Origin of the sequence: Bacillus sp. NMCN1, from assembly GCF_002998085.1 — a bacterium.
Classification (GTDB): Bacteria; Bacillota; Bacilli; order Bacillales; family Bacillaceae; genus Bacillus.
Map to the genome: position 1 here is coordinate 115,344 of NZ_PVQL01000004.1, position 57,671 is coordinate 173,014.

Annotated in this window: 54 protein-coding genes and 2 pseudogenes (1 of these 56 only partly in view); 22 read left to right on the top strand and 34 right to left on the bottom strand. The window is 42.6% G+C overall.

The annotated features are described in order from the left end of the window. Positions 1 to 73: 73 nt before the first annotated feature. Entirely contained in the window at positions 74 to 661 is a 588-nt protein-coding gene (locus tag C6W21_RS17150) for a YjgB family protein (protein WP_106051759.1), read from the top strand. Positions 662 to 707: 46 nt separating this feature from the next. Here the strand turns inward: C6W21_RS17150 and C6W21_RS17155 are convergent, their stop codons facing one another. After that, the gene (locus C6W21_RS17155) at positions 708 to 1,211 is read right to left on the bottom strand and encodes a DoxX family protein (RefSeq protein WP_106051761.1); all 504 of its coding nucleotides are present in this window, start codon (positions 1,209 to 1,211) and stop codon (positions 708 to 710) included. Positions 1,212 to 1,407: 196 nt separating this feature from the next. On the opposite strand from C6W21_RS17155, the gene C6W21_RS17160 reads away from it, so the two are divergent. Further along, positions 1,408 to 2,166: a DUF817 domain-containing protein gene (locus C6W21_RS17160; protein WP_106051763.1), complete on the top strand. Its 759-nt coding sequence runs from the start codon at positions 1,408 to 1,410 to the stop codon at positions 2,164 to 2,166. Between the two features lie 18 nt (positions 2,167 to 2,184). Here the strand turns inward: C6W21_RS17160 and nagE are convergent, their stop codons facing one another. Then, complete coding sequence (gene nagE / locus C6W21_RS17165; RefSeq protein WP_106051766.1) at positions 2,185 to 3,549, bottom strand: N-acetylglucosamine-specific PTS transporter subunit IIBC; 1,365 nt, start codon at positions 3,547 to 3,549, stop codon at positions 2,185 to 2,187. Between the two features lie 193 nt (positions 3,550 to 3,742). On the opposite strand from nagE, the gene map reads away from it, so the two are divergent. The 3 genes from map (at position 3,743) to C6W21_RS17175 (ending at position 5,049) form a co-directional block, all read left to right on the top strand. Then, positions 3,743 to 4,492 (top strand): type I methionyl aminopeptidase, encoded by a 750-nt coding sequence (gene map / locus C6W21_RS17170; protein WP_106051769.1) that lies wholly within the window; start codon positions 3,743 to 3,745, stop codon positions 4,490 to 4,492. 123 nt (positions 4,493 to 4,615) lie between these two features. Beyond that, entirely contained in the window at positions 4,616 to 4,777 is a 162-nt protein-coding gene (locus C6W21_RS19100) for a hypothetical protein (protein WP_189318220.1), read from the top strand. 134 nt (positions 4,778 to 4,911) lie between these two features. Continuing rightward, the gene (locus tag C6W21_RS17175) at positions 4,912 to 5,049 is read left to right on the top strand and encodes a YflJ family protein (RefSeq protein WP_003214303.1); all 138 of its coding nucleotides are present in this window, start codon (positions 4,912 to 4,914) and stop codon (positions 5,047 to 5,049) included. Positions 5,050 to 5,100: 51 nt separating this feature from the next. Here the strand turns inward: C6W21_RS17175 and C6W21_RS17180 are convergent, their stop codons facing one another. Next, complete coding sequence (locus C6W21_RS17180) at positions 5,101 to 5,742, bottom strand: MOSC domain-containing protein (RefSeq protein ID WP_106051772.1); 642 nt, start codon at positions 5,740 to 5,742, stop codon at positions 5,101 to 5,103. Positions 5,743 to 5,863: 121 nt separating this feature from the next. On the opposite strand from C6W21_RS17180, the gene C6W21_RS17185 reads away from it, so the two are divergent. Then, complete coding sequence (locus C6W21_RS17185; protein ID WP_106051775.1) at positions 5,864 to 6,133, top strand: acylphosphatase; 270 nt, start codon at positions 5,864 to 5,866, stop codon at positions 6,131 to 6,133. A 124-nt stretch (positions 6,134 to 6,257) separates the two neighbouring features. On the opposite strand, the gene C6W21_RS17190 is transcribed toward C6W21_RS17185, so the two are convergent. Continuing rightward, entirely contained in the window at positions 6,258 to 7,364 is a 1,107-nt protein-coding gene (locus tag C6W21_RS17190; protein ID WP_106051779.1) for a nitric oxide synthase oxygenase, read from the bottom strand. Positions 7,365 to 7,468: 104 nt separating this feature from the next. Beyond that, on the bottom strand, positions 7,469 to 8,026 hold the full coding sequence (locus C6W21_RS17195; RefSeq protein WP_106051781.1) for a PadR family transcriptional regulator: 558 nt from the start codon (positions 8,024 to 8,026) through the stop codon (positions 7,469 to 7,471). Between the two features lie 112 nt (positions 8,027 to 8,138). On the opposite strand from C6W21_RS17195, the gene C6W21_RS17200 reads away from it, so the two are divergent. Next, positions 8,139 to 8,624 (top strand): phenolic acid decarboxylase, encoded by a 486-nt coding sequence (locus C6W21_RS17200; protein WP_025206914.1) that lies wholly within the window; start codon positions 8,139 to 8,141, stop codon positions 8,622 to 8,624. Positions 8,625 to 8,852: 228 nt separating this feature from the next. On the opposite strand, the gene C6W21_RS17205 is transcribed toward C6W21_RS17200, so the two are convergent. From C6W21_RS17205 to C6W21_RS17260, 12 genes and pseudogenes are all read right to left on the bottom strand, one after another. Then, positions 8,853 to 10,484, bottom strand: coding sequence for a M14 family metallopeptidase (locus C6W21_RS17205; protein WP_106051783.1), 1,632 nt, complete (start codon positions 10,482 to 10,484; stop codon positions 8,853 to 8,855). A gap of 180 nt (positions 10,485 to 10,664) precedes the next feature. Next, positions 10,665 to 11,963 carry an Mg(2+)/citrate complex secondary transporter CitM gene (gene citM, locus C6W21_RS17210; RefSeq protein ID WP_058015708.1) on the bottom strand — a complete coding sequence of 433 codons (1,299 nt, stop codon included), beginning with the start codon at positions 11,961 to 11,963 and terminating at the stop codon, positions 10,665 to 10,667. Between the two features lie 191 nt (positions 11,964 to 12,154). Continuing rightward, positions 12,155 to 13,132: a tripartite tricarboxylate transporter substrate-binding protein gene (locus C6W21_RS17215; RefSeq protein ID WP_106051785.1), complete on the bottom strand. Its 978-nt coding sequence runs from the start codon at positions 13,130 to 13,132 to the stop codon at positions 12,155 to 12,157. A 2-nt stretch (positions 13,133 to 13,134) separates the two neighbouring features. Further along, positions 13,135 to 13,833, bottom strand: a complete 699-nt coding sequence (locus C6W21_RS17220; protein ID WP_189318221.1) for a response regulator — start codon at positions 13,831 to 13,833, stop codon at positions 13,135 to 13,137. 3 nt (positions 13,834 to 13,836) lie between these two features. Continuing rightward, on the bottom strand, positions 13,837 to 15,432 hold the full coding sequence (locus tag C6W21_RS17225; protein WP_106051789.1) for a sensor histidine kinase: 1,596 nt from the start codon (positions 15,430 to 15,432) through the stop codon (positions 13,837 to 13,839). A gap of 135 nt (positions 15,433 to 15,567) precedes the next feature. Next, positions 15,568 to 16,644: pseudogene (locus tag C6W21_RS17230) on the bottom strand (exosporium glycoprotein BclB-related protein); the annotation flags it as partial. 532 nt (positions 16,645 to 17,176) lie between these two features. Beyond that, a complete protein-coding gene (ribD, locus tag C6W21_RS17235; RefSeq protein ID WP_106051793.1) occupies positions 17,177 to 18,262 on the bottom strand; it encodes a bifunctional diaminohydroxyphosphoribosylaminopyrimidine deaminase/5-amino-6-(5-phosphoribosylamino)uracil reductase RibD in 1,086 nt (361 codons plus the stop codon). 276 nt (positions 18,263 to 18,538) lie between these two features. Then, entirely contained in the window at positions 18,539 to 20,296 is a 1,758-nt protein-coding gene (locus tag C6W21_RS17240; protein WP_106051795.1) for a WD40 repeat domain-containing protein, read from the bottom strand. Positions 20,297 to 20,300: 4 nt separating this feature from the next. Then, the gene (locus C6W21_RS17245) at positions 20,301 to 21,104 is read right to left on the bottom strand and encodes a formylglycine-generating enzyme family protein (RefSeq protein WP_106051797.1); all 804 of its coding nucleotides are present in this window, start codon (positions 21,102 to 21,104) and stop codon (positions 20,301 to 20,303) included. A 33-nt stretch (positions 21,105 to 21,137) separates the two neighbouring features. Next, on the bottom strand, positions 21,138 to 21,863 hold the full coding sequence (locus C6W21_RS17250; RefSeq protein WP_106036030.1) for a GTP cyclohydrolase II: 726 nt from the start codon (positions 21,861 to 21,863) through the stop codon (positions 21,138 to 21,140). Between the two features lie 332 nt (positions 21,864 to 22,195). Next, complete coding sequence (locus tag C6W21_RS17255; protein ID WP_106051799.1) at positions 22,196 to 22,852, bottom strand: class I SAM-dependent methyltransferase; 657 nt, start codon at positions 22,850 to 22,852, stop codon at positions 22,196 to 22,198. A 967-nt stretch (positions 22,853 to 23,819) separates the two neighbouring features. Then, positions 23,820 to 24,167 carry a YflT domain-containing protein gene (locus C6W21_RS17260; RefSeq protein ID WP_106051801.1) on the bottom strand — a complete coding sequence of 116 codons (348 nt, stop codon included), beginning with the start codon at positions 24,165 to 24,167 and terminating at the stop codon, positions 23,820 to 23,822. Positions 24,168 to 24,317: 150 nt separating this feature from the next. On the opposite strand from C6W21_RS17260, the gene C6W21_RS17265 reads away from it, so the two are divergent. Both C6W21_RS17265 and C6W21_RS17270 read left to right on the top strand, forming a co-directional pair. Beyond that, a complete protein-coding gene (locus tag C6W21_RS17265) occupies positions 24,318 to 24,707 on the top strand; it encodes a YfmB family protein (RefSeq protein WP_106051803.1) in 390 nt (129 codons plus the stop codon). A 108-nt stretch (positions 24,708 to 24,815) separates the two neighbouring features. After that, complete coding sequence (locus tag C6W21_RS17270; RefSeq protein WP_106051805.1) at positions 24,816 to 25,820, top strand: NADP-dependent oxidoreductase; 1,005 nt, start codon at positions 24,816 to 24,818, stop codon at positions 25,818 to 25,820. Positions 25,821 to 25,852: 32 nt separating this feature from the next. On the opposite strand, the gene C6W21_RS17275 is transcribed toward C6W21_RS17270, so the two are convergent. Then, positions 25,853 to 26,995 carry a DEAD/DEAH box helicase gene (locus C6W21_RS17275; protein WP_106051807.1) on the bottom strand — a complete coding sequence of 381 codons (1,143 nt, stop codon included), beginning with the start codon at positions 26,993 to 26,995 and terminating at the stop codon, positions 25,853 to 25,855. 152 nt (positions 26,996 to 27,147) lie between these two features. Between C6W21_RS17275 and C6W21_RS17280 the strand changes: the two genes are divergently transcribed. Continuing rightward, positions 27,148 to 28,701, top strand: a complete 1,554-nt coding sequence (locus C6W21_RS17280) for an ABC-F family ATP-binding cassette domain-containing protein (protein WP_106051809.1) — start codon at positions 27,148 to 27,150, stop codon at positions 28,699 to 28,701. Between the two features lie 48 nt (positions 28,702 to 28,749). Here C6W21_RS17280 and C6W21_RS17285 read toward each other — a convergent pair whose 3' ends face one another. Further along, positions 28,750 to 29,940: an MFS transporter gene (locus tag C6W21_RS17285; RefSeq protein ID WP_106051811.1), complete on the bottom strand. Its 1,191-nt coding sequence runs from the start codon at positions 29,938 to 29,940 to the stop codon at positions 28,750 to 28,752. 56 nt (positions 29,941 to 29,996) lie between these two features. Next, complete coding sequence (locus tag C6W21_RS17290) at positions 29,997 to 30,422, bottom strand: MerR family transcriptional regulator (protein WP_034664543.1); 426 nt, start codon at positions 30,420 to 30,422, stop codon at positions 29,997 to 29,999. Between the two features lie 143 nt (positions 30,423 to 30,565). On the opposite strand from C6W21_RS17290, the gene folE2 reads away from it, so the two are divergent. Next, positions 30,566 to 31,462, top strand: a complete 897-nt coding sequence (folE2, locus tag C6W21_RS17295; RefSeq protein WP_106051813.1) for a GTP cyclohydrolase FolE2 — start codon at positions 30,566 to 30,568, stop codon at positions 31,460 to 31,462. A 25-nt stretch (positions 31,463 to 31,487) separates the two neighbouring features. Here folE2 and C6W21_RS17300 read toward each other — a convergent pair whose 3' ends face one another. Next, the gene (locus tag C6W21_RS17300; protein ID WP_106051815.1) at positions 31,488 to 33,377 is read right to left on the bottom strand and encodes an ABC-F family ATP-binding cassette domain-containing protein; all 1,890 of its coding nucleotides are present in this window, start codon (positions 33,375 to 33,377) and stop codon (positions 31,488 to 31,490) included. A 133-nt stretch (positions 33,378 to 33,510) separates the two neighbouring features. Between C6W21_RS17300 and C6W21_RS17305 the strand changes: the two genes are divergently transcribed. Together C6W21_RS17305 and bcaP are read left to right on the top strand one after the other, a co-directional pair. Continuing rightward, complete coding sequence (locus tag C6W21_RS17305) at positions 33,511 to 34,584, top strand: tetratricopeptide repeat-containing glycosyltransferase family 2 protein (RefSeq protein WP_106051817.1); 1,074 nt, start codon at positions 33,511 to 33,513, stop codon at positions 34,582 to 34,584. A 180-nt stretch (positions 34,585 to 34,764) separates the two neighbouring features. After that, complete coding sequence (bcaP, locus tag C6W21_RS17310; RefSeq protein WP_106051819.1) at positions 34,765 to 36,156, top strand: branched-chain amino acid transporter BcaP; 1,392 nt, start codon at positions 34,765 to 34,767, stop codon at positions 36,154 to 36,156. Between the two features lie 36 nt (positions 36,157 to 36,192). Here bcaP and C6W21_RS17315 read toward each other — a convergent pair. After that, positions 36,193 to 36,413: pseudogene (locus C6W21_RS17315) on the bottom strand (hypothetical protein). Between the two features lie 62 nt (positions 36,414 to 36,475). Then, the gene (locus tag C6W21_RS17320; protein WP_106052116.1) at positions 36,476 to 37,939 is read right to left on the bottom strand and encodes an SLC13 family permease; all 1,464 of its coding nucleotides are present in this window, start codon (positions 37,937 to 37,939) and stop codon (positions 36,476 to 36,478) included. Positions 37,940 to 38,155: 216 nt separating this feature from the next. On the opposite strand from C6W21_RS17320, the gene pbp4 reads away from it, so the two are divergent. Together pbp4 and C6W21_RS17330 are read left to right on the top strand one after the other, a co-directional pair. Beyond that, positions 38,156 to 40,195, top strand: a complete 2,040-nt coding sequence (pbp4, locus tag C6W21_RS17325; RefSeq protein WP_106056782.1) for a penicillin-binding protein PBP4(5) — start codon at positions 38,156 to 38,158, stop codon at positions 40,193 to 40,195. Positions 40,196 to 40,329: 134 nt separating this feature from the next. Next, positions 40,330 to 41,568 carry an MFS transporter gene (locus C6W21_RS17330; protein WP_106051821.1) on the top strand — a complete coding sequence of 413 codons (1,239 nt, stop codon included), beginning with the start codon at positions 40,330 to 40,332 and terminating at the stop codon, positions 41,566 to 41,568. Positions 41,569 to 41,603: 35 nt separating this feature from the next. Here the strand turns inward: C6W21_RS17330 and C6W21_RS17335 are convergent, their stop codons facing one another. Genes C6W21_RS17335 through rfbF form a run of 5 tightly spaced genes read right to left on the bottom strand, consistent with a single transcriptional unit; the run spans position 41,604 to position 46,385 of the window. Continuing rightward, on the bottom strand, positions 41,604 to 42,533 hold the full coding sequence (locus C6W21_RS17335; protein WP_106051823.1) for a putative nucleotide-diphospho-sugar transferase: 930 nt from the start codon (positions 42,531 to 42,533) through the stop codon (positions 41,604 to 41,606). Then, positions 42,534 to 43,724 (bottom strand): glycosyltransferase family 2 protein, encoded by a 1,191-nt coding sequence (locus C6W21_RS17340; protein WP_106051824.1) that lies wholly within the window; start codon positions 43,722 to 43,724, stop codon positions 42,534 to 42,536. Further along, positions 43,721 to 44,632, bottom strand: a complete 912-nt coding sequence (locus C6W21_RS17345) for a putative nucleotide-diphospho-sugar transferase (RefSeq protein ID WP_106051826.1) — start codon at positions 44,630 to 44,632, stop codon at positions 43,721 to 43,723. Before C6W21_RS17345 ends, C6W21_RS17340 begins: the two co-directional genes overlap by 4 nt. Positions 44,633 to 44,644: 12 nt before the next feature. Next, on the bottom strand, positions 44,645 to 45,616 hold the full coding sequence (locus C6W21_RS17350) for a GDP-mannose 4,6-dehydratase (RefSeq protein WP_041816148.1): 972 nt from the start codon (positions 45,614 to 45,616) through the stop codon (positions 44,645 to 44,647). A gap of 4 nt (positions 45,617 to 45,620) precedes the next feature. Next, on the bottom strand, positions 45,621 to 46,385 hold the full coding sequence (gene rfbF, locus C6W21_RS17355) for a glucose-1-phosphate cytidylyltransferase (protein ID WP_106051828.1): 765 nt from the start codon (positions 46,383 to 46,385) through the stop codon (positions 45,621 to 45,623). A gap of 354 nt (positions 46,386 to 46,739) precedes the next feature. Between rfbF and C6W21_RS17360 the strand changes: the two genes are divergently transcribed. After that, a complete protein-coding gene (locus tag C6W21_RS17360; RefSeq protein ID WP_003213883.1) occupies positions 46,740 to 46,889 on the top strand; it encodes a DUF1540 domain-containing protein in 150 nt (49 codons plus the stop codon). Positions 46,890 to 47,087: 198 nt separating this feature from the next. After that, positions 47,088 to 48,167 carry a DUF3900 domain-containing protein gene (locus C6W21_RS17365; RefSeq protein WP_106051831.1) on the top strand — a complete coding sequence of 360 codons (1,080 nt, stop codon included), beginning with the start codon at positions 47,088 to 47,090 and terminating at the stop codon, positions 48,165 to 48,167. Between the two features lie 68 nt (positions 48,168 to 48,235). Here C6W21_RS17365 and C6W21_RS17370 read toward each other — a convergent pair whose 3' ends face one another. Continuing rightward, positions 48,236 to 49,438: an MFS transporter gene (locus C6W21_RS17370; protein ID WP_106051833.1), complete on the bottom strand. Its 1,203-nt coding sequence runs from the start codon at positions 49,436 to 49,438 to the stop codon at positions 48,236 to 48,238. A gap of 103 nt (positions 49,439 to 49,541) precedes the next feature. Between C6W21_RS17370 and C6W21_RS17375 the strand changes: the two genes are divergently transcribed. Beyond that, positions 49,542 to 50,450 (top strand): LysR family transcriptional regulator, encoded by a 909-nt coding sequence (locus C6W21_RS17375; RefSeq protein ID WP_106051835.1) that lies wholly within the window; start codon positions 49,542 to 49,544, stop codon positions 50,448 to 50,450. 34 nt (positions 50,451 to 50,484) lie between these two features. Here the strand turns inward: C6W21_RS17375 and C6W21_RS17380 are convergent, their stop codons facing one another. Beyond that, complete coding sequence (locus C6W21_RS17380) at positions 50,485 to 50,964, bottom strand: aminoacyl-tRNA deacylase (RefSeq protein ID WP_034664582.1); 480 nt, start codon at positions 50,962 to 50,964, stop codon at positions 50,485 to 50,487. Positions 50,965 to 51,109: 145 nt separating this feature from the next. On the opposite strand from C6W21_RS17380, the gene C6W21_RS17385 reads away from it, so the two are divergent. Beyond that, entirely contained in the window at positions 51,110 to 52,309 is a 1,200-nt protein-coding gene (locus tag C6W21_RS17385; protein WP_106051837.1) for an MFS transporter, read from the top strand. Positions 52,310 to 52,327: 18 nt separating this feature from the next. Here C6W21_RS17385 and C6W21_RS17390 read toward each other — a convergent pair whose 3' ends face one another. Continuing rightward, positions 52,328 to 53,059 carry a MurR/RpiR family transcriptional regulator gene (locus C6W21_RS17390; protein WP_106051839.1) on the bottom strand — a complete coding sequence of 244 codons (732 nt, stop codon included), beginning with the start codon at positions 53,057 to 53,059 and terminating at the stop codon, positions 52,328 to 52,330. 199 nt (positions 53,060 to 53,258) lie between these two features. Here C6W21_RS17390 and C6W21_RS17395 point away from each other — a divergent pair, with 199 nt between their 5' ends. Further along, entirely contained in the window at positions 53,259 to 54,587 is a 1,329-nt protein-coding gene (locus C6W21_RS17395; RefSeq protein WP_106051841.1) for a 6-phospho-beta-glucosidase, read from the top strand. Between the two features lie 70 nt (positions 54,588 to 54,657). Here C6W21_RS17395 and C6W21_RS19375 read toward each other — a convergent pair whose 3' ends face one another. Next, a complete protein-coding gene (locus C6W21_RS19375) occupies positions 54,658 to 55,170 on the bottom strand; it encodes a DUF3885 domain-containing protein (RefSeq protein WP_262982833.1) in 513 nt (170 codons plus the stop codon). 201 nt (positions 55,171 to 55,371) lie between these two features. Between C6W21_RS19375 and C6W21_RS17405 the strand changes: the two genes are divergently transcribed. Beyond that, complete coding sequence (locus C6W21_RS17405) at positions 55,372 to 55,578, top strand: hypothetical protein (protein WP_106051843.1); 207 nt, start codon at positions 55,372 to 55,374, stop codon at positions 55,576 to 55,578. Positions 55,579 to 55,729: 151 nt separating this feature from the next. After that, positions 55,730 to 56,101, top strand: a complete 372-nt coding sequence (locus C6W21_RS17410; protein ID WP_106051847.1) for a hypothetical protein — start codon at positions 55,730 to 55,732, stop codon at positions 56,099 to 56,101. A 148-nt stretch (positions 56,102 to 56,249) separates the two neighbouring features. Here C6W21_RS17410 and C6W21_RS17415 read toward each other — a convergent pair whose 3' ends face one another. Continuing rightward, a complete protein-coding gene (locus C6W21_RS17415) occupies positions 56,250 to 57,575 on the bottom strand; it encodes a 6-phospho-alpha-glucosidase (protein ID WP_106051851.1) in 1,326 nt (441 codons plus the stop codon). Between the two features lie 17 nt (positions 57,576 to 57,592). Then, on the bottom strand, positions 57,593 to 57,671 hold the end of the coding sequence (locus C6W21_RS17420; RefSeq protein ID WP_106051855.1) for an alpha-glucoside-specific PTS transporter subunit IIBC. The gene runs 1,511 nt beyond the window's last position; 79 of the gene's 1,590 nt are visible here — the last part of the coding sequence; its start codon lies beyond the right edge, outside the window — the gene reads right to left on this strand; the stop codon is at positions 57,593 to 57,595.

A 57,671-nucleotide genomic window follows, 5' to 3' on the forward strand; every position in this document is an offset into this window, starting at 1 on the left:
CCCTGATCAGCTGGTTCTTTTCACGTTTGACCGGTATTGCACCGGGTATAGAAAGAAGAAGGAGGGATTTATGATGAAAAAAACAACCGCTTTTGTCATGACTGCTTCACTCGCTACATCCGCCCTAATTGGATTCAGTCCTGCAGTTTCAGCACACGCCATGACCAAAACAGCAGTAGAACAATCCGTTCCTCAAGGTCCGAAAACCGCATTAAACAACCTTTATGAGCTGGCACATAAAGGACAAATGCCGTACTATGCAAAAGGACTTAAAATTGGTGTTCAAACAAAGAAGGATGTCCATCATAAACTAGGAAATCCATATCCAGAAACAGGTCAAAGCAGCTTTGATTTGTATCATGCTGAAATGGGGAATCCGGGATTTGCTTTTCATTATGATGCAAAAGGCAAAATTGACGAAATCCGTTATTTTGGTACAAATGTAGAAAAAGAAACGAATATCGGCGGGATGACCCCTTCCCTATTACAGAAACAACTTGGACCAGCGGATTCAGTCAGCACCATCCCTCAGACAAAAGAGAAAAAATACGTGTATCGAACTGGGGATTATGAGCTTGAATTCATCGTCGGCCATGACCCAGATATAAATCAGCAGGAGCTCACCGTCCTGCATATTAACTTGGTGAAAGCAGATTCCTAAATAAAAAAAGCATCCTGTGCTTCTGCTCAAGGATGCTTTTTCTTTATTATGAAGCCACTTCTAAATGCGGCTTTCTTTTCATTGTTCGTTTCAAGACTGGACCTGCGACATAATCAAGTCCAAATTTGCCTGCATTCCCTTTCGCTACCATGATGACGATGGCAATGAGCAAGAGAAGCGGATTGACAGAGACGGTACCAGCTAGTAAGAAAGAGACATTCATCACGCTTCCGAAAAAGGCTGCGGTTGTTGTGAACAAACCAACGATTAATCCTAAACCTACTAAGATTTCTCCCCACATGACCATGGCACTGAATAGTCCAGCATTCGGCAAAGCGACATTTTCTAAAAACCATACATAGAACGGATACACAAGATGACCATCTTTGACAACAGGTTCAGCTATCGCAAATTGCAAATATCCTGATGCATCGAATCCGCCTGTTAATTTTCCTATACCAGATGTCAGCCAAGTCCATCCGATATAAAGTCTTGCTGCCAAAAGGATAACCGCTGCCCATACATTCGTTTGTAAGAATTTTGTAAACATGATGATGCCCCCTTTTAATTTATGTGAAATATTTCACATTTTATTTATGATCTTATTGTACTATGTTAAATTTGGTTTGTGATCTTTTTCACATATATATTCACAAATTGTTCATGAATATCTAGTTGAAGGTAAACTTTTCCCTTGCTAAAACCGTCTAAGTCATTTCAGACAATAAGAAGGGGTTTAACTTCGTATGAAAACATTATTCCATTTTGCTTACTTACAAGCGATGTCGTGTCTATTCCCCGTTATGATCTTTGCGGCGCTTGCCCTATCAAAGATGGTGACGATTCCTTTTCTTCACCGGTATGATTTCATTCTACTGCTTTGCCTTATGGCGCAGATCCTCATGCTGACGCTTCGGCTGGAGACATTGAATGAACTGAAAGTGATTTGTCTATTTCACCTCATTGGAATTGGCTTAGAAATGTATAAAGTACATATGGGTTCTTGGTCCTATCCTGAAGAAGCTTATACGAAGGTCTTTGGGGTTCCGCTCTATAGCGGGTTTATGTATGCGAGTGTGGCAAGCTATATTTATCAGGCACTGTCCCGGCTTCGCGTGCAGATGGCTTCATGGCCTCATCCGTTTCTTTCAATCGGGATCAGTTTGTGCATTTATCTCAATTTCTTTACGCATCATTGGCTCTATGATCTCAGGTGGTGGCTGACATTGCTGCTTGTTGTCGTGTTTCGAAAAACGTCCGTCTCGTTTCAGGTTGGCTCTTCTACCTTTCGAATGCCGCTTGTCGTCTCATTTCTGCTGATTGGTTTCTTCATTTGGATTGCCGAAAATGTCACCACCTTTTTAGGGGCATGGCAATATCCAAATCAACAGCACGCTTGGTCACTTGTACATCTTGGGAAAATCAGTTCTTGGTTTTTACTTGTTGTGATCAGTATTGTGCTGGTGATCGAACAGCGCAAACAAAAAAACGTTCAGCCCATTTGAACTGGCTGAACGCTTTTTTTAATCTCGATCAACTTCCTTGCGGAGATCATCTGCGACAAATTCTACATTCGTTCCAATGATGATTTGTACGGAGGTTTTCCCTGAAGTCAGTACCCCTTTGGCACCTGCTTTTTTCAATGTGCCTTCATTTAATAAATTTGTATCTTCTACTGTTAAACGTAGACGAGTGGCACAATGATCAATGGCGGTGATATTGTCTTTGCCGCCAAGTCCCTCTACAAGCATACTCGCACCTGCCGTCTTCGTATCATCGGCTGCAATATCTTCAATGTCATCATCTTCCCTGCCCGGTGTTTTGAGCTTTAACAGTTTAATGAGGAAATAGAAAACGACAAAGTACACAATGCCATAAAGCACCCCAACCCCAAGCAACATGAGTGGTTTTTGTGCGATGCCAAAGCTTAAAACGTAATCAATCGCTCCTGCTGAAAAAGCGAAGCCGCTATGAATTCCGAGGGTGTTCACAATAAAGAGCGAAAAACCCGTTAGTACAGCATGGACACCATATAAGAGTGGAGATAAAAACATAAATGAAAATTCAATTGGTTCAGTGATCCCTGTAATAAATGACGTAAGCGCCATCCCAATCATCAAGCCAGCCGTTGCTTTTCGCTTTTCAGGCTTTGCGGTCACAATCATGGCTAGACATGCCGCTGGCAGACCGAACATCATCACTGGGAAGAACCCAGTCATAAAGACACCCGCGCTTGGATCTCCTTTAAAGAATCGCGCTAAATCCCCTGTTGCCCCGCTGAACTCCCCGAATTGAAACCAAAATAAGTTATTCAGCACATGATGAAGCCCTAATGGAATGAGCAAGCGATTAAAGAAACCAAACAGCCCGGCACCCGTTGCACCAAGACTTAAAATCCATTCCCCTAAACCATTAATCCCGCTTTGAATCGGAGGCCATACATATCCGAAAACGGCTGCTAATAAAATGGTGAAAAGGGCGGTCATAATCGGCACAAGCCGTCTTCCGCTAAAGAAACCTAAGTATTCTGGCAGTTTCGTATCCTTGAAACGATTGTACACATAACCTGCCAATAGCCCGCATAAAATACCGCCCAATACCCCCATATTGTTCGTTGAATTAATTGACGTTGTACCAGCTGATAAAATAAAATAAGAGATCGCACCTGATAATGCCGCTGCCCCGTTACCATCCTTTGCAATGCCGATCGCTATACCCATTGCAAAAATTAAAGCCAAGTTTGCAAAAATAGCATTCCCTGCCGCATGAATAAACGGGATATCGAATACATCCTCCCGCCCAATAGCCAAAATAATCCCTGCTGCTGGAAGTACAGCGATTGGAAGCATAAATGATTTGCCTAGCTTTTGAAAAAACTGAAACACCATTTGCTTTTCCCCCTTTGTCATCATCATGACCCAATCGTTTCGTTCATGATGTTCATAAAAAATATATCATATGCACATCTAGTTATCTATACCAATTTGTCCACATTCATTTGACATTCCGCACTTTACTCTTTTCGCGTAAAATGTGGTAAGCTATTGAATAGAATGAAGTTATAGAAAGCGGGAATGAACAGTGATTGTCAAACATGATCATGAGTTAGAAGCCTTAAAAAAAGTCGGCCGAATTGTCGCTTTGGCAAGAGAAGAAATGAAAAGCCAAGCGAAACCAGGCATGTCTACAAAAGAATTAGATTTGATTGGAAAAAAAATATTAGAAGAGCATGGAGCCAATTCGGCACCTGAAAAGGAATATGACTTCCCTGGGACGACTTGTATCAGCGTGAACGATGAAGTGGCACATGGAATCCCGAGTGAAAAAACCATTTTACAAGAGGGCGACCTCATCAATATTGATATCTCAGCAGAGCTGGACGGCTATTATTCCGATACCGGCATTTCATTCGTATTAGGTACAGGTGATGCTCGTCTTGAAGCATTATGCCAGTGTGCAGAGGATGCATTCCTTGAAGGATTAAAGCATGCAAAAGCCGGTAAAAGACAAAACCAAATTGGCCGTGCGGTCTACAATACAGCCAAAGAACAAGGTTTTACCGTCATTAAAAACCTGACAGGACACGGCATTGGGAAAAATCTGCATGAAGCACCTAACCATATTTTGAACTATTATGATCCATTCGATAATGCTTTGTTTAAGAATGGCACAGTGATCGCCTTCGAACCTTTCATTTCAACAAATGCTGAATCGGTTTATCAGACTGATGACGGCTGGACATTTAAAACACCAGATAAAAGCCTAGTCGCACAAATTGAACATACCATTGTGATCACAAAAGATGAACCGATTATTTTAACGAAGCTATAAGCCAGCAGATCCCCTTCTTCATTAGAGGGGATTTTGTCATTTCCCTTTCACGAATCTGTCACGACTAAACAAAAATGCCTGTGGTAAAATAGGCAAAGATATGCGAAAGGGGTCTTATTTGATATGTGGTTCATCATCATCGGAATTATATTTTTGATTGAAAGTATTATCTTAACGGTTGTAGGTATTAAGAAAAAACAATCCATGATGACTTATCTTGGTATTGTCATCATGATTATGACGGTCGGCATGATCATCGTTACCCTCAACCCGCCCAATTCATAAATGATGATTTCCAGCATATACATGGATCATAGGCAGATAGATTCAGTTTTCATTTATTCATACCTGCACACTTTTCACGTCCTTTTTTGAGATGTTACAATGCAGGCAGTTTCAATTGAAAGGAGTTTTCTATCATGCATTATGGTAGCAAAGGCTGGTATGTCGAAGAATTAAAGAAGCTTGGTGTGACCAAGCATGAAGGAAGAAAGCTTCAAAGCTTAAAAACATATTTCCTTGCAAATCTTCTTGAACAAAAGAAACCTAGTTCATAGGCGCTTAAAAGCCGTACATCTTATGCTGATGTACGGCTTTTTTTCAATATGCTAAATTCGTTTTTCTAAAGACTTCCTCACCACATCTGCCAAGGCATCTACTTCTAGAACGGCTTTCAGCCTCTCTGGATCTGTGTGACGATATTTGACTTCGTTCACTTCATGGACTGTAATGTGATGGGGCGCTTTTTCTACTAATACAAGAGAAGCATCAAGCGGCACCATGCCTTCTTTCAGCACCCGTAAATAAAAACCGGTATACCCCGTTTGCTGTACTTCCTTGACAAGCTTCATGTTACCATGCTTAAAAGATAGTTTCACACACGGCTGTCTTGGCTGGCTCACTTCAACAAGTGCTTCTCCAAGCTGAAATACATCACCAATACGCACATCCGTCTCAACTAGCTGATGCACTGTCACATTCTCGCCGAAGGCAGCTTCCTGTAACGGAACCCCTAAAAATTGCTCGAAGTAAGCATAATGATCATATGGAAAGATGCAGACGGCTTTATCATATCCTCCATGATGAACCAAATCACCTTGACCATCTCCCTCAAAATTGACCTTACTCAAATATACAGGTTCCTGAATACGCTTTTTGTTGATGGCTGTTTTGATTTCTTTTCCGTTCGCATAGGCCGTGATGGGTTGTCCTACTTGGATTCCTACTATGTCGTATCTCTTCTGTCCCACGATGACCATCTCCTTTGGTTGTCTCATGGCTATTATTTTACATCGTTAGACAATGAAATCATAGTCGATGCGTGAAGGTCAGTTACATGCTATGGTACGATGAGAAAAAGGAGAGATGACATTGATTCATTATCATACCATTGTAAAAGGACGGGTGCAGGGAGTCGGTTTTCGCTATTTTGTTCAAGGAGAAGCCGTCAATCGCGGGATGAAAGGCTGGGTACGCAACACAGATGAAGGTCATGTCGAGTTAAAGGTAGAGGGTGAGCAGCAGGAAGTGCTTGATTTCTTAAAAACCGTTCGAAAAGGAAGCCCTTTTTCAAAGGTCACAGATATGCAGATGGAACCGCTCACTGAGTTAGCTCATTATAAGGATTTTCGAATATGGTAATAAAAAGGCTAAAATAATCTTGATTTTAGCCTTTGTCTTCTTTTCAGCGTGATAGAAAACCTTTACAGACCTGCTGCGGGCGAATGCGAGGGTTTGTCTACACGCTGAATAAACCTAGCTCTCGCTAGGCTTTTTCTGTTCCATGATAGGACTTTTCCTGATAAAAATAATTCGGCTTCACAATGGTATTGTCGTAATGCTTGTGGAAGATATGGGTAGCAGCTGGTGATACTGGCGGAATCAGCCATGTCCAGTCCCCAGTCAGCTTGCGGTCAGCCTTTTCTTCCTGCTTTTCAAACTGCTTGAATTGATGTGCTGCTGTATGATGATCAACAATGGTCACCCCTGCTTCTCGGTAAGAATGGAGAACCGCCACATTCAACTCGACAATGGCTTTGTCCTTCCAAAGCGACGCATTCTTTGTCGTATCCAGTCCTAAAATAGAAGCGACTTTTTTCAGCATATTGTAGCGATTTTCATCGGCTAGGTTACGTGCGCCAATTTCTGTGCCCATATACCAGCCATTGAACGGTGCTGCATTGTAATGAATACCGCCAATCTCCAATTTCATATCAGCAATAATCGGAACCGCGTACCATTTCAGTCCTAAATCACGAAATCCTTCATACTCAGGATGGGTGATCTCGACTTCTTGGACGATTTCTTTCGGTAGTTCATACAGAACTGGAGGCTGATCCTTTAGCTGAAACATGAGAGGCAGAATATCAAAATGCGTGCCCTCTCCTTTCCAGCCATGGGCCTCGCACAACTTTGTCAATTCAAGAGATGCCTCGTCGCCGATGATGCCATACTCCGTCTCATAGCCTGCATAACGAACGAGCTGATGATTATAAATGACGACTTCCTTTTGGGAATTATTTTCTGGGGGAAAGATCGTAATGGATGGTTTGATTTTCCCGCCATTTGTCGCATACTCAATATGATGAAAGAGTGCCTCTTTCACCTCTTCTTCTGTCTTCACATGCCGGCAGTCGTGAACATGCAAGGTTGACCAAAACAAACGGCCAATGCAGCGGTTGCTGTTGCGCCATGCCATTTTTGCCCCGTGCGCTAATTCCTCTTGTGTGTGAGTATACATCCCTTCAGAGTCAATTTCTTGTTTTATTTCATGCAGACGTGCTGCTTTCTCTTCATTTGACTTGCTTAATTCTTCATAGCATACAGAAATAAAAGCTTCTGCTTCATTCCACAACGCTTCTTGATTACTCAAACATACTCGCCTCACTTTAATACGAATATATCCATTGTAGCGGTTTCTATTTATAAATTCACTAGTTTCAAACCATTTTTTATCATATCATCCGACCATTGTCCTTAGTGCGTGGATGAATCAATCTTTTTAAGGGTCTGCTCGAGCCAGCGGACATAGCCTTTTTCTCTTTCAATTGCCCTTGTCAGCACTAAGTAATGCCCAAATTGTGCTGAATGAAGCGATTCAGCAGCAGGGTCTTCCTCTGTTAAAGCGTGCAGCTTCTGTTCTAGCATATCTACTTTCTTGGTGCGCTCTAGCAGTTGATGTGTAAACAGGTCAGCCGCTTCTTTTTTATCCATGGAAGAGATGAAAAATGTTTTCAGCATGAATTCATCCTTTGTTGTTTCCGGTATCGGGTCTTTTGTCCTTAGCCACTGATGCAATTCTACTTTCCCTGCCTCTGTGATTTGATAAACCTTCTTTTCCAGCTTCTTTCCTTGTATACGAATATCAAATTCAATAAACCCTTCTTCTGTGAGACGCTTCAGCTCAGGGTAAATTTGGCTGTGCTTCGCGCTCCAAAACTGCCCAAGGGAATCCTTAAAATGTTTGGTTATATCATATCCCGTCAGCTCACACTGATCTAGTAAGCCAAGAATGGCATATTTCAAAACTCTCATAATGTGCCTCCAACGCTTATTCTTTGACAATAGTATACCATAGACTTTAAAATAAACATGTAAATCACGACATGTTTGAAATAACATCATTCTAATGAAAGAAGGAATAAACATGGATCAATTCGTTGGACTTCATATGATTTATACGTATGAAAATGGCTGGGAATATGAGATTTACATTAAAAACGATCACACCATTGATTACCGCATTCATAGCGGAATGGTTGGAGGCCGCTGGGTCCGTGATCAAGAAGTGAATATTGTGAAGCTGACAAAAGGCGTTTACAAAGTTTCTTGGACAGAACCAACTGGGACAGACGTCTCTCTGAACTTTATGCCTGAAGAAAAACGCATGCATGGCGTCATCTTCTTCCCAAAATGGGTGCATGAACGTCCAGATATCACAGTTTGCTATCAAAATGACTATATCGATCTCATGAAAGAATCTCGTGAAAAATACGAAACCTATCCAAAATATGTTGTTCCAGAATTTGCGGACATTACGTATATCCATCATGCAGGTGTAAATGACGAAACCATTATCGCCGAAGCACCATATGAAGGCTTGACTGATGAAATAAGAGCTGGACGAAAATAAAAAGGCGGCACGCACTGTGCCGCTTCTAGATTGTGGACAAAGGGCTAAAATGATGTTTATTTTAGCCCTTTGTCTTCTTTTCAGTGTGATTGAAAACATTTGAAGTCTAGGAAGGACGAGCACCGAAGCAGAACGAATTTGACATTCGTGAGTACCAGCGCGCAGGACTGCGGGCGAATGCGAGGGTTTGTCTACACGCTGAAAGGACTAAAATGATGTTAGCCTTTTTTATTTAATGCCTAACGCCTTTTTAGATAACAAGAACCGGTACACTGGCAGTTCATCACCTACTTTTGAAGCAATAAACCCAGATGACATATAGCTGTCTTTTGATTCTGGCTCAAGGGCAAGTGACAACAAATTTGTTTGCGGCTGCGCCGTGATATATACCTTTGTCCCTTTTGGCAGCTGACGTTTCTTTTGGGTGAGTTCTGTTTCAAGCTGAATATCTGTTTTGCTCTTTTCGTCTCGTTTTGTTACATGATAGGCTTGTACCGGTACTTTTACACCGACAGGCAATGTGACACTTTTTAACCCTAAGGTTTTTAGCTTCCGTTCTACCCCTTCATGCCCAGGTAAAACGAGATAAGCTGTCGGTCGTTCTCTCGACATGACAGGAACAGCATCGCTCGCACTGTGAAAGCGTACAGGGACATTGATGGTCTGCCCTTTCTCAATATCCACCATTTCCAGCGAATCATCCATCGGCGCTATGAAATCATCTTGAATGACCACTTGATCGTCATCATTTGATTGAAGTCCTTTTTTCACTAGCTTCAGACGCTCCGTCACCATTTGCTGCTTCACCTGCTTCGCATGTTTCACAGTTGTTTCAATGATTTTTTCATGCGTGGTGACTTGTGCTGCGACGCGGCGGGTAAAATCCTCTCTTCCAATGCCAATCCCTCTGCTTTCTACAAGAAATGACAGAGCTGGCGAGAGTGCCAAGGCATTTCGACCAATTCGCGCATCCGTTCCACCTTCATAGAGATCGATCTTTCCATCCTTTCCTCTTGTGCTTGTATAATATAAATCATTCGAAAATCCTTGATTTGTCAGCGTTTCACGGACACCGCTTACGTATAATTCATTTGACGTCAGCCGGATACTTTCGGGAATATTCAAGTTCTTCCCTGATAATATCAGTAAATCGTGATATTTGAGGGCACCCGCTGAGCCGATATCATCAAACTGCTTTTGTCCTACATCGTATTCATGGGCATCAATGACCACTTCTGGTGCATACCGATTAAATTCTTGATGCAGGGCTGTGAGCTCTGGAGATTCTAATGTCATATGATCACGGTTTCCATCCATTCCGTTTGCAAGCCTGCGGTCAAACGCATAAGAACCATCAGGATTAATTCTCGGGACAATGATGATATTGACATGATTGAGTATACGCTCTCCTTCTTCACCAGCTAATCGTTTTGCGATGACGAGAGCAGATTCACCGGAGGCTGGTTCATTTCCGTGTATTTGTGCTTGAAGCCAGATCGTTGGCTTTTTTGAAAGTGGAGAGATATGACGATCCTTTGTAAAGTAGAGGGCTGAAATGGATCGTCCTTCAATGGATGTTCCAATCTGTTTATGAGTAGCGTAAGGACTTTTGCGGACAATATCACGTAAGAATTCTTGAAGCTCTTCTTGCGTCGTAAAGGCTTCTCCTTTTTTCTGAAAGGCAGGGGTGCCGAACGTCTCGTCAGGCTCAGGGTATAGCTTCTTCACTGAGGCTGGCTGTTCATAACTCTTTCCAAAATAAGGGGTATCTGCATGAGCTGAAGTTGGGCTCACCATCGACAAACTTCCTGCTATGAGGCATACGGCAGCAAAAAGAATCGCGCCTTTTCGTTTGGACATGCTATCCTCTCCCTTCGTTGATTTGCATTATAAAGAAAAAAGCAGTAAAAGTGTCAGTATTTTTCAAAAATATATCTTTTGGAGGAACAGGCATGTTTTTTGTATAGGGCAAATGAATCGAGCCTGATCGGCAATATGACCTAAAAAAAGTGCCTGCTCAGGTAGCAGACACTCTTTTATTTACCAAATGGAGATGGCCCCAATGAGTACCGACATGACCGTCATGGCGACAACTGCAAGCACAGCCCATTTCATGCCAAACTTCTGATGCTGATCCAGTGATACCCCAACAAGTCCAACAAGTAAATGAGTCGATGGAACAAGTGGGCTTAACATATGAATCGGCTGACCAATAATAGAGGCTCTGGCAATTTCAATTTTATCTACACCGTATGCTGCCGCTGTTTCTGATAGGATCGGCAGGACCCCGTAAAAGTATGCATCATTCGGCATAAAGAACGTAAAGATCCCGCTCGTTAACGCAACAATGACTGGAATGAAGCCGCCAAGCTGCTCTGGAATGGCAGATACAATCGAAATCGCCATTTCATCGACCATTTTCGTCCCAGTTAAAATACCTGTAAAAACACCTGCCGCAAATATCATCGAAGCAATGGCTAAGACGTTGGTTGAATGAGCCGCAATCCGCTCACGCTGCTGTTCAAGGTTCGGATAGTTCACGATAATCGCCACACAGAATGCAAGGACAAATAGAACCGTTAAGCTGACTTTTCCTGAGACAAGAAGGAGCACCAATAACAACGTAAGCGTCAGGTTAAACCACCAAAGTTTCGGCCGTTTGATATCATCCTGTAGTGCCGCTGCCATTTCATTTGCATGAATCGGCTGTTCGAGTTCAATGACACCAAGACGCTTTCTTTCAGACTTCCCAAGAAAGTATGCCACAACAATCATACTCAAAACCCCTGCGCCAATGACTGGAATCATCGGGCCAAATAAAAGTGATGGATCAACGCCAAGTGCACTCGCTGCTCTAGGTGTGGCACCTCCCCATGGAATCGTATTCATAATCCCCATGCCAACTCCGGCAATTCCCGCTAAAATAATCGGCCGGATGCCAAGCAGTGTAAATAACGGAAGCATCGCTGTTGTTGTAATCATGTACGTTGTGGTTCCGTCACCATCAAGTGCAACAAGCATGGTCAGGACAGCTGTTCCGACGACAATTTTTAATGGATCGCCTTTGACAATGTTTAAAATTTTTGCCACCATCGGATCAAATAAACCAGCATCAATCATAATGCCAAAGTACAAAATCGCAAACATGATCATGACCGCCGTCGGTGCGACTTGCTGCACACCTTTGACAATCATGTCTGAAATTTCAGTAAAATGAAAACCTGCAATAAGAGCAAATGCAATTGGTGTTAACACCAGTGCCGTTAAAACAGACATACGTTTCGTCATAATCAAAACCATAAATACAACCATCATAAGAAATCCTAAGATTGCTAGCACTTTGTTCACCCCTTATGTTGTATACGCTTTCATTAAATGTTGGCATCCCATTTCCAACCCTTTCTGTCATGATATCTGACGTTGAAATTGAAGTAAATATTATGAATTTTAATTCTTTTTCGGTCGATAAATGCATTTTGTTCATTTTGTTCAAACTTTGATTTTGATGGATTCCATGAAAAAAAGCGGTCTCACTCGACCGCTTGTTCTCCTTGGATAAATTGCTCATATCGCCTTAATTGATCCTCCATAAAGATCTTTGCCTCTTTGCTGTTCATATAACGACTTGTCCAGCCCTTTTGTTTTAATTGCTTTTTCCAGGAATTCGTTTGTGTCATTTTTTGAAGAACCTGATCCCATTCACGTATGTCATTTTGACTCATTTGTTTTGGGCCCATCACACCACGCCAATGAGAGAAGATGAGCGGGATGCCTTGTTCTTTCCAAGTCGGCACATCTTCAAATCCCGCTAAACGCTGATTCGTTGTGGTTGCCACAAGCTTTAGCCTTTTCTTTTCATAATCATGACGAACCTCTGTAATCGTGGTCGTTGCTGCATCGACTTCATGTTCTATGAGCGCTTGAAATAAATCATCTGCACTGTCAAATTTCAAAAATTGAATGCGGTATGGATCAATTCCTGCCATTTCTGCCGCTCGTGCGAATGAGATTTGATCATCATTTCCAAAGTCCGGGGCAAATCCAATTTTTAAGGAATCCGGTTTCTTCTTTAGTGTGTTTAATAGCTCCTTCCCATTTGAAAAGGGAGAATCCACTGGGACTGCGACGACCTGCCACTCTTCTGCCAAAATGGCGAGTGGTGTGACATCACTCATTGTCATGTTACTGCTGCCAAGCAAATTACGGCTTAACAATAAGCTTGAATTTAAACTAATATAGTTGGTATCTCGCTCCATCATATATGTCCATCCTTTATCCACCGTTCCGCCTCTTTGATAAAGGATATTCACCGGCCGTTTCACCAACTTCTCCTTCTCGAGCACTGATTTCATTACATGAGCTGTTTGGTCAAAGCCGCCGTCAGGGACACCAGACACCACAATATATAATGGACTGTGCTTCAGGAAAGAGTCGCCTCCTTTTTTTTCATTAAAGGTGAGCGTCATACAAAGGCAGATCATGATGACAAGGCCTATTCCTTTTTTCATCTTTATGACTCCGCTTGCTTATTAGCAGGATAATATTTTCGCTCTGGTCTGCCAATGATTCCGTACGCAAGCTCTGCCCGGCATTCTCCTGTTGTCACGAGATACTCGACGTACCGTCTCGCTGTTGTGCGTGATGCCCCCATTTTTTCTCCGAGTTCTTCCGCTGTAATCCCGCTATTCTCTGATGCCAACAGCGTTTTCACTTTTTCCAAGGTGAGTGAATTGATGCCTGTCGGCAGGTCGCGGTCATCTTTTTCTTTTGGCTCTTCCTGCATCTGCCCAAAAAACAAATCAATCATCGTTTGATTGACTTCATCCTTAGAATTGATAATGTCTTTCTTCTCTTGATATTCGGTTAAAACTTGTGCAAACTTTTGTGCGGTCACTGGTTTGATTAAATAATGAACCACTCCGTAATGAAGTGCATCTCTTAATAGTGTCGTTTCCGTTGCAGCCGTGATAATAATCACATCTATTTCTGGATAGCGCTTCCTTAAAAGAGGCAGCAGGTTTGTGCCGAGCTCATCAGGCATATATACATCAAGCAAAATGAGATCAACTTGTTCCTTTTGGAGCGCCTCCCACATATCCTTTGCACTCTTTGCCTTTGCGGCGACTTGAAATCCTTCTATCTGTTGTATATAAGATTCATGAATGGCAGCGATTCGAAAATCATCTTCCGCAATGAGTACCTTCATCACCATTTATTCCCCCTTTGTGCCTTTCGGTATGTATGCAGTGAAGATGGCTCCGCCTTCTTTTTGGTTCGTCACTTCAATCCAGCCCCCAAGTTCGTCCAATACTTCTTTGACATTAGCTAGTCCATAGCCTCGTCCTTCTCCCTTTGATGAATGTCCTCTTGTGAAAAGTTGTGAAATGGCTCCTTCATTGACACCATCCCCTGAATCAGACACCTCTATGATAATATCAAATCCAATATCTGTGATGAACAAGCTTACTTTTCTTTTCTCCTTATTCAATACAGCCTCAAACGCATTGTCTACGAGATTGCCAATGATGATGATAAAGTGAGATAAACTCAAATGGGCTGGGAGCGGCTCCAAAGAACTATTTTCATCAATGTGAAAATGAACCTTTTTCTCAGATGCCTTTCCTAACTTCCCTAGTAAAATGGCTTGTATTTTCGGAGAGCGAATTTGCTTCATGAGTAAATCATGCTGGCGATTTTGAAGTGTATATTCTTCTTTAATTAAGTCAATGGCTTCATCCACTTGCTTCAGCTCAAGCAAGCCTAAAATAGCGTACAGCTTATTTGAGAATTCGTGTGTTTGCGCTCTAAGGTCTTCTGAATATTGACTTACCTCTGTCAATGTATCCAGCAGCTTCGTCAGCTCTGTTTTCTCCCTGAAGCTCACAATTCCTCCAAAGACACGGTTGTCCTGCACCACTTTTTTCACATTTAAGACATAGGTTTTATCATTGACGACGGTTTCAATGTTCGGTTCAATCGTCTCTGCCTTTAAATAGAAAAGGAGGTTGGCTTTTGGCAAGACTTGGTCAATATGAAGCGGCAGCTCGGATGAAACGCGCAGCATGTGTTCAGCAGATGTATTCATCATCGTCATCGCGCCTTTGCGGTCAAATGCAATAATCCCTTCTTTTATAGCAAGCAGCATCGCTTCTCTTTCTCGAAATAATGAAGCAATTTCATGTGGTTCAAGCCCTAATGTATCTTTGCGAATACTCCTTGTTAAAAAAATCGCTCCGAATATACCAGGCAAGAGCACAAGAAGAGCAATATAGCTAAGCTTGAATAGTTGATGGGCTGTCGCTTGATCGATTTCCTTTTTTAAAAATTCGACGGTGACTGTGCCAATAATTTCTTCATGCTTGCCTGTTTCTTTCATAATCGGGGCACTGCCTCTGACAACGGTTTCACCATTAGAATCACCCGTTGATATGGAGGTTCCCCCAAATAGCAGGGTACTTCTTCCTCTAAATACACTGATGGTTTTTCCTACATTCTCATGGTTCGTATGAAAAAGGACCTTACCTTTTTGATTGGTAATGAAGATGGCATGTGCTCTAACTTGATCCTTCATTTGCTCAAGCACTGCCTGTTCTTCATTTTTCGATGCAGATGTGGCCACCGATGTTTTAATGGGCGGCATATATGAGATTGTTCTAGCGGTTTGCACCGCCAGCTGTTCTGCTTGCCGCTGCCTTTCTGAGGTCTGCAAAAAACCAAAACAAATGGTCAATAACGCAATGACAACAAGCAAAAGCCCGATAATTAACCCCAAGATTTTCGTTTGTAAAGTGACTTTCCTTTTGCCCATCCTCACCGCTACAACCCCTAATTCAAGTAGATTCATCGAATAGACTCTAATAAAATCATATCATTTTTCTTACGAAGTTGAGAGAAAATTCATTCAAACAAAAAAGGACGACTCAAATAGTCATCCCTGTTTCAATTATGTGATGGATAAGCCTGCACTCGCATAGCCTGCTACGGTGTTAATTAAAGATAAGCCTGTTGCAGTCGCAGAGAAAACAACGAGTAATCTTGTTTCTGCTGTAACTGGCACATTCAGACCAGTCGCAATACCGTTTGAAATAGCACCTATGGATAAAATCCCAGTTAAATCTGGAGCCAATGCGACACTCGCTACTTGAGTGAAGCTGTTATCTGGTGTCGGTGAAGCAAATAAGCTAGCGGTCACTGTAATATTCGTACCGACTAAAGCCAATGCTGCCGTGGTACTAAAGTATCCAGCAAATGAAGTAATGGTACCATCCCTAGGTACAGAGAATGCCATATTTAAAAGAGTACCTGCTGCACCTGTTAAGTCAATGATACCACCTAGTATACTAACACCAGTTGCAGAGCTACCAAAGCCAACCAAACTAGATGTCCCGACTAGACCGCCTGCAATCGTTGTTAAAGCGACAGGTAAACCTGATGCAAACGGAATAATTGCACTCGATCCAGTTGCACCTGTGGCTCCCGTTGCGCCTGTATCTCCGGTCACTCCCGTGGCTCCGGTTGCTCCTGCTATTCCTGCGGCGCCCGTGGCTCCGGTTGCTCCTGGATCTCCTGTTGCTCCGGTTGCTCCGGTTGCACCTGTGTCTCCGGTTGCTCCGGTTGCACCTGTGTCTCCCGTGGCTCCCGTTGCTCCTGTTGCTCCGGTTGCTCCGGTTGCTCCTGTGTCTCCGGTTGCTCCGGTTGCACCTGTGTCTCCCGTGGCTCCCGTTGCTCCTGTTGCTCCGATTGCTCCGGTTGCTCCTGTGTCTCCCGTGGCTCCGGTTGCTCCTGTGTCTCCCGTGGCTCCCGTGGCTCCTGTTGCTCCGGTTGCTCCGGTTGCTCCTGTGTCTCCCGTGGCTCCGGTTGCTCCTGTGTCTCCCGTGGCTCCGGTCGCTCCTGCTGTTCCTGCGGCGCCCGTGGCTCCGGTTGCTCCTGGATCTCCTGTTGCTCCTGTGTCTCCCGTGGCTCCGGTCGCTCCTGCTATTCCTGCGACGCCCGTGGCTCCGGTTGCTCCTGGATCTCCTGTTGCTCCGGTTGCTCCTGTTGCACCTGTGTCTCCCGTGGCTCCGGTTGCTCCTGCTATTCCTGCGGCGCCCGTGGCTCCGGTTGCTCCTGGATCTCCTGTTGCTCCCGTGGCTCCTGCTGCTCCTGCGGCGCCCGTGGCTCCCGTAGCTCCTACTCCTGGTCCCGTTGGCCCTGTTGGACCTGCTGGACCTGCTGGACCTGCTGAACCTCTTCTTCCTCTTACGCCTGGTTGACCTTGAATGACACAAACACAAGGATCCTTTCCACAGCAAGGATTTTTCACTGGTTTCCTTGTTTTTTCTTTCTTACAACTATCACATTCCCATCCATCATTCTTATACGCATCATACCAGCTTCCTTTTTGGTAATGGCCTTTAGAATGAGCGGGATAGATTTTTCCACATTGTCTACATCTTTTCATAGAGTCACCCCCATCCATCGTATTCATCCATACCAGGAAAGGTGTATGTACATTTTTATTTTTATTTGGAAATATCGAAAAGACCTTGCGCTCCATGCACAAGGTCTTTCTTTCAATGAAATCTCATCGTCATTTTTAAATCCTTCCCTACCATACTATATTCAATATCCGCTGGACGGATCGCCTCTTTTAGTTTTTTCACACCTTCTCCTTCGAAGAAAGTAGGCGCATGTTTTCCACCAATCAATAAAGGTGCCATATAAATAACAGCTTCATTAACAAGTGACGCTTCTAAAAATGATGCACTCACGTTTCCTCCTGCCTCTACAAGTACCGACATCACAGAACGCTTCTTTAACATGTTTAACACTTCATGAAGATCTGTCCTTTGTTCCCCGTTTGTGACAAATACTTCATACCCTTTTTGCACAAGCTGATCATACTTTTTTTGATCGTACATTCGTGAGGTACAAATAATGGTTTCAGCCATATGATCTGTTAAACATTTCGCATGAAGTGGAATTCTTAATGTGGAATCTAAAATGACACGAATGGGCTGAGTGATGAATGAATCCTTCACAATTAAACCTGCATCATCTTGAATAATCGTTTCAACTCCTGTCATCACCGCATCTGCTTCTTGACGTAAACGCTGTACTTCTGTTCTTGCTTCTGTTCCTGTGATCCATTTGCTCTCTTGATGAGCTGTTGCTATTTTCCCGTCTAACGAAATGGCTGATTTTAAGATGACGTAAGGAATGTCTGATTGAATGAAATGAAAAAAAGGCACATTTAAGCGATCCGCCTCCTGTTTACATATTCCTTCTTCTACTTCGATCCCTGCCTGTTTCAACATAGTGATCCCTTTACCTGCTACAAGCGGATTTGGGTCTTGTGTCGCAATGACTACACGTTTTACACCACTCTTGATAATGGCTTCCGTGCAAGGACCCGTTTTCCCATGATGAGAACAAGGTTCAAGCGTCACATACATGTCAGCTCCCTTTGCCTTTTCCCCTGCCATTTGCAGCGCATGAATTTCAGCATGCGGTTCACCTGCCTTCATGTGAGCACCAATTCCAACAATTTCACCCCGCTGTACAATGACTGCACCGACAAGCGGGTTTGGGGAGGTTTGCCCTTTCATTGCCTTTGCGTTAGCAATCGCCAGCTTCATATAAAAAACATCGTCTTTCATGTGAGTCTCCTTTCTTCTCTTTCAAGGGAAAGAACTCCTTCAGAAAATGAAGGAGTTCTATTCTCATATTTTTTCCATCCGTTTCTTTTCAGATCGATCATAGTAAGGCAAGGAATAAAAAAGTTTATATGACGCTCGTTGTTTACAAAAACAGCATTTGCGTAATTCATATTTATTAATGAGGAGCACATGCGGACAATTGAGTACAGTCAGGCCTTTTTTCATATGTTCCTTGCAAACACTTATCATGAGAATCCCCCGCTTACATTCTTTTTCTTAATGAGAGATTACTTCTTTTGGAAATTGTTCAAATAAGCGCAGTACTTCGGTATGCGTGCCATCTTCTCGAATGTGATAAATCCCACCGTCATATGAGCTTGCATATACGTCATTGCCTAATTGTCTGATGGCACTAATCCCATTCTTCGCAATTCTAATTGGGCCGGTATTGACCTCTAGCTCTGGATTCCACACAACGATATAGCCCCAATAATCTCCGCTCACAATATAGCCAGAGTCTGTGACAGAGACCGATTTAATAGAATACTGGTGTTCATTATGCTGATCTAAAATTCTTCCTGTGTGCAAATCAAACAATCTCACATTCTTGTCACGGCTGACAATGGCAATACGATCTCTTTTGCTATCAATGAATACGTCATTTAACAGCTCTGTCGCCCCAATATATTTCGCTTTTAAAGACAAGCTCTTCTTATCTAAAAGACAGATGGTTCCTTCTACCGCGGCTGTGATGATATGATCTCCTTCTACTTTTAGTGCTTTAACAGCACAATCGTGTGCTTTGGAACGGCCAATTTCCTTTAAATGCTCTGTCGAAATGACATGTACATAACCGCCGTAAGTTCCAATATAGAATTGCCGATCCTCCTCGTGGAAATACACACTGTTGACCGGCCCTGTGTTGAGATCAAACGAAACCATTTGCTGTAATGATTCATGAACAATATGCACCTGACTTGCATGATCTCCCCACGCATAATAGCTTCCATCTCGTGCGACAGCCACTCCATTTGTTAAAACGCCTGTCGATTTAGCGATTTCAATCCCATTTTTTCTGAATTTTCCGTCATCTGATGCTGTGATGATATCTCCCGCATCAGTCAGCGCAATATCATTAATAGAGGGTGTCGCCATTTCGATCTCATCTGATACAACTTTTCCCTTTTCAATAGACCATTCACAATACGTTTTTCCAAAGCTGGCTCCTAGGATCGATTTCTCATCCTCCGTCCAGACAAGCGAGCGCTCCCATTGATATTTATGAGGCAGCAGCGTATCGACTAAATCCCCTGTTTCATAATTCCACAGCTTAATTAAATGGTCATAGCCTGCTGTCAGCAAGTAATTGCCACTTGGAGAAAAATTCACCCGCTTGACGCCCTGTAAATGGGCTTTGATGATTTTTTTCTCCTGTAAAGTAATCGCATCATAAATAATGACGGTGCCATCGTCTCTGCCAAGTGCGAACACTTCTTTTTGATTGCTGCCGCTGATTGTGTCCAGCTCATAATCAAACGGACCGATTTCCCCTACAATTTCTCCTGTATCATACAGCCATACAAGAACGTAGCCATCATCACCTGTTGTATAAGCTTTATCGCCATGTATCCATACCGCTAATACATCCTTGCTATGTCCATGAAATTCTCTTAAAATGGCTCCCGTTTCGATATCCCAGACTAAGCATCTTCTATCTCTGGACACCGATACAAGCAAGGTATCCTGCTTCGCAAAAGCGACGGCTTCTACATCATCCGCATGTCCAAACAGAGAGCGAATCCGAGTATGAGTGTGTGTATCATACAATTGAATGGTGTAGTCTGACGATGCACTCGCTAAATACTTTCCGTTTTCAGAAAGAGATAAAGAGTTAATGATATGCTCGTGACTTCCAATAAACGTTCCTTCTCCTGTTGCCCGGTTCCACTGATAAATACAGCGGTCATAACCGCCAGTGTAAACAATTTGGTCCTGCTGAGTTGATAAAACAGATGTAATTGGTCCTCTATGCATGGTTTTACACTCCCACCTTTATATGTTGTTTTTGACGAGTCACTACACGAAAGCCAGTAAATCGAAAAACGGGATCTGGGTGCTTCCCGTGTCTTCTTGCGACTCTGCATAAATCTCCGCCTCTTGCAAAGGAGCCGCCTTTTAAAATGTAGTAATCACTGCCAAGCGTTTCCGTTAAATCGTCTACGACCTCGATGCCGCCTTCGTATACATGATATTTGGTGTTGACCCATTCCTCGACGTTGCCTCCCATATCATAAAGACCAAATAAGGATCTGCCCTTATTGTAATGGCGGACAGGCGTCGTTTTTTCGATATTTGATTCGTACGTATTACAGTAAGAAGGATCAAACTCATCTCCCCACGGGTATTGATTTCTCGTGTTTCCCCGGGCAGCATATTCCCATTCTTCTTCAGTAGGAATCGACACGTCTATCCCAAGTTTCCCGCTCAGCCACTGACAGAACGAGAGGGCTTCCTCGATATCCATTCCCCAAGCCGGATGATCTTTCCCGCCGCCAAGCTCTTGATTCGTTAAGCTCTCCGGGTACGACTGGCCTGTTTCATCACAATAGCTTTGATACCATTCATTGGTGACGACCGTATCTGAAATAAAAAATTCATTGATATACGGCTGATAGGATGGAAATTCTTTGTACAGCCATTTTTGAAATTTTTTCTCACGGCCGTAGGTTGGATTGAGAAGCTTGTCCTTCCAAAATTCTGAGGCCTTTTTCATATCTTCTTCATTACTTCCGATTATTGCATAGCCGCTTGGGATTTGAATCCAATTGATTTCAGGTTTCACGCTTTTCTCCCGCCTTCTTTAAAGTAAACTCATCTACTGATTAATTAATTTTTTCTCATCGACCATATGCCCTGAGGCTGCTTTTGCCTTCAAATAGGCTTCATTATAGAGAGAGGCTTCGACCGTATGATCAAACCGCAAAACAGGAAGACCGTAGGCAGCAATGGAATCGACTTTATCTGGATTGTTCGTTAGGAGGTGCATTGGTTTCCCTTTGTTTAAATAATGCAGAACAGCCGCTGCCTCCTCGTAATGCCGGTCATCATCTCCGCACCCGATCAGGCGGTTGGCTTCAAATGTATCCAGCTGCATTTCCTGTAATTTATACGTCAATGCTTTCGCCATCAGCCCGATTGACCGCCCTTCTTGATTGGCCATATAGACGAGCATGCCTTTACCGTAATCGGTGATTTTCTTCAGCGATAACGCAAGCTGAGGACCGCAGTCACATTTCAGTGATCCAAACACATCCCCTGTTTGGCAGACACTATGAATGCGCACAAGCGGCGGCACCTCATTTTCAAAGTCGCCAAATAAGAGACAAGAGGAAAAGGTTTGCTGCGCGGTACTCATTTGGACAATAGATTCGATCGTTGGTTTTGTCTCCCCTTCAACAGGTGCGAAGGCATACCATTTAAATGGCACTTCTTCATGTTGAATGGAGATCGGCAGGTTCACTGGCCCCACGAGCAAATAGTTTTTTTCTTGAAAGGTAAAATGATGAATCATTGATTGTAATTCATCTACAAACTTGTTCATTTGTCTCCCCCCTATTCATCGCTGCACCCAAATCGACTCAGGTAGCGCAGTGATGGAGTGATGAATATGTGTCCGCACTAGCATGTGTGCTCCTATTTCAAGCGGCACTCATGCCTAAAAAAAGAATATGGATGTGCGATGCCTCTCATCGTTCAGACCCTGATTGTCGCAAGAATGTCTCCGTTCCACCTCTTCTAGCGATGTTTCAACCTAGGTCTTGTCTAGTACAAAGGAGCAGAAATCTATGTTCATAACGCCTTTCTCTTACATGATGCGCACATGCTCTTTCTTAGAATGAACCCCTCTGCTAGCTTTGAGTGATCACCTTTGTACTAGATTTTGACGGCAATGACATGATGCTGGCTAATGCCGGCCTTTGCTTTTAATGGTGTAATCGATACAAGCTCCAGACCTGATGAACAAATTCTTTCTCCAAGCTGAGAGTCTGAAAATGAAAAGTGGAAACGGCCATCTTCTCCGATTAATCCTGTTCTCCACTCCTCTCCCCATACAACAAGTGAGAAGACGCCGCCTTCATGAAGCAAAGAGGAAACCTGTTTTAAATAACGCTCATGATCATCGGGGTGCTGGTGATGAAAGCAGCCATGATCTAAAATTAAATCAAACTGCATCTCTCGTCCCTGATCCATCGACCAGGACATAAAATCTTGATGAACAAAATGGACAGGAACCGTTTCTCTTTTCTGTAATCCTTCCCACTCCTCATGCTCATACAGGTCGATGCCGACATATGCGGAAAGTCCGCTTAAATGTTCAAGTGCCCGGCCGTTCCCGCATCCGATATCGAGCACAGAAGCAAGTGCATTCTTTTCCTTTGAACGCCATGCCTTTAATGACATCACGGCTGCATCTGTTAAGGATGGATCAGTAGACCACATATCTGTTCTTTTCTCATAATGTTCTTGAAATGCCATACGCATTTTTTCTAGATACAATCCACTGTTTTCATGGTATAAAGCCTTTTTCATCACAGGACCTCCTTCTATTCAAAATCGGCTTTTCGGGCAAAGATCATTTTCAAGCCAAAAACCTTATGTTAAAATAAAAGATGGATTTTTTAGGAAATCTATTTTTGAAAAAGGAGAGAAGCATCCCACATGTTCACTCTTCTTTTTCAGCATGCATCCTCATATGCAGCCATTTGACAGCTGCAGCGCCTCAGCTTGTTCTCTCTTTTTTTCATATGAGTTCACCTCCTTCACCATTCGATCAACTCACAGCCTTTATTGAAACCGCTTTCTCTCTTGTACAGGAATACGACGTCTTTCGAATATCTCTTGTAAAGTGATCATAGTAGAAAGATTATCTACAGTTTAAATCGGCTATCATTTCTTTTTCATGTAAAAAAACATTTTTCTTGTGTTTTAGTAGAATTTTCCCGAGCGAGTTTTTCTTTTAAAAGTGCTTTTACCTTGGTTTTATACCACCACCTCTCACTAGAATACACCTCGAAAATCCCACCAGAAATTTAACATCTAATTCCATAATGACTGGATTAAGCCAAATATATTGTTTTTAGATTATTTTGTCAACAATTATTTCCTAAACATTAAAATGAATTTTCTAATTGAAAATACAGGTATTTTTCGTGGTTTTTTGACCTCAAAACACTTATTTCTACACAAAAATACAACATAAACCAATAGAACTAAAAAATTTATCTACTAAATTACACAAGATTTTTATAGCATTTTGAAACAAAATTGAAAGATACAATGATTATTTCCCGAGTGGTTTTTTGTGATATTTTGACTATTCTTTACTGATATCCGATGATTTCCTTTGGTATATCTACATTTTCAATTAGATGATTTACTGTTTATTCCAATCTATAGTTTTATCTTATTATAGTAAAAAAGATGTGCCCTCTCCTTCAAATATGACGGCATGAAAAAAAGCCCCTTACGAAAGTAAGAGACTTTTTTCAGTTGGCGTTTATGCCCAAGTTTTCACTTTTTCATGGTCTGTCACAAAGAGAAGAACTTTCCCTTCGTCTAAATGTTCTTCAAATTTTTCAGCTTCTTCTTTAGAGAAACCAATTTCATGGATTTTATTTCGGAGCTCATCGCCCTTTTTACTAAAGATGTTTCCAACAGCATGTTTAAGTCCAACTTCTCTTGGACCTATCGTATTGGCATCTGCGTTTCCAGCAATACGCTCTGTACGATCATCGTCATGGGACAGAACATAAATGTCCTCTCTTGCAACACCGAGTGCTTTTAATTGCTCTACATCTCTTTGAAGTGTTTCATCATTTGAATACTCTCTTACAACAGGTTTCATTTTATATTCCTCCTTTAGCGTCTTACGAATCTTTTACCCGTCACTTTTGTCATTAAACCTTCCTTGAGCACATCCTCTGAAATATTGTATTCATCCCTGTTGTTTTGTTGTACAATTCTTATACTGGAGGCTAGAAATGAGGGAGAGCTGATGTATTACTTTTCAGCGGAGCAGCAGTTTAATGCTTGGGTTGTCAGTGATTTGGTGAAACAGCTTTTTCAAAAGTGGAATCCTGAAGAAGCAAAAGCAAAGCCGCTTACATTGTTTGCTGAACAGCACTTTCGCATCTCCATTGATTATCTCTTTTCAATCATCATTAACATTGGAGATATCGAGTCGATTGAACAAGATCCACAAGACCTGTTGTCCTCATACTTGAATATCCTTTTTCCTTTTGTGACGCGCGATATGATGAAAGCCTCCATTCAAAATGCGAACGAATATTTGTTAAAAGAACGTGATGCGGACGTATATCAGCTGTTTGGCTGTCTGCCGTCGCTCCTCTCTGTTGACTTCCAAAGAAGTAGTCCTCATCAATGAGATGGCGGCTGCTTTTTTGTATGTGTTTGAAAATGACCGTATGTTTTGAATGAAAAGAAGCATCATGTTAATGTAAATCTAGGCTGCAAGTGAAAGGGAGGATTTGACATGAGTCAACAAAAGCAAATTCAATTAGCCAAACGTCCAAGAGGATTACCTACAAAAGATGTTTTTCATTTTGAAACAGTCGATATACCTGTGCCGCAAGATGGCGAAGTCTTGATTCAAACGAAATATGTTTCTGTAGATCCTTATATGAGAGGACGAATGCAGGATACAAAATCCTATACACCTCCATTCAAGCTAAATGAAGTGATTCAGGGCGGTGTTGTCGGAGAAGTCGTTGAATCCAAATCGCCTCAATTTGAAAAAGGTGATTTTGTTCTAGGATTTCTTGGCTGGCAAGAATATTCTACAGCCAAAGCTGAATCTCTGACCAAAATTGATCCATCCATTGCACCATTGTCCTATTATTTAGGTATTTTAGGCATGCCGGGACAAACCGCTTATTTCGGACTTCTTGCGATTGGCCAGCCAAAAGAAGGCGAGACCGTTGTCATTTCTGGGGCCGCAGGTGCTGTTGGTTCCGTTGTGGGACAAATTGCTAAGATCAAAGGCGCTTACGTCGTTGGCATTGCAGGATCTGATGATAAGCTGGCTTATTTAAAAGAACTGGGCTTCGATGAAACGATTAATTATAAAACAACAAATGATTTAGATGATGCCATTGCAAAGGCGTGCCCTAACGGCGTCGATGTGTATTTTGACAATGTAGGCGGCGAAATTTCTGATGCTGTGATGAATCATTTGAACCGCTTCGCACGTATTCCAGTGTGCGGTGCGATTTCGTCTTATAACATTAGCGCAAGCGAGGACATCGGACCGCGTGTGCAAACAAAACTCATCAAAACAAGCGCATTGATGCAAGGCTTCATTGTTGCCAACTATTCAGATCGTTTTGAAGAGGCTGCAAGAGATCTCGCACAATGGGTTAAAGAAGACAAACTGACTTATAAAGAAACAATCATTGAAGGCTTTGACAACATTCCTGATGCATTCATCGGATTATTCAAAGGGGAAAATGTCGGAAAACAGCTTGTCAAAATTTCATAATAAAAAAGGCCCTCCATGTGGAAGGGGCCTTTTTATGCCTGTTTGGGTGCAAGATGTAGCTGGCCTTGCTTATAAACAATTTCCTGAAGCGAAAGATTCAGCTTTTTCGCCATTTTTTTGAGCGTTGCATGCTCTTGAGGTGTGACTAGGCTGATGACAGCCCCTTCTTTTCCTGCGCGTCCGGTTCTGCCTGAACGGTGGATATAGCCTTCTTCGTTTGGCAGGTCGGCATGGATCACGTACGGCAGATCGTCAATATCTATGCCCCTTGCTGCGATATCCGTTGCAAGGAGAAGTGGGAATTCACGCTGTTCAAATTCCTTTAAAATAATAGCACGCTCTGCTTTTTTCGCTTCACTATGAAGTACACCGAGGTCGACATGGTGATACGCCAATTTCTCTGCGTAAATGCTTAAATTCGTAATATCACGCACAAAGACGAGCGCCTGCATGTCCTCAAGCCGTGATAGCTTTTGCAGTAGCTTCACTTTGTCACGCTGATCACATAACAGATAATAGTGTCCTACTTTCTGCGCTTCTTCCTCACTTCTGGCAATTTTCAATACTTCTGGTTCAGATGTCATTTCTTTAATCAGCTGAACCGTTTCCTCTTTCAGCGTCGCAGAAAAACAAAGAATTTGTCTTTCTTTTAATGTGGATTTAATGATTGCTTGGATCGTTTTCATATGCTCTGGCACAAGAAGCTGATCTGCTTCATCTAGCACGATCGTTTTGACTTCGTGCATTTTCAGTTTCTTGATTTTGATTAATTCTTGTACACGGCCAGGTGTCGCGACAACGATGTTTGGGTGTTTCTTTAGTTTTTCCTGCTGCTTTTTGATGTTCGCTCCACCAATCAAGGAGACAGCTTTGATGTCTGATCCTTGTTTGAACTCTTGCACGACATCAAAAATTTGCATCACAAGCTCTCTTGAAGGTGCCACGATTAAGACTTGCGGGTGCTTGATATTCACATCGATTTTATTTAAAAGCGGCAAAACATACGCCAGTGTCTTCCCCGTTCCCGTGGGCGATTCTGCAATCACATCACGCTTCTCCGTAATCCACTCTGCTGTTTTTTCTTGTATAGCTGTTGGTTTTTCGAAGCCAGCCGCTTGAAAGTTTTCCTGAATAAATGGCTTTGCTTCTTTCAAAAATGCCCAATTTTCTATCATGTCGATCTCCTTTATCCTCATTCAATCTATCCTTTAGTATCTCAAAATCAGCTTTGAAACGCAATTTTTCTTTTGATGCTTTTATCGAGCCGGACAGTTCGATATAATCATGAGAGGCACTAGCCGTTTTGAATCTATTTGAGGTGTAAAAAATGATATTATCTGTTAAAGATTTAAGCCATGGCTTTGGCGACAGAGCCATTTTTCACGAAGTCTCCTTCCGTTTATTAAAAGGCGAGCATGTCGGCTTAATTGGCGCCAACGGTGAAGGAAAGTCAACGTTTATGAATATTATTACTGGCAAGCTGGAGCCAGATGCCGGAAAAGTCGAATGGGCAAAAAATGTCCGTGTCGGCTACCTTGATCAGCACACTGTACTAGAAAAGGGAAGAACGATCCGCGAAGTGCTTCAGGATGCATTCCACTATTTATTTTCCATGGAAGCTGCGATGAATGACATTTACGGCAAAATGGGTGAAGCTGACCCTGATGAGCTGGAAAAGCTGTTAGAGGAAGTGGGCGTCATTCAAGATGCGCTCACAAACAATGATTTCTATATCATTGATTCCAAGGTCGAAGAAATAGCAAGAGGTCTTGGGTTAACGGATCTTGGGCTGGACCGTGATGTGACGGAGCTGAGCGGCGGACAGCGTACAAAAGTATTGCTTGCGAAATTGCTGTTAGAGAAGCCAGAAATTCTCCTTCTCGATGAGCCGACCAACTATTTGGATGAGCAGCATATTGAGTGGCTGAAGCGCTATTTACAGGAATATGAAAATGCGTTTATCCTCATTTCACATGATATTCCGTTTTTAAACAGCGTCATTAACTTGATTTATCATGTTGAAAATCAAGAGCTCACGCGCTATGTTGGTGATTATGATCAATTTAAACAAGTGTATGAAGTCAAAAAGCAGCAGCTTGAAGCAGCTTATAAAAGGCAGCAGCAGGAAGTCGCTGAATTAAAGGATTTTGTCGCAAGGAACAAGGCGCGTGTCAGCACAAGAAATATGGCCATGTCCCGTCAAAAGAAACTGGATAAAATGGATATGATTGAATTGGCAGCAGAAAAGCCAAAGCCTGAATTCCACTTTAAGACGGCACGTACTTCAGGGAAATTGATTTTTGAAACAAAAGATTTGGTCATTGGTTATGATGAACCGCTCTCTCGTCCATTGAATCTGAAAATGGAACGCGGGCAAAAAATTGCGTTATACGGCGCTAACGGTATCGGAAAAACGACATTGCTGCGAAGTCTCCTTGGAGAAATCACGCCAATTTCTGGTGAGGTGGAACGCGGAGAATTCCTGCATATAGGCTATTTTGAGCAAGAAGTAAAAGAGCAAAACAGCAACACTTGTATTGAAGAGGTATGGGGTACCTTCCCTTCTTACACGCAATATGAAGTGAGAGCCGCTCTTGCAAAATGCGGATTAACGACAAAGCATATTGAAAGCCGCGTGTCTGTTTTAAGCGGTGGAGAAAAAGCAAAGGTCCGTCTTTGCAAGCTGATCAACGAAGAAACCAACTTACTTGTTCTCGATGAGCCGACCAATCACTTGGATGTCGATGCAAAAGAAGAACTAAAACGTGCATTAAAAGAATACAAAGGGAGCGTCTTATTGATCTCTCACGAACCTGAATTTTATCAAGATGTAGCAACTGAAACTTGGAATTGCGAAACTTGGACGACAAAAGTATTATAACGACAAAAAAGCCTTATATCTGTTCAGAAGATATAAGGCTTTTTTCTATTAATGACCTGCTTGAATATTGACGAGATGTTTACGGCCAAGAAGCAGGATGATCATGCCTAACAGAACGACAGCCGCCCCAACATAGTAAGGGGTGCTTGCTGTATAAGATTCAGCAAGTACCCCAGCAATCCAAGGGGCAATCGCGCCCCCAATAAACCGTACAGCACTGTAAGAAGATGAAGCAATCGAACGTTCAACCGGCGCTGATCCCATCACAGCGGTCGTGAGTACTGTATTGATCATGCCAAGGATGCCCCCAGCAATGACAATTCCGCAGATGACGACTACAACATGTGAAGTCCATACCCCAATGCCGAATAAAATCACAGCAAATGAAGCAAACAGAACCACAAGAGAAGTCAATGTCCCAAGCTTGCGATGAATGACCGGCGCTGAGAAGACGGATGTCAATGCCAAAAATAGCCCCCATCCAAAGAAGACATAACCAAGACCATGCTCATCCAGATGAAGCACAAATGGCGAATAGGCTAAAAGCACAAAGAAACCAAAATTGTATAAGAAAGCGGCAGAAGCCATCGTTAAGAGACCTTTATATTTTAACGCCCCGACAGCCTCGAATAATTTCACCTTTTTCTGAGGCTTTTGTATCGGCGGGAGCATAAACGTAATGGCTAAAAGAGCAACAAGCATTAACACCGCAACGCCAAAGAATGGTCCGCGCCAAGAGATCGTCCCAAGCTCTCCGCCAAGCAGCGGTCCAACCGAAATCCCAAGACCTAGTGCTGCCTCGTATAAAATAATAGCCTTCGCACTTCCTCCAACAGACACGCCGACAATGACAGAGAGGGCAGTTGAAATAAATAAGGCATTCCCAATGCCCCATCCGCCTCTAAAGCTGATTAATTCATTAATCGTTGAAGAGGTACCGCCTAAAGCAGAAAAGACAATAATAAAAATGAGTCCTATTAATAACGTCCATTTCGCACCAATCCGGCTAGAGATAAAGCCGGTAAAAAACATGACAAAGCCGGTCACAAGTAAGTAGCTTGTAAATAAAAGGGAGACCTGACTTGGAGATGCATCTAATTGTGATGCTATAGCTGGCAAGATCGGGTCCACAAGTCCTATCCCCATAAATGAAATCACACACGCAAAGGCAACAGCCCAGACGGCTTTCGGCTGCCTAAGCAGACTTGTACGCTGTTTTAACACTTCTTCTTCCTTCATTCCATCAGAACCTTTCCTTCAAATGTTGACAAAATAAAATAAACACGCAGAGGTGTTTATTTTTGTAATTGCTCAATTGCATGAGCCGCTCTTTCTTTCATTGTTTCAAGATCCTTTTTAAAGGATTGAATCGTTTCAAGCTTTTTTGTAATCAATTGATGCTGTACAGACAGCTGCGCCTCAATATCTAACAGCTTCTCTAATCGTTCCTTCGGATCAAGCGACAGCAAGTAGCCCTCTTTATTCAGCTCTAGCTGCTTTCCTATTTCCATAAACGATTGAAGCTCTTGTAAAGAAAAGCCGAGCACCTCTTTTGCCTGCATCACTTTCTCTAGTTCTTCCATGTCGTCCTCTGAGTAAAGTCTGACACCGCCTTCTGTCCGTTTTGGTGCTGATAATAAACCGATCTCTTCATAGAAACGTATCGTCCGTTTAGTCAGTCCGCTTCTTTTCGCCACTTGATCAATTTTCATCCATTCCATCGCCAGTGCCTCCTGCTCATCAATTCATGATTTATTATACACCTTTATAACCTTAACGTAAACGTAAATGTTTCCACTCTTGATTTCTCTCGTCTTTTGATGCAAAATAAATAGTAATTATTACGATTTAAAGGAGGGATCTCATGTTTTCTTTTCCACCCAAAAAAGAACGACACCAACAATTCGGATCTGTACCGCCAAGCCTTGGAACAAAGCCTTCTCAAAAAGAGAACATGACTGACATCCAAAAGACGGAGCAGGACTTTTATTTTCCTCTTGAACAAGTCGGCATCTGCCGCTTGTCTTATCCTGTACGAATTTTGTCTAAAACGGCACCGCAGGACCAAATCACTTCTGCTGACTTTGCACTGAGTACCTCCCTGAGAGCTCACGAAAAAGGCATTCATATGAGCCGTCTCACTGAACAGCTGTACTCGTTTTACGAAAGCGGCAAGCCGCTTGATGTGAATAGCTTAAAAGAATTGACAGCAGCGCTTGCCCGTCAAATGAACCAGTCATCTGCCTCGATTCAAGTCTCCTTCCCTTGGTACATGGAAAAGCAAAGCCCAGTCACCGGGAAATCGGGTTTGATGCATGCGACAATCACATATGACATTCATTTTCATGAAAAGGATGGATGGACCTGTCATGTTGGCTGCGATGCAAAGGTCACCACATTATGCCCTTGTTCTAAAGAAATAAGTGAATATGGTGCACATAATCAACGCGGCTCTGTTTCCATTCAGGTAGAGTTGTTTGAACAAGCATCACTTCCTAACGACATGAAAGCAGCTCTTTTACATATCATTGAGTCCAATGCGAGCGCACCGCTGTATCCCGTGCTCAAAAGACCTGATGAAAAGAAAGTGACAGAAGAGGCTTATGAAAATCCACGCTTTGTAGAAGATGTCACTAGGTTAATGGCCATCGAATTATATGAGCAGCCATGGATCAGAGGGTTTCAAGTCGAGTGTCGTAACGAGGAATCCATTCACCAGCATGATGCCTATGCGAAATGCTCTTATCAAAAAAACCTGTAGATCAACTCTACAGGTTTCTTATTTCTTAGTCATGACTCTCTAATTCCTCAATCATCAGCGACAGTTCTGTCCAGCGGTCCATTGCTTGTTCTAGTTCTTCAGCAACGGCTTTTTGTTCGTCCATCAGCTCTTGAATTTTTCCAAAATCACTACCTGCCTCGGCAATGCTCGCTTCAAGCTGCTGATGTTTTTCCTCTAATGCCTGAATCCGGTCTTCAATTCCGTCCCATTCGAGCTGGTCTTTATAAGAAAGCTTTTTTCTCTTTTTAGGCGCCGCTTCTACTTGTTTCTCAGCAGGCTTTGTCTCTGTCCGCTTCTGCTCTTTTTCCTGTTCCATGTAATCGCTGTAAGCGCCTTGGTAGTGTGAAATGCGGCCATTTCCTTCAAAGACAAGCAGACGGTGAACCACTCGGTCTAAGAAATAACGATCATGGGATACGGTCATGACAACGCCAGGAAACTGTTCTAAATAATCCTCTAAAATGCTGAGGGTCTCCGTATCAAGATCGTTCGTCGGCTCATCTAAAAAGAGAACATTTGGTTCTTCCATTAAGACTTTCAATAAATACAATCTTCGGCGTTCTCCCCCTGACAGCTTGCGAATAAACGTCCGCTGCATGGATCTTGGGAATAGGAACCGTTCCAGCATTTGCTCTGCTGTCACTATGGCACCATCAGATGTCTTGACGATCTCAGCTGTTTCCTTGATGTACTCAATGATGGTCAGCTCATCATCCATTTCCTTGTGATCCTGCGTGTAATAGCCAATACGAACGGTTTGTCCAATCGTCAATTGTCCTGAAGTCGGTTCTATTTTCCCCGCTAGACAGTTAAGAAGAGTCGTTTTTCCGACTCCATTCGGTCCGATAAATCCAATCCGGTCGCCCGGCACAACTAAGTCTGTAAACCGCTCCACAAGAGTTTGGCCAGCAAATGAAATCGACAAGTCTTCTGCCTCTATGACTTGTTTTCCAAGGCGGTGGGAGCCGATGGCGAAATCCAGCTCTCCCTTCGCATCAGGTCCTTTTTGATCCTTCAGCTCTTCAACTCGGCCGATGCGTGCTTTCTGCTTCGTCGTTCTTGCTTTTGCTCCTCTTCTCAGCCATGCAAGCTCTCGTCTGAGTAAGTTTTGACGCTTCGTTTCTTTCACTTGAGCCTCTGCTTCTCGTTCGGCTCTTTTTTCTAAAAAGACTTCATAATTTCCTTTATACGTATAGAGCTGCCCTTGATTCAATTCATAAATTCGGTTGGCCACACGGTTTAGGAAATAACGATCATGTGTCACCAGAATGACAGCACCACTGTATTGACTCAAATATCCCTCGAGCCATTCAATCGTTGCATTATCGAGATGGTTGGTTGGCTCATCTAAAATCAGCAATCCCGCAGGCTGAATTAAATTTTTAGCAATCGCGACACGCTTTTTCTGTCCACCTGATAAGGCATGAACAGAACGGCTCACATCTTTGACGCCAAGCTTTGTCAAAATTGTTTTTGCTGACAGGTTCGCATCCCATGCGTCTTCCTGATCCATTCGATTTTGCATGCGCATGAGCGCTTCTTGTTTTGCTTCATTTTGCGGATCATGCTCTAAATCAGCGAGCGCCTGTTCATATGCCTTCATCGTTTGAATTATGGGTGCCGTTCCAGAAAAAATGTAATCAAGAATCGTTTCATCCCCGATCATTTCAGGGTCTTGCTCAAGAAATTCGATCTCAAGTGTCCCTGCCTTCGTGATATCACCCTCCTCAAACGATTCAAGTCCTGCAATGACCTTTAGGAGCGTTGACTTTCCTGTTCCGTTTGGTCCAATCAATCCGATGCGTTCCTTTGGTTCTATATGAAAAGAAATATGATCAAACAGCGTTTTCTCGCCATAGGTTTTATATAATCCTTCAACATTCAATAAACTCATTTTTATCAGCCCTTACATAGATTCTTCCTTTATTTTAAATCAGCCAGTAGCAGAAAACTAGTTTTAAAAAACCCGCTGCTGAAAAGAATGTTTCCTTTTGCTGCTCGATACACTATGAAGAGGTGATCTAAAGATGGTAACCATTAGCTTATGTATGATTGTGAAAAATGAAGAGGAGGTGTTAGCGGACTGCCTTTCCTCTGTCCAAGACATTGTAGATGAGATGATCATCGTTGATACAGGGTCAACAGATCGTACGAAGGAGATTGCTCACTCCTTTTCAGCACAGGTACTTGATTTCGAATGGGTTCAGCACTTTGCAAAAGCCCGCAATTTCGCTTTCTCACATGCAACGAAAGAGTATATTTTATGGCTTGATGCAGACGATGTTCTGCTAGAAGAAGACCGTCAAAAATTTCTTCAGCTCAAAGAGACGCTTGATCCTTCGGTGGATGCCGTCTCAATGTTTTATCATGTGGGATTTGATGAAGACGGTCAGGTGAATTTTAAATATAGAAGAAATCGCCTTGTGAAGCGTGCCTTGAACTTTCAGTGGTACGGGGCCGTTCATGAGTTTCTTCAGGTATATGGAAACATCTTACCAGCCGATATCGCCGTCACACATCAAAAGCGCAAGAAAACAACCGCTGGTGAGCCTGGGCGCAACCTGCGAATTTATGAAGACATGCTGGCAAAGGGAGAGGACATGACGCCCCGAGATCTCTTTTACTTTGCCAATGAATTAAGAGATAACAGGCAGCATGTCAGAGCGATTCGTTTTTATCATGAATTTTTAGCGACAAAACAGTGCTGGATTGAGGATGAAATTCGAACATGCCAATATCTAGCCGACTGCTATTATGCGGTAGGCTTCGAGGAAGCGGCCTTATCCTCATTATTACGCTCTTTCTTATATGATCAGCCTCGGCCAGAATTTTGCTGCCGAATCGGGGATCATCTAAAAATTCAAAATAAACATCAGGCAGCGATCTTTTGGTATGAGCAGGCACTGAAGGCTCCTGAAATCGAAACAGCCTTCACACTCACACAATATAAAACGTGGTATCCTCACCTTCAGCTTTGCTATTGTTATTATCAGCTCGGCGATTTGGAGAAAGCCAAAACACATCATCTTGCCTCCTCTGCCCATTACCCCACTCATCCAAGTGTGCTGTACAATGAAAAAATATTTACTGAACAGACATAAACTGTCTGTCACCACATCCGTCTTCCATCTACCGGCGGATGTCTCTTTTTATACATGAATTCGCTTGTGATATTTAATACTTTAGTGATTTAAAGCGTTTTTCAACCAATTGACTAAATTGTCATTTACGCATATACTAACACTCGTCTTACGAAAAGATTTATCCTTTAGGAGGTCAACATGAGTTCTTTATTTCGAAAAAAATCTCTCGACCAGCTCATGCTTGAAAGTCAAACGAAGCGGCTCAGCCGATCGTTAAATACGTTTGATTTAATCTTGCTTGGCATTGGCTGCGTGGTCGGGACTGGTATCTTTGTAATTACGGGGGTTGCTGCTGCGAAAGATGCGGGACCTGCGATTATTATATCTTTTATTTTGGCTGCGATCGCATGCGCCCTTGCTGCTTTTTGCTACGCTGAATTCTCCTCGTCCATTCCTGTGTCAGGCAGCGTCTATACGTATTCCTACGCAACACTTGGGGAATTTCTCGCCTTCTTAATGGGCTGGGATCTCATGCTTGAATATGTCATTGCGCTCTCTGCTGTAGCAAGCGGATGGTCGTCCTATTTTCAATCCCTGCTCAGTGGATTCGGTCTGCACATACCAAAGGCTTTATCAGCTGCACCTGGAGCCGCTGATGGTGCCGTCTTTAACCTTCCAGGCGCACTCATTATTTTACTCATCACCTTTATCGTCTCAAGAGGCGTCAAAGAAAGCACGAAGCTGAATAACATCATTGTGTTAATCAAAATTGCCATCGTCCTTCTCTTTATCATCTCAGGCTTTGCTTACGTCAAACCTGAAAACTGGACACCCTTTATGCCGATGGGCTTTGAGGGCGTGATCGCAGGCGCGGCAACAGTCTTTTTTGCTTACCTCGGATTTGATGCGATCGCCAATGCATCTGAAGAGGTTAAAAATCCGCAAAAGGCGATGCCAATCGGCATTATCGGAGCGCTCGGTGTTTGTACCATTTTATACATCGGTGTGTCCTTTGTTTTAACCGGAATGGTTCACTATACGAAACTGAATGTCAGTGACCCAGTCGCATTTGCTCTTCAAGTCGTTGGCCTTCATAGTGTGGCAGGTATCATATCAGCCGGTGCCATTATTGGGATCACAACGGTTTTACTTGCCTTAGTCTATGCGCAGGTACGCTTGACCTTTGCGATGAGCCGCGATGGACTCATGCCAAAGATTTTCTCAAATGTTCATCCAAAATCGCAAACACCCGTTGCCAACACTTGGCTGACAGGTGCTGTCGCAGCATGTATCGTAGGTTTTGTGAACTTATCGACACTCGCGAATTTAGTGAGCATCGGTACACTTGCAGCCTTCACAGTGATTTCAATTGCCGTCATTGTTTTACGGAAAAAGCACCCGAATGTCAAAGCAGCGTTTAAAGTACCATTCGTGCCTGTACTTCCGATTATCAGTGCGGTCATTTGTATCACACTTGCGACGACCCTTTCATGGGTAACATGGAGAGCCTTCCTCATTTGGATAGCCATTGGTGTCGTTGTCTATTTCACCTATGCAAGACGAAAAAGCCATCTTAATGAAACACATTAGAAAAGAGACACGGGGATTCCCGGTCTCTTTATTTGTTTAAATGAAACTGTTTTTTGCTGACTTCGAGTCCACACACTCGTACTTCCTATGAATGGATCTAGCTGCTGGTGAAAAAGAGACAGGTGAGTCCACTTGATCTCGATCATCTACATGGCTTTTTTTCCGGCAAAACCGCTTGCATCTCCAACATTCTGTCCGTACCCCTGATTTTTTCATCTGAGTTTTGCCACTCTGCTAGCTATTTGTCCGACATTCACCGCTTACGCATTTTCAAAGGAATTAATTTCGGATCCGTTCAAATCCCTCATCTTTCATCGATTCAGCTTTTAAGCACAATCGGGAGCCAGAAATACACCGCAAGGACAATCACCACAATACTTATGATATTTAACCAAAAGCCTACCCTGACCATATCAGATATTTTCAGCACGTCCGCACTAAAGACAGCGGCATTTGGCGGTGTGGAAATCGGCAGCATAAACGCACATGAGGAAGCCAAAGCAGCCGCAGCCATTAAACCATAGGGCTCGATGCCAATCGCAAGCCCAAGCCCTACCGTAATCGGAATAATCATATTGGCAACAGCTGTATTTGACATAATTTCAGTCATAAACAAAATCGCTCCCGTTAAAATGATCAACAGCACGATATACGAAAGCCCATGTAAATGCTGTAGATTTTCGCCAATCCATCCTGTTAGATTGGTTTCTGCAAAGCCCGTAGCGAGCGACAGCCCGCCTCCAAACAAAAGCAAAAGCCCCCACGGCAGCTGTTTCATATCCTGCCATTCTAATATTCTCTCTCCATTTGTTGCTGGAATGAGAAATAACAGCATGGCACCGAAAATGGCGATAGATGTATCAGATACGGTGATCCCTCCAAACAAAAAGAGCTTAAAAATCCATAAAAACGCCGTCATAAGAAAAACAACAAATACCCATTTTTCCTCTTGTTTCATTTTTCCTAAATTCTCTAATCCCTTTCGAATGAACGCTACACTCATTTCATCTGTGTGCTCTACCTTGAACTGTACCTTGGTCAAATACAGAAATAAAAGAATGAGCAGAATCATCGCAACAGGAAAACCAAACAAAAACCATTCAAAAAACATAATCTCCCGATCTAGCAGTTTTTTTGACATCGCAGCAAACACAGCATTTGGCACAGACCCGACAAGTGTTGCCAAACCACCAATTGACGCTGAATACGCAACCGACAATAAAATACTTTTACTGAATCGCTCAAGAGATGGACCAGCTAAGATTTCATTTGTCTTGACCTCTTTAATCACAGCCAGTGCCACTGGGAGCATCATCAGGGCTGTCGCTGCATTCGAGATCCACATAGATAAAAAAGCAGTCGCGATCATGACACCTAATACAATGCGGTCACTTCTTGTGCCAATCAGCCTCAAAATATGCAAGGCCATTCTTCTATGTAAGTTCCATTTTTCAATGGCAATTGCGATCATAAATCCTCCCATGTACATAAAAACGATCGGATCTCCATAAGCCCTTGATGCCTGCTCCATAGAAAGCCCGCCAAGTGTCGGCAGTAGGATGATCGGCAATAAAGATGTTGCTGGTATGGGCAGTGCTTCTGTCACCCACCATGTTGCCGTCCAAGCCGTAATGCCCAAGACTACCCTCGCAGTATAGGTCAATTCATGTTCAGGTATGAGAAAAAGAACGAGCAAGAAGAGTGCCGGTCCAAGAACAAGTCCAATCAAATTCACCTTTTTATAAACGATAACAATTCCCCCCCTATTGAAAGCGCTTTTCATATTTTTTCTAATTTTCCACATTCGATGAACTCTTAAGAAATCCTTTAAATCATAAGAAAAAATGAAGATATCTTTCATTGAAACCAGCTATCATTTTCATCCCATTCCCAAAACCATGACATCGTGCCTTGGTCTATTTTCATAGGAGAAACTATACAAATCATGTGCAATCACTGTAAAATATAGAAGATCTAATCAAAAATTGAGGTGTTTTCATTGTATACGGATCAACGAAAATCATTTTGGAAACAGAAAAAAGTCATCATCCCCATTCTTAGTATCATCGTAGTTGCTTCTGCTCTCTTTTTCTTAAAAGATTCTTTTTTCTCAAAAGAAAAAGAGGCTTTAAAAGCGGCTCAATCCTTTACGAAACAAATGGAGAAGAAAGACTTTACAAAGCTGGCTGATGAGGTAACGAGTGCGTCTTTGAAAGCCAATGACTTCTCAAAAAAACAACTAGCCGAAAAATATGACAATATCTTTAACGGAATTGGTGCTTATGATCTGAACATATCAAAGCTCAACGTTGAAAAACAGGACAAAGGAAATGGGTATCAATTTTCCTATGATGTGACAATGAAAACGTCTTTTGGCAAGCTGCACAAGCTTTCTTACAAGGGCGTTCTCTCAGAAGAAGACGACAAGTGGAAAGTGGACTGGAAGCCAAATCTCATCTTCCCGCAAATGGAGAAGGGAGATACCATCAAGGTCAATTCAGATCCTGCTGTCCGCGGAAACATTGTAGACCGAAAAGGACGTACCCTAGCAGAAACAACTGGTGGAAACGCACTTGGCATCATCCCAGGAAAGCTCGGAACAGGGAAAGAAAAAGAACGCAATATCAAAAAAATCAGCAAGGCTTTTGATATTGAGGAAGAACTGATTGACAATCAGTTAAAACAAGCATGGGTCACAGACGACACGTTTGTCCCGCTCAAATCGATGTTAGAGCAAAAGCCGATTCCAAAGGATGTAAAAGGCGTCACCTATCAACCGAAGGAAATGCGCTACTATCCTTATAACAAAGCCGCCGCCCATCTCACCGGCTATGTCGGAAAGGCAAATGCAGATGATATCAAAAGAAATCCGGCATTAAAAGCAGATCAAATCATTGGCAAAACCGGACTTGAATTCACATTTGACAAAAACTTGCGTGGACAAGATGGCGGAAGCATTCTAATCGTCCATGATGAAACAGGCATTGAAGAAACATTGCAAAAATCAGATCGAAAAGATGGGAAAACAGTGAAGCTGACCATTGATGCTTCATTACAGAAAAAAGCCTATGAACAGCTGAAAGATGAAAAAGGGGCCGTCACGATCATGAATCCATCATCGGGCGATCTATTAGCACTTGTCAGCGCCCCTTCCTACGATGTCAATCTCATGACAAACGGGATCACACCTAAGCAATATCAGGTATACAGTGAAAACCCAGACCTCCCATTCCAAGCCCGGTATGCGAGCCGGTATGCACCAGGGTCTACATTTAAAACCATTACAGCGGCCATCGGGCTGGAAACAGGTGTCACAAAACCTAATAAAGTACGCACCATTCATGGACTGAAATGGCAAAAGGATCAATCTTGGGGCAATTATCGAATTACACGGGTTCACGATAAAGAAAACGTAAATATGGTTGATGCCCTCGTGTACTCAGATAATATTTACTTCGGACAGGAAGCACTGGAAATTGGCAAAGACACCTACGAGAAAAAAGTGAAAGCATTTGGATTTGGCGAAGATTTGCATATGCCATTTACTATGAAACCAGCACAGGTATCGAACGATGGCATTCAATCGGACATCTTACTTGCTGACTCGGCATATGGCCAAGGCGAATTACTCATGTCACCAATTGAACAAGTACATGCCTATTCTCCATTTGCAACAGGAGGCAAGCTTGTCTATCCACGAGTCGTTCAAGATGAAAAAACTGCTTCACCAAAACAAATCATCAAAGAAGACTCGGCAAATACAGTGAAAGACGCGCTGACTCAGGTCGTGACAAGTCCAAACGGTACAGCTCACTCCTTACAAATTGAAGGAGCGGATATTGCCGCTAAAACAGGAACGGCAGAGCTGAAGAGCAAACAAGGGGCAACAGACGGTTCTGAAAATGGATTTTTACTTGCATTTAATCCTAAAAAAGAAGATTACGTCCTCGTCGGCATGATTGAAGATGTAAAAAACCGCGGCGGAAGTGGACTCGTCATTCAAAAAATGAAGCCTGTAATCGCATCTTTTTATCAATAACCCTTTAGAGACACAAGCGCTTGTGTCTCTTTTTTCTAAATCATGACAATTTGCTATTGTTTTATAGTTCACCTTATGAATAAAATGAGAAGAATGCAAAATAGAAAACAGTTGAATGAAAGGAGGTAGTCTCATTGGCTATTGCTGCTCGTACAAAGGATAAACCTCAAAATTCTGTCACCGGATCAACAGTTTATCCCATTTTATTGATTATTGGCATTTGCCATATGCTCAATGACACTTTGCAAGCCGTTATTCCTGCGATGTTCCCTATTTTAGAACGCTCAATGGGGCTGTCCTTTACACAATTAGGGCTGATTGCCTTTACATTAAATATGGTCTCCTCCGTGATGCAGCCCGCTATCGGGTGGTACACAGATAAACGGCCGATGCCTTATGCACTCCCGATTGCTTTATTTTCAAGTGCTGTTGGTATCTTCGGGCTTGCGTTTGCGCCTTCCTTTGCCACCATTTTGCTTTGCGTTGTCTTTATCGGACTCGGCTCTGCCATTTTCCATCCAGAGGGCTCCCGTGTTGCCAACATGGCAGCTGGTCCAAGACGAGGACTTGCACAGTCCATCTATCAAGTAGGCGGAAATACAGGTCAAGCCTTTGCTCCGCTGATCGCTGCATTCATGCTCGTCCCGCTTGGTCAGCCAGGAGTGGCTTGGTTTACGATTGTTGGAATGATTGCTGTCGGTTTCCTTCTTTATATTTCAAGATGGTACGCAGGAAGGCTTCAAACCATTCGAGCTCAAGCGAAAAAGGCTCCAGCAAAAGCTGCAAGATCTGAACTTCATCGTAAGTCAGCACTCACAGCACTTGGCATTATCGTCTTTCTCATCTTTGCCCGCTCTTGGTATGGAAATGCAATATCGAATTTCTATGCGTTTTATGCGATTGAACAATATGGATTGACGATTAAAGAATCACAGACTTATATTTTCTTATTTCTCATTCTAGGTGCAATTGGGACATTTTTAGGCGGGCCGCTTGCAGACCGCTTCGGCAAGAAAACCGTGATTTTAATTTCCTTATTGGCATCCTTTCCACTTGCCCTGCTGCTGCCATTTGCCGGACCTGTTTTTGCTTATGTTTTACTTGGACTAATTGGGGTCATTTTGACGTCAAGCTTCTCTGTCACAGTCGTTTATGCTCAAGAACTATTTCCCGGGAAAATTGGCACAATGTCTGGTTTAACTGTTGGGCTTGCGTTTGGTATGGGTGCAATCGGATCGGTCGCTCTAGGCTCATTCATTGATGCCTTCGGTTTAACGCCTACCATGATCGGAGTCGCCTTTTTACCGATATTAGGCATCCTAGCCTTCTTACTACCTAGCGATCAAACCATCTCCAAATGGAATGAATCATAAAAAGGAGAAAACCGCTCAGTTATTGAGCGGTTTTTTCATATCTCATAAAAATGCGTATGAGGAACGTGCTTCTTTGCAATAAATCCCTGCTGAAATTCTGGAAAGACCTTTTGCACCTGTTTAATTTTTTGATGAATTAAATCGGCATACGGAATATATAGATGATCCACAAGCTTTTGTTCTGTCATATAGTAATACCAATTAAGATTAAAGGTATTCTCATCAATGATCGTAAAGGCAGAAAAATGATAGAACAAGAGTGGACATTCGTCGAGATACATATCCCCTTTCACAACCGAAAGCTTGTAGTTTTCAATATTCCAAATCGCGGCATTGGCTCCTTTAAACGTCACCACATGGACCCCTTCAAAATCATCGATCCATCTTTCAACATACCGCTGATCTCCATATGTCTTATTTTCGGTATCCATTTCTACTGTACAGTGTGCAAGACAGTTTTCCTTCCATTGTGTGACCGCCTGTTTGGCAACGTCTGTGTTGCGGCAGCCTACAAATCCAGTATTAAAGCGGCCAGACAACTCATAAAAGTGATAGAACCGCTTGGAATTCATATGATCCGTCAAAAATAAATGAGCGAATGGATTCTCTGCAAATATCGCCTCTGGATCATGATAAAAATACAAATCCGTATCCAAATGAGCGAGATAATCCGCTTCTGAGGACTCAAGGATTTTGAGCAGAAAAGCAGGCTTTAACGTCCAGCAATACTCATGAAACGTCCGATCATCCTTTGCCTTTCGCAGTGTGTCATCTTCAATGTCTTCAAGCTGTTCATATTGAACGTGCGGATGCGGGAATTCACTTAACACCTTGTAAGCCAAAGGATCTGCACATAAAACCGACAGCTTGAATGAATGGGCGGTTTGTTCAAGTGAATGAATCAGCGCCAAAAGCTTAAAAACATGGGTATTCGACACAATGGTTGTAAAATGATAGGACGCCATCTACAACACATCCACTTGGAACAAATCAACGCGTAATAACTCTTTCGTCAGCCCTTGAATGGCTTCTACAAGCACTGTGCAGCCATATTCCTGCCGTGCAAGCTTTGCTGCTTCTGACAGCTTTTTCAAAGGGACATGCTTAGCTGTCAGCTGATCTTTTTTATCGCGTTTGATGCCTACATTCCGCTCTGTGATCAAATGAAGCAGCTCTAAAAAATAAGAAAGCAGACCATCGAATGCCGGATTTTCACGCAGCTGCCGGACCTCTTTCACAATGTCATTTGTGACGGTGTGAGAAAATGGACCAGAGAAAGCCAAATGGACATCAATGGCATCAATATTGTTGTACTTCTCGCACATATACAAAATGTTATATTTGATGTCATCAAATGACGTTAAATTACTTGGATGCTCCTGATGCACGCTCATGATATCCTCTCGCAATTCAAAGGAGAGACCAAGCTGATGCAGACGAATTCCTAAATCATAATCTTCAAACCCGTACCGAACGATATTTTCATCAAACATCCCGAGCGCGATGACATGCTTGCGTTTGACAGAGGAGTTATTCGTAATAAAAAATCTCCACGGCAGCTCATAAGAGCCTAAATCATAGTTGTACGTACGCAAAATGTCTTTGAGGATATCAATAAACTCAGACTGCAAATCGAAGCTTTTCTCTAGAAATGCACCATTTTCAACTTCCTTCATTGATAAAAGAGACGTTTTATCATTCATTTTCCACTTATACAAGCCTTGCTTTTTCAACTGATTGATATGATCCTGATCAAATGCTTCGTAAAAATAACGATAAATCCGCTTCCAGCATACACCACAAATGACAAGGTCCTCATGATCAGCATGTGCCTCCGCATGCTTTTGAATAAATTGCGGCTCTGCCAGCATATCGCTGTCATGGAATATCAACAGGTCTCCCTCCGCCTCGCGAATAGCATGATTGCGACCCTTGGCAATCCCTTGATTGACAGGAATACGCACCTTTTTAAACGGGAAATTCACCTCAATGTTCTCAAGCATTTCCATCGTGCCGTCCGTTGATCCATTATCAGCGACAATGACCTCAAATGGAATATCTGTATCCTGAAGCGTTAAGGAAAAAAGACTCCCTTCTAAACGCTCTTTGGCATTATAGCTCGGAATAATGACGCTTACCTTTGGTTTCTCATTCATGCGTCATCCCCCTCCAATTTGGCATAGCCGTTAAACAGCGGATCGACCTGCTCAACAGATTCAATCACATGGCGCAGCACGTTTCGATAGGCTTCTTGGAAAAACGGCAGATCATTTCTCCCTTTTTCATGAATTTGCTGCATCTCATCCTTGCTCATGATGCGAAAGCCGCTGAAATGATAGCAAATGAGCGGATGCCCATCCTCCAGCAAAATACGTCCATTCTCTTCCCGATAAGAATGCTGTCCATAATTCCAATGACCAATATTCACGCCTTTTGTTTGAATATCTTCCACTTTTTCAAACAGCTTCGGCATATGATCCAGATATCCTTGATCGCCAAACTTCCCTTCGCCCGGCGCATTTTTGCATTCCTTCAAGCATTCTTCTTTCCACCAGCTGAGGCATTTTCGTCCGGCTTCATCTCCTTTAAAATACAGGAAGCCAGAGTTATAGCGTCCTAAAAGCTTCTGAAGCATCTTCACTTCCTCAGGATCGAAGCTCGGAATCACAATATCCCCTCTCGAGAGTAAAACAGAAGCTTCCGGCTGATGTTGAAAAATCACTTGCGGTCTCTCATAAAAAAATAAATCCGCATCAAGATAGGTTACGCCCTCTGCCTGCTCCTGTTCAAATAACCACTCAATCCAAATCGGCTTTAATGTCCAGCAATATTCCGAGGCATCCCGTTCCTCTTTTTTCTCCAGCAGCTCCGGCGTTTCGAGCTCCCGTACATGAACAAGATCAACATGAGGAAAATTCATTTGATGAAGCAGATCAAATGCAGCATCATCCATACATAACGTCTTGATGACAGCATCATCATCTACTTGCTTCAATGATAAGAAAAACGCAATGGCTTGATAAAGTCTTCCACTTGATAGAACCGTACAATATATGCTGTTCATCTACTTACACCTCTATTTTTGAAAGAATTCGCGGTACCATTCAATCGTCTTCTCTAAACCTTCATCAATGGAGTAGTCAGGCTTCCAATCAAGCAGCTTTCTCGCCTTTTCGGCCGACAAATATTGATGCTTAATCTCATGCGTTCCTTGGTTCAAAATACGCGGCTTCAGTTCACTCCCCATCGCCTTTAAAATCTTATCCACAAGCTCAAGCACCGTCAGCTGAATTTCATTACTAAAGTTAAAGGCTTCTCCAGCGAGCCCTTTTTCCTCCATCTTCTCAGCTAGAAGCAAATAAGCCTTAACCGCATCTTCAATGTAGAAGTAATCACGAATAAATGTCCCGTCACTTCTAATTTCCGGCGCCTCTCCTTCTAGCACAAGCTGAATGGTTTGCGGAATGATTCTGTTGAAATTTAAATCTCCGCCTCCATATAAATTGCCGCAGCGTGTAATACAAACTGGGAGACCATATGTGTTGTAGTATGTGTGTGAAATTAAATCTGCACAGCTCTTCGATACATCATACGGATGTTTCCCATTTAACGGCATGTCTTCATCGTATGGAAGCTGCTCCTGATCACCGTATGCTTTGTCACTTGATGCCACGATGACACGTTTGATCAGCGGCTGTCTTCTGCAAGCCTCAAGCACATTCCATGTCCCTAAAATATTGGCTTCAAATGTTGAAACTGGGTGTCTATTTGCGACCCCAACAATGGCTTGGGCCGCCAAATGGAAGACAGTATCAATTTCGTATTCTCCTAACGCACGTTCAATCGTCTGCATATCCTCCAATGCGCCTTGCACCACATTCATCTTTTCAAATTGACTGCCTTGATATAGATTCGATCGAGGCACCTGATCACGCACAAGTCCCGTTACGTTTGCCCCTTGATCAATCAATTCCTTGACAAGATAGCTCCCCAATAGTCCTGTACATCCAGTCACAAATACGTTCTTTCCATTCCAAAATCCGCTCATGCCGTCACCAAACCTTCCATGGTTGTTTTCCATTTGTCCACATGCCATTGATTTCCTTCAGGTTCTTATACGTATCGATTGCTGCCCAAAATCCGTGGTGCTCATAAACCGCAAGCTCTCCATCATTCGCAAGATTTTGAAGAGGCTCTGCTTCAAACACGCATTGATCATCGTCTGTCAAATAGTCAAATACCTTTGGAGACAACACAAAAAACCCTCCATTGATCATCCCGACACTGTCTGTCTTCTCAGAGAAGGATTGTGCCATCCCGTTATACACCTTCAGTGTCCCGTACTGGGACTTCTTTTCAATTCCTGTGACAGTCGCAGCTACCCCAAGATCCTGATGACGCTTCAACAGATGAAACATATTGATATTAGCAAGTCCATCACCATACGTCATCATGAATGTCTCATCCCCAATGTAGTTCTGTGTCTGCTTTAACCGTCCGCCTGTCATCGTCTCCTCACCCGTATCTAAAAAGGTGATTTTCCAGTTCTCTGACTTTCCTAAAAGCTTCATTTCTCCTGTCGCCATATCGAGCTGCATGCTGTGATGCCGCCAGTCGTAATTCAGGAAATACTCTTTGATCTTCTCTCCTTTATATCCAAGCAATAAGATAAACTCATCTACTCCGTAATACTGATAGATTTTCATAATATGCCATAGAATAGGCCGATCTCCGATCATAGCAAGTGGTTTAGGAAGCGTTTGTGTGACCTCACTCATTCTCGTTCCCTTTCCTCCGCAGAGAATGACTGCTTTCATCTTCTCCCCTCATCTCTCTATGAAAATTTTTGATTGAAAACCTTATCTTTATGCGGAAAATCAGTACATGTACCTTCATACTTTGTCCGACATCAGGTTTTGAATCTACTCTATTCATATGTCGAAATGAGAGAGGGTGCCACCTAGCATTTAACTAATTTTACAAATAAAAAAGAGCAAGATTTGTATTCTCGCTCTTTCAAAGTTTAAATTGTATATTATCAGGGTAGATGGTATGATAAACATGTGCATCATCAGCACAAACAGCCTCTTTTTATAAAGAGACTACTAGAAGGAATGAATTCAAGTGGCAGCTTGCTTCATTCTCAATATGAATCACGGAGGTGAAATCCCATGGCACAAAACGTACTTTGTGAAGTGAACTCTTGCCGTTTTTGGGCTGATAACAGCTGTACTGCTTCAACCATTAAAATTGGTAAAAACACAATGACTGATGTGACTCGCAATGCCGAAACTGATTGCGAAACATTTGAAACAAAATAAGTTGTTTTTCTGAGATGAAGGAACTGGCAGGTTCCTTCTTTTCTTTTATCATTCTATCAAGAATGATAATTATTATCAAGTGTTTTTCACTAAACATTTCTCGGGAAATAATGACACGATATTTCTCCATTCGTTGACGATTTTCTCTCCTTTTTCTATACTCAACATATCCGAAGAAGAAAAAGTGGTGACCAATCAATGGATTTTACGATACGTTTTCTATCATTCTTTGTCGTAGAAATCGAAGGCAAAGATGAACAAGCAAATAAACGGTTCAAGCATTATCAAACATTAGATCAAGACGAATTTGAACAAAGTGAGCTGAAGGACTTTTTAGATGGCGAGCTGAAAAAAATCGTCAAACGAAAAGTGGACAGACACCCTAAATCTGAACAAGTACCGACCAAAATTGGCCGATTCATTGTCGAACCCGGTCATGAACTCGATTCAAATCCAAACTACAATTTATTTCATCAGACGAGATTCGCCGATACAAAAGAAGTATTTAATGAATGCAGTGAACAGTTTGTTCGCACGTATTTAGATACAAGTGCTGTCAGAGGCGGCGTTTTTTTAGTTGCGTCTGCCGTTCCTAAAAAGTATTTCGATGACTCCTTTGTCTTTATCATGAAATGCGATTTTGAACAGAAAGTCGCTTCTATCGCTGATACATCTACCTTGATCAAAAAAGTCGAAATGGCCATTACAACAAAAAACATGAAATCGATTCAATATCCGTTTATGCCAGAAGAGGGCATGACAGAGGAAGCTGAAGTGAAAATTCACCAATCGTCACATGCTCGATATTTTGAGGATTTTCTGAAATTCGTCGAATACGGGGAATCTATGCCTGAAATCATGAAATCACAGGTCATGAATATGGTACAGGAACAAGTATTTGAAACATTACAGGATGAAAGTGAAGAATTAAAGCAATTTGAAGAGGACCTTGAAATATGGGAAGCGAGTGAAAAACGAGAAATTAGAGAAACACTCGATACAGAGCAGGTCACACTAGCAGCTTCTCATATTGTGGAACAAACCCCTGATATCACAATGAAAATGCGTCTAGGCGAAACAGAAATCAAAGGACTTTTAGCGGACTTTGGCCACTCGATCCATATTGCGAAGGTCAACAATCGATATGTCGTGCTCGTTGAAGCAGACCAAATCGTATTCGAAAAAGGAAGCACACCTGTTGAATTCCATAAACCAAATGGATTAAAAGAGGTTGTCAGCCAGCTGACGCAAAAAGCCTACGATTCAGACATAGAATAAGAGAACATGACTGCCTCCTGCGATCAGCTGCATGAGGCGAGGCAGTTTTGTTTATATCGCTCGATTTTTCACACTGCACCAGAAGAAACATGCTGCTGCCTGCTTTTTACCCACATGCTGACAAGCATTAAGCTTATGATGAGCATCAGCCAAAAGACGCTGTTTGTTCCGAAAAACTGAATCAACGTATATCCGCACAAAGGCCCTAAAGCAGCGCCCATATCTTGAACAAAAGAATAGCTGGCGAGAAAGCGATTCTTATCTGTTTGAGCAGAGGCTTTTTGAAAGGCAAGTGTATCGGTGAACGTTGTTACAATCGTTGCCAGCAGCTGAATCAAAAGCAGCATCACAAGGAACCACCCGCTTACCTTCAGCATGACCCCAAGAAAACTGATCCCTCCAAATGTAAGAAACATCCAGCATAGCATTCGTTCCTTCATCACAAGCCGATCAAACCATTTGCCTGTTCTCGGTGCGACAAATGGCTCCCAGCCCCACCTGATTGCTTGAATGACACCGCTTAAAGCCGAAGCTCCGATGACAAAGCCAAACAGAGTAAATTCATCCTGACTAATTTTTGCTTCGATGACATGACTCAGTGTGGATGCGAATAAACCTTGTATGATAAGTGCGACCAGCATGCCTGTTATCAGTACTTTTACAACATCTCGTGCAAACCACTTCTGTTTGATGCCATGATACACCTGCGTGCCATCTCTCTTTTCAATTTCATCCAAAGATACATAAAAAACGCACCCCATCAATGTGAGTAAACCAAAGACAAGCGTCATGGACTGGAAGCCGATCAAGCTGGCAAAGATCCCGCCAAATAACATGCCAAATAAACTGCCAAGCCGGTAAAGCCCATTATAAAGACCCGTCAAATGTCCTTGTGAGCCTTCGTCCATTTCAGCCAAAACCCTCATCCCGCTCATACGGAGTAACGTCCAAGCAAGGCCCCATGCGCAGCGGCAGATCAATAGCAGCCAAAAACCGCTCATCCCATATAATATCGTGGTCACTGAAGCGATCAAAATCGCCATCAATACACCGGTCTTCATTGGGATATATCGATAGAGCCACCATACGACAGGAGCTAGCGGGATGCGGATGAATCGGTTGATGGACAGAAGTAACCCGACCTCCCAAATGGATGATAAACCAATCTCTTTCCAATAGACTGGAAGAACAATATAGAGCATTGAATCCCCAATGAGTGCAAATGCTGTGATGAGCGATATTGACACAACTTGCTTGTGACGACGATCCATTTTTTCTTCCCCCTTCGCTACCTTTACGATAAGGGATACCTTATAATAAATCTAATGAATGTTTTTGATTGAATCATCAAAATAATTGATAGGTGGTGTACAGTTGAATTTACATGCCCTTCGGATTTTTGCAAAGGTCGCAGAGACAAAAAGCGTCACACAAACAGCAGACGCACTATCTTTGACACAGCCAGCTGTGACGGCTCAGCTTAGAAGCATTGAACGAGAGATCGGTTTTCGCCTTTTTAAACGAAACGGCCGAGGAATTGTGCTCACAGAAATGGGAAAGATTCTGTATCCTTATGCCCGGCAAGTGTTCGAGGCTGAAAAGGAAGTAGAATATCAGATCACACTATTACAAAACGGGAAAAAGGGGCGCCTCCGCATCGCTTCTACCTACGTACCACTCAACTTTTTACTGCCTGATTGGCTGGCTGCTTTTAAAACGTCATCACCACAGACAGAAATTGAATTAAAAAGCGGAAACTCCGCTCAAGTAATAGACAGCCTGCTTCAATATGAATCAGATGTGGCCATCGCTGTGATTGAAGATTTGCATCATGAGGAGATCCTTACCTCCCATTTAACGAGTTTAAACTATGATTTTATTGTGCCAGCAGACCATCCGTTGAACGGAAAAACCGTTCCGCTAGAGCGCCTGAGTCTAGAGCCTTTTTTGATGCGTGAAGAAGGCAGCTCCACAAGAGATAAGCTCTTTTCCCTTTTTACTTCGAAAGGAATTAAAAAACCGACTGTTGATTTACAATTCAGTGGTGTTCATGAAGCGATTCAAATGATCAAAGCTGGCTATGGGATCACACTTGTCCCCCGTGATGCGGTTCAAGGCAGCCTCAAGCGGAAAGAGATTGGGCGCGTGTATATCGAAGGCATTGAGATCGTCAGACCAGTTGTTGTCTGCAAACGGGCGAAGGATCTTGAAGAAAATAGAACAGTGGATGCCCTCCTGCAAATGAAAGGTATCGGTCCATTTAAAACGCCTGCTGCAAATTAAAAAAAAGTGCCTGCTTGAGAAACAGGCACTTTTTCTATTCTGCTGGTTGAACAATGTCATACGGTACAGCCTTTGAGGCTTTCACTAATTGTTCTGGTGTGATGAGGATTTCATTTCCCCATTCGCCTGCTCCAACGCCTAATACTTCTTCCTCTAATAGCGAGGCTTCGATGATGGTGCGGAAGCCTTCTGGCTGCCAGCAAAACGGCGGGATCGAGCCAATTCGGTAGCCCGTCACTTCCAGAACCTTCTCTGGTGATGCCATTTTAATATTACGAGAGCCAGCCGCTTTCTTTAGTTTCCCTGACTTAATATGCTGGTCAGCGCCAACCATCACAAGCAGCTGCTCGCCTTCCCCTGTTTCAAAAATCAATGTTTTGATCATTTGTCTTTCGCGAAAACCAAGGGCTGCGGCTACATTTGCTGCTCCCTTCTCTGTTTCGGAAGAAAATGTTTTGATCTCATATGGGATGCTGTGCTGATTCAAGAATTCATGTGCTGGCAGTACTTTCATTGATTTGAACCCCTTTCCTTACGATATCTTTCATTTAGCTTATCACCATCCTCTCATCCTTAAGATGTATTTTTCAATGAAAAGCCTCTGGGAACTTCATGACCATGCTATACTGAACTTGTTTTTGAAAAGGAGCCGGTTGGATATGGGAAACAAGTTTTGGTGTTATACAGGCAGTAAAAGCCTTCTTATGTTAAGTGATATTCTATTTGTGATGACGATCACGTTTGTCATCTATCAAGATACACAATCTATTGCATATGCCGCATTATTTCCACTGATCAGAACGTTATGCCAGCTATTGGCCGGGCTCATCTCACCTGTTTTGACCGATCACTTTCAAGCGGGTCGGCTGTTGAAATGGGTCCCGCTTTTACGTCTTGGGATGCTCATCGTGTTTACAGCCCAATTTCATTTCTTTCAGCAGCATATGGTCTGGCTGTTTGGTGCGCTCATATTGATTTCCATCACAGGCGGGTTCATCAATCCTTTATTACAGGCCATCATGCCGATGCTTGTGCCAGCAAATCAGCTTGTGAAAGCGAACAGTACAGCCTCCATTTTTCAACAAACGGTGCAAATTGCCGGCTATTCGTTTACTGGAATGCTCGTCCTGTTCATTGGCCCCTTTTATTTAATGTGGATCACTTGTTTTATGATTGTGTTGTCTTATTTGTTTTTCATCCCTGTATTTCCTCTTCTTAAGCAAGAAGACACCGTTCGAAAAGCAAATAAGATGAACAGTTTCAAGGATGGCTGGACGATTATCTGGAAAAACAAAACGATTCGCACTCTGACCTTTATGGATGTTTGTGAAAATATAGCGGGTGCTGTGTGGATCGGGGCGATTACGCTTGCCTTTGTCACCCATGATTTAAACGAAAGTGAGGAATGGTGGGGCTTTATCAATGCCGCTTATTATACAGGCGCCATTCTAGGCGGGCTCTTGGCTGCGTGGATCAGCCGGTTGATTCAGAAGCAGCTTCTTCTCTTTATGGCAGCTGGTTCATTCATTTATGCAGTTCTGACCATTGTCTTTTCACTGAACAGCCTGCCGTGGCTTGCTTTACTGCTTTGTATTTTGATGGGGCCTGCTTATCAAATTCGAGATGTTTCCCAGCAAACCATTCTTCAAACGGAAACGCCCGTCCGAGATTTATCAAAGGTGTACTCGGCTCATTACGTCCTTTCTTCTGTATCTGCCGGTTTATCTATTTTCTTTGTTGGATTGATTGCGGATGCATTCGGAGCGAGGGCTGTGTATTTGCTGGGCGGTCTGTTTGTGCTCGTCTGTTCCGGGATTGCCATCCTTGCTTTTATGAGGCAGAAAAAAAAGAGCGGCTGATTCATGCAGCGGCTCTTTTTACTTTTCCTTTAACATCGCAAACATATCACGAGCCATCGCTTCTAAAATATACACAACTGGCGTCTGTGTCGTAATATTGGCTCTGTGAACCCGTTCGTCTGTCACGTAATAAGCAATATTTAAATCAGAAATTCGCGAAACCGTACAGTGCTGATTGTTTGTAATGCTAATGATTTTGCTTCCTTCTCTTTTTAACTTCGAAATATGATCAATCGTAATACGGTTCTCCCCTGATACAGACAGCACAATGGTGACACTATTATCTAAATACTGCATATTCATCGGGAAAAACGGATCATTGATGTAAAATGAAAATTTCTCAAGACTTGAAAAATACCTTGCCCCATACTGCGCCAAAATACCAGAGCTGCCAGTTCCGATAAACAGCACATTTTTTGCGTCGGCAATGAGCCTTGCTGCCTCTTTAATTTTCCCTTCAAAGTCCCCCTTCAGTGTGCGTTCAATAAATTCATATAGAAAGTGCTGGGTGCTTTTTAAAGTAGGAGTCTGCTCTGATTCTAAATACATTTTAAGCTTCACTTTAAACTCTGAAAAGCCTTCACAATTTACTTTTCGGCAAAAACGAAGGACAGACGAGGTGGAAATATGGGCAGCATCTGCTAAGTCCCGAATTCTCATATACACGACCTTTTCACTGTTTTCCATGATGTATCGGTATAAAGCGCTTTCTAGTTCATTAAAGCTGGAAATGACCTCACTTGAAAACATCTGACTTCCCCTTTCTCCAACAGCATGTCACAATGTGTTTCTTTTATGTAACAAATCTCTAAATGAGACACCCTTGCCTAAAGACGCTAAAGTCATTTACGCACTAGATGCTCTCACGATAAGCTATAGATGTACAAACAAAAGAATTGGCTTTTCTCTATTATAACATTGTGCGTTACATTATTCGGAGGTGCAGAACATGGCAAAAGGATTAAAGGTTGTCACAATTGGCGGAGGATCAAGCTATACACCAGAGCTTGTAGAAGGATTTATTAAACGGTACGATGAATTTCCGATTAGCGAGCTTTGGCTTGTCGATATTGAAGCTGGAAAAGAAAAACTTGAAATCGTCGGAAATCTTGCAAAACGCATGGTGAAAAAGGCAGGACTTCCAATCGAGGTTCATTTAACATTAGATCGCCGAAAAGCGCTTGCGGGCGCTGATTTCGTCACAACACAATTCCGTGTCGGACTTCTTGAAGCACGTATGAAGGATGAACGCATTCCTTTAAAATATGATGTCATTGGTCAAGAAACGAATGGTCCAGGAGGTCTGTTCAAAGGACTACGCACCATTCCAGTCATTCTTGATATTGTGAAAGATATTGAAGAACTGTGCCCAGATGCATGGCTTGTGAACTTCACAAATCCAGCTGGTATGGTTACAGAAGCCGTACTTCGCTATTCAAACCATCGCAAAGTCGTTGGCTTATGCAACGTGCCAATCGGTATTCGCATGGGAATCGCCAAAGGACTTGATGTCGACGCAAGCAGAGTCGAGGTCAGCTTTGCTGGATTAAACCATATGGTCTTTGGCCTCAATGTATTCTTAGATGGCAAAAGCATCATGGATCAAGTCATCGAAGACATGGCAGATCCAAACTCCAGCATGTCGATGAACAACATTCAAGCCATTCCGTGGGATGCTGATTTCTTAAAAGGGCTTGGCGTCATTCCTTGTCCATATCACCGCTACTACTACAAAACTAGTGATATGCTGGCTGAAGAAAAGAAAGCAGCAGAGAATGAGGGCACTCGTGCAGAAGTCGTTCGTGCACTAGAAAATGACCTGTTCGAGCTTTACAAAGACCCTGATCTTGATATCAAGCCGCCACAGCTTGAAAAACGAGGTGGTGCCTACTACAGTGATGCGGCTTGTAACTTGATTGCATCCATTTATAACGACAAGCATGACATTCAGCCGGTAAACACCATTAACAATGGCGCGATTAGTGACATTCCAAATGATTCTGCCGTTGAACTCAACTGCGTTATCACAAAAGACGGTCCTAAACCAATCGCTGTTGGCGAAATGCCAGTCGCAGTCAAAGGACTCATTTCTCAAATTAAATCCTTTGAACGTGTTGCCGCTGAAGCAGCCGTGACAGGCGATTACAACACAGCACTTGTCGCAATGACGATCAACCCGCTCGTCCCATCAGATGCCATTGCAAAAAGCATCCTAGATGAAATGCTAGAAGCACACAAAGAATATTTACCACAGTTCTTCAATAAAGTAGAAGCATAAAACAGAACCGCACTTGTCAAAAGTGCGGTTTTCTTATTTCGCTGCAAACAGCCGGTCCATCTGAACGCGATCATAGTCTAATAACCACTGCTGTAAGCCTTCGTAGACGGGGGCGTAGGCACTCAGGATCTGCCGCAATGAGATCACAGCCTCGATCATCATATAAGTGAAAAATCATCTGTTTTGAGAGATTAATCAGATAGATTTCATCATCAAGCTTTCCCTTCATGATTTGATTCGGTGCATAGAAATCCTCTCGGCATATGGCATAGAGAAGCGGGCGTAATCGTATATCTTGTAGCTGGCACATCAGTGTAAATCTCTCCAATGTCAGTGGTTCATCTAGTTCTGGTCGTACATAAGTCAAAAGCTCGTGACGCAATCGATTGCGTACTTGCCGGCGGACATATTTCTGATAAACTAGGAGCTTTCGCTTTGTTAATTCATGTTCATGCTGCGTATAGACATCCGTTACAAGCAGCATATTGTCTTCTGGGTCAAAAGCATATCTGACAATTTCTAAAGCACGATCCCCCGCTTTTTCTAATACAACCGATTCCTTCCCTAATGACCAATCTGACACTTCAAAGCGAAGCCCAAAAGGCCAGAGGCGGCGTGAGGATAAGATCAGGAAAATGATTTTTTAAAAATCTATTGGTTTGATCGCTCATTCGCTTTCCTTTCATTGGCTTTATTTCTTATTTTACCGTCGAAGCTTATGGAAAAACAATTGGAAATAAACTGTCATTTCTTATATGATGGAAAGAGATGGAGGTGTGACCAATTGAAAAAATCAAAATGGTCTCTACAAGTGTTCCTTACAGCTCTGATCACCATGTGGATACAGGCGGGACTTGATCAAGCGAACATCATTCATATCACCAATGTATGGGTCGATGTCAGCAGCTGGCTTCTGATCTTCTTTATCATCTACGCACTTTTTGAATGGGCAGTTCACGTCTTAGCAAAAAGAAAAACCGCTCATCGCTGAACATCTCTTACACAACACATGTATCTCTCTGTCTATCAATCCAAGCGTTAAATCACTCTGTTCTTATATCATTCCACATTTCGCATTTTCTTCCGATAATAGAGGTAAGCACGGAATAAAATTTTGATGAATACTAGAAGGAGTGAAGAAAATGTCAGATCAACAGCACAACGCAGCACACGAAGAAGAAGAGGAATTCAATGTATACGACATGCTTCCACCTGCAGGCACAATCATCGGAGAAGCAACAGAAGAAGAAATGGAAGCCGCGGCAGCACTAGAAGTGAGACATTACGCCTTTATGCGTCTGCAAGACTCGTACATTCAATTTGATGGATCTTCCTATAAAGAATTGCTCAAAGACTTTCAAGAACTAGAATTTGATTCTGCAAAGTTTTGGAGAGCCATCGCAAGACGCCTGCAAGTCCCATACGAATGGCCAATCCGAATCGACCACGCAAACGGCCCTATTTATATTGGTGAAACAGAGGATAGCCGTGAGGTTGAGGAGAATGCGGAGTAAGGAAATGGTGACCCCCTTTTTGGTGAGGGGGTCTTTTAGTACCCAGTGAAAACCGCTTTGTCGCTATCGCAAAAAAAGCGAAATACATCGGTTGAAAAAACAAATAAGCAATATGAACGCTGTAACGCACATATTGCTTATTCTCGTGTTATGTTAACTCTGGCCAAAATGCTTTATTTGCCACAATTAAGTCGTCTAAAATATCTTTCGCTACTTTAGCACTAGGCACCGTTTTCGATAATGTGATAGCCTGCCATAGTTTTTGATAGGAGCCTTCTTCAAATGCTTCTACTACTAATTTTTCTACGCCAACTTGCTGCTCCATGAGACTTTTTTGAAATCTAGGAATTTCTCCAACCACTAATTTTTCTGGACCGTTGCTGCCAACGATACAAGGAATTTCGACCATGGCTGTTGGGTCAAAGTTCATGATGGCGCCATTGTTTTCTACAATCATCAGCATCCGTTCTTTTTTATTAAAAGCAATGGCTCTTGCTAAATCAACGATATAGGAAGCGTGTTCATCGATGGTTAACTTTGTTTCCTTCGCACTCCCTTTATCAATGATGGCCTGACATTCACTAAAAACAAAAGCTTCCCGCCCCTCCATCACTTCATTGGCACGTGTGAACGCTATATTTGCATGTGCCACTTCTTCATCTGGAAATAGATAGTATTTCAAATACGTATTCGGTACTGATTTTGGATCAAGTGCTTGAATATCTTTGGCCTTTTTTAATGTGCTGTTCCAGCTCTTCTGCTGTTCTAGTTCAGATGTTCCATCTGTTGCATAACCATGCTGGCTTACATGCTTAATCACCTCAGGCATTAAGCTATTCCCTGCTTTATCTCGAATATCTGTCCACCAGCCAAAATGATTCAAACCATAGTAATCTACTTCTAGTTCTTTACGTGAAGATAAACCTAAATTCTTTGCAATTAATTCTTCGATTCCAATTGGCATATCGCATATGTTTAAAATCTTGGAATTCGGTCTTAGCTTACGTGTTGCCTCTGCTACTATAGCTGCAGGGTTAGAATAGTTTAACATCCAAGCTTCAGGTGAGTATTTTTCCATATAATCGACAAGTTCTAATACACCTGGAATGGACCGCATTCCGTAAGCTATTCCGCCTGGGCCGCATGTTTCCTGTCCGACGACTCCATGCTTCAATGGAATTTTCTCATCTAATTCACGCATTGCATATTTGCCGACACGGATATGTGCCATGACAAAATCGACTTGAGTAAAGGCTTCTTCTGGGTCCGTGCTTGCCAGTAATCGCACTTCTGGTGCTCGTTCTTTTAACATAATCTCACATGCATCTGCAATCGTCTTTTGTCTAGCTTCATCATTATCATAGAGTTTAATTGTATGAATTGGGAACTCCTCTAGATAGTTTAACAGCATCAAAATGATCCCTGGTGTAAATGTACTTCCGCCTCCAGCAATGGTAATATTAAATGTTTTCATGATATCCAGCTCCTTTTTCAATTAAATGAAAGTTTTGTCTCAAAGGACTCTCTCACTTGCGGTACACTTAAGCCAACAATGATTTGAATGCTTTGA

Bases quoted from the DNA above. Each gene is read 5' to 3' on its own strand.
- C6W21_RS17150 (WP_106051759.1), top strand. From the start codon at position 74: ATGAAAAAAACAACCGCTTTTGTCATGACTGCTTCACTCGCTACATCC.
- C6W21_RS17155 (WP_106051761.1), bottom strand. From the start codon at position 1,211: ATGTTTACAAAATTCTTACAAACGAATGTATGGGCAGCGGTTATCCTT.
- C6W21_RS17160 (WP_106051763.1), top strand. From the start codon at position 1,408: ATGAAAACATTATTCCATTTTGCTTACTTACAAGCGATGTCGTGTCTA.
- nagE (WP_106051766.1), bottom strand. From the start codon at position 3,549: ATGGTGTTTCAGTTTTTTCAAAAGCTAGGCAAATCATTTATGCTTCCA.
- C6W21_RS19100 (WP_189318220.1), top strand. From the start codon at position 4,616: ATGTGGTTCATCATCATCGGAATTATATTTTTGATTGAAAGTATTATC.
- C6W21_RS17175 (WP_003214303.1), top strand. From the start codon at position 4,912: ATGCATTATGGTAGCAAAGGCTGGTATGTCGAAGAATTAAAGAAGCTT.
- C6W21_RS17195 (WP_106051781.1), bottom strand. From the start codon at position 8,026: ATGAGAGTTTTGAAATATGCCATTCTTGGCTTACTAGATCAGTGTGAG.
- C6W21_RS17200 (WP_025206914.1), top strand. From the start codon at position 8,139: ATGGATCAATTCGTTGGACTTCATATGATTTATACGTATGAAAATGGC.
- C6W21_RS17205 (WP_106051783.1), bottom strand. From the start codon at position 10,484: ATGTCCAAACGAAAAGGCGCGATTCTTTTTGCTGCCGTATGCCTCATA.
- C6W21_RS17215 (WP_106051785.1), bottom strand. From the start codon at position 13,132: ATGAAAAAAGGAATAGGCCTTGTCATCATGATCTGCCTTTGTATGACG.
- C6W21_RS17225 (WP_106051789.1), bottom strand. From the start codon at position 15,432: ATGGGCAAAAGGAAAGTCACTTTACAAACGAAAATCTTGGGGTTAATT.
- ribD (WP_106051793.1), bottom strand. From the start codon at position 18,262: ATGAAAGACGATGTTTTTTATATGAAGCTGGCGATTGCTAACGCAAAG.
- C6W21_RS17240 (WP_106051795.1), bottom strand. From the start codon at position 20,296: ATGCATAGAGGACCAATTACATCTGTTTTATCAACTCAGCAGGACCAA.
- C6W21_RS17250 (WP_106036030.1), bottom strand. From the start codon at position 21,863: ATGAACAAGTTTGTAGATGAATTACAATCAATGATTCATCATTTTACC.
- C6W21_RS17255 (WP_106051799.1), bottom strand. From the start codon at position 22,852: ATGAAAAAGGCTTTATACCATGAAAACAGTGGATTGTATCTAGAAAAA.
- C6W21_RS17260 (WP_106051801.1), bottom strand. From the start codon at position 24,167: ATGAAACCTGTTGTAAGAGAGTATTCAAATGATGAAACACTTCAAAGA.
- C6W21_RS17265 (WP_106051803.1), top strand. From the start codon at position 24,318: ATGTATTACTTTTCAGCGGAGCAGCAGTTTAATGCTTGGGTTGTCAGT.
- C6W21_RS17270 (WP_106051805.1), top strand. From the start codon at position 24,816: ATGAGTCAACAAAAGCAAATTCAATTAGCCAAACGTCCAAGAGGATTA.
- C6W21_RS17275 (WP_106051807.1), bottom strand. From the start codon at position 26,995: ATGATAGAAAATTGGGCATTTTTGAAAGAAGCAAAGCCATTTATTCAG.
- C6W21_RS17280 (WP_106051809.1), top strand. From the start codon at position 27,148: ATGATATTATCTGTTAAAGATTTAAGCCATGGCTTTGGCGACAGAGCC.
- C6W21_RS17285 (WP_106051811.1), bottom strand. From the start codon at position 29,940: ATGAAGGAAGAAGAAGTGTTAAAACAGCGTACAAGTCTGCTTAGGCAG.
- C6W21_RS17290 (WP_034664543.1), bottom strand. From the start codon at position 30,422: ATGGAATGGATGAAAATTGATCAAGTGGCGAAAAGAAGCGGACTGACT.
- folE2 (WP_106051813.1), top strand. From the start codon at position 30,566: ATGTTTTCTTTTCCACCCAAAAAAGAACGACACCAACAATTCGGATCT.
- C6W21_RS17300 (WP_106051815.1), bottom strand. From the start codon at position 33,377: ATGAGTTTATTGAATGTTGAAGGATTATATAAAACCTATGGCGAGAAA.
- C6W21_RS17305 (WP_106051817.1), top strand. From the start codon at position 33,511: ATGGTAACCATTAGCTTATGTATGATTGTGAAAAATGAAGAGGAGGTG.
- bcaP (WP_106051819.1), top strand. From the start codon at position 34,765: ATGAGTTCTTTATTTCGAAAAAAATCTCTCGACCAGCTCATGCTTGAA.
- C6W21_RS17320 (WP_106052116.1), bottom strand. From the start codon at position 37,939: ATGAAAAGCGCTTTCAATAGGGGGGGAATTGTTATCGTTTATAAAAAG.
- C6W21_RS17335 (WP_106051823.1), bottom strand. From the start codon at position 42,533: ATGGCGTCCTATCATTTTACAACCATTGTGTCGAATACCCATGTTTTT.
- C6W21_RS17340 (WP_106051824.1), bottom strand. From the start codon at position 43,724: ATGAATGAGAAACCAAAGGTAAGCGTCATTATTCCGAGCTATAATGCC.
- C6W21_RS17345 (WP_106051826.1), bottom strand. From the start codon at position 44,632: ATGAACAGCATATATTGTACGGTTCTATCAAGTGGAAGACTTTATCAA.
- C6W21_RS17350 (WP_041816148.1), bottom strand. From the start codon at position 45,616: ATGAGCGGATTTTGGAATGGAAAGAACGTATTTGTGACTGGATGTACA.
- rfbF (WP_106051828.1), bottom strand. From the start codon at position 46,385: ATGAAAGCAGTCATTCTCTGCGGAGGAAAGGGAACGAGAATGAGTGAG.
- C6W21_RS17360 (WP_003213883.1), top strand. From the start codon at position 46,740: ATGGCACAAAACGTACTTTGTGAAGTGAACTCTTGCCGTTTTTGGGCT.
- C6W21_RS17365 (WP_106051831.1), top strand. From the start codon at position 47,088: ATGGATTTTACGATACGTTTTCTATCATTCTTTGTCGTAGAAATCGAA.
- C6W21_RS17370 (WP_106051833.1), bottom strand. From the start codon at position 49,438: ATGGATCGTCGTCACAAGCAAGTTGTGTCAATATCGCTCATCACAGCA.
- C6W21_RS17380 (WP_034664582.1), bottom strand. From the start codon at position 50,964: ATGAAAGTACTGCCAGCACATGAATTCTTGAATCAGCACAGCATCCCA.
- C6W21_RS17385 (WP_106051837.1), top strand. From the start codon at position 51,110: ATGGGAAACAAGTTTTGGTGTTATACAGGCAGTAAAAGCCTTCTTATG.
- C6W21_RS17390 (WP_106051839.1), bottom strand. From the start codon at position 53,059: ATGTTTTCAAGTGAGGTCATTTCCAGCTTTAATGAACTAGAAAGCGCT.
- C6W21_RS17395 (WP_106051841.1), top strand. From the start codon at position 53,259: ATGGCAAAAGGATTAAAGGTTGTCACAATTGGCGGAGGATCAAGCTAT.
- C6W21_RS17410 (WP_106051847.1), top strand. From the start codon at position 55,730: ATGTCAGATCAACAGCACAACGCAGCACACGAAGAAGAAGAGGAATTC.
- C6W21_RS17415 (WP_106051851.1), bottom strand. From the start codon at position 57,575: ATGAAAACATTTAATATTACCATTGCTGGAGGCGGAAGTACATTTACA.